This is a genomic window from Candidatus Pelagibacter sp. (assembly GCF_052049995.1).
In the GTDB taxonomy this organism is placed as follows: Bacteria; Pseudomonadota; Alphaproteobacteria; order Pelagibacterales; family Pelagibacteraceae; genus Pelagibacter.
Window position 1 is genome coordinate 57,040 of sequence record NZ_JBNGYX010000001.1, and the last position, 57,671, is coordinate 114,710.

59 protein-coding genes (2 of these 59 only partly in view) are annotated in these 57,671 nt (G+C 31.4%); 45 read left to right on the plus strand and 14 right to left on the minus strand.

The annotated features are described in order from the left end of the window. The 20 genes from ACTT9Y_RS00330 to msrB form a co-directional block, all read left to right on the plus strand. A protein-coding gene (locus ACTT9Y_RS00330; RefSeq protein ID WP_440932515.1) for a Do family serine endopeptidase crosses the window boundary here: on the plus strand, window positions 1-916 show its 3' portion. 500 nt of this gene lie to the left of the window's left edge; 916 of the gene's 1,416 nt are visible here — the last part of the coding sequence; its start codon lies beyond the left edge, outside the window; the stop codon is at window positions 914-916. A 2-nt stretch (window positions 917-918) separates the two neighbouring features. Next, entirely contained in the window at window positions 919-1,827 is a 909-nt protein-coding gene (miaA, locus tag ACTT9Y_RS00335; protein ID WP_440932516.1) for a tRNA (adenosine(37)-N6)-dimethylallyltransferase MiaA, read from the plus strand. A gap of 52 nt (window positions 1,828-1,879) precedes the next feature. After that, on the plus strand, window positions 1,880-3,646 hold the full coding sequence (locus tag ACTT9Y_RS00340) for an acetolactate synthase 3 large subunit (RefSeq protein ID WP_440932517.1): 1,767 nt from the start codon (window positions 1,880-1,882) through the stop codon (window positions 3,644-3,646). A gap of 5 nt (window positions 3,647-3,651) precedes the next feature. Next, entirely contained in the window at window positions 3,652-4,200 is a 549-nt protein-coding gene (gene ilvN / locus ACTT9Y_RS00345) for an acetolactate synthase small subunit (RefSeq protein ID WP_440932518.1), read from the plus strand. 18 nt (window positions 4,201-4,218) lie between these two features. Further along, window positions 4,219-5,241 (plus strand): ketol-acid reductoisomerase, encoded by a 1,023-nt coding sequence (ilvC, locus tag ACTT9Y_RS00350; protein ID WP_440924931.1) that lies wholly within the window; start codon window positions 4,219-4,221, stop codon window positions 5,239-5,241. Between the two features lie 82 nt (window positions 5,242-5,323). Continuing rightward, a complete protein-coding gene (locus ACTT9Y_RS00355) occupies window positions 5,324-6,886 on the plus strand; it encodes an ABC transporter substrate-binding protein (RefSeq protein WP_440932519.1) in 1,563 nt (520 codons plus the stop codon). Between the two features lie 62 nt (window positions 6,887-6,948). Further along, window positions 6,949-7,932 (plus strand): ABC transporter permease, encoded by a 984-nt coding sequence (locus ACTT9Y_RS00360; protein WP_440932520.1) that lies wholly within the window; start codon window positions 6,949-6,951, stop codon window positions 7,930-7,932. Beyond that, window positions 7,925-8,854 carry an ABC transporter permease gene (locus tag ACTT9Y_RS00365; RefSeq protein WP_440932521.1) on the plus strand — a complete coding sequence of 310 codons (930 nt, stop codon included), beginning with the start codon at window positions 7,925-7,927 and terminating at the stop codon, window positions 8,852-8,854. The genes ACTT9Y_RS00360 and ACTT9Y_RS00365 overlap by 8 nt, the downstream gene beginning before the upstream one ends. After that, window positions 8,851-10,533, plus strand: coding sequence for a dipeptide ABC transporter ATP-binding protein (locus tag ACTT9Y_RS00370; protein WP_440932522.1), 1,683 nt, complete (start codon window positions 8,851-8,853; stop codon window positions 10,531-10,533). The genes ACTT9Y_RS00365 and ACTT9Y_RS00370 overlap by 4 nt, the downstream gene beginning before the upstream one ends. A gap of 102 nt (window positions 10,534-10,635) precedes the next feature. Next, a complete protein-coding gene (locus ACTT9Y_RS00375; RefSeq protein ID WP_440932523.1) occupies window positions 10,636-12,207 on the plus strand; it encodes a 2-isopropylmalate synthase in 1,572 nt (523 codons plus the stop codon). Next, on the plus strand, window positions 12,207-13,241 hold the full coding sequence (locus tag ACTT9Y_RS00380; RefSeq protein ID WP_440932524.1) for a rod shape-determining protein: 1,035 nt from the start codon (window positions 12,207-12,209) through the stop codon (window positions 13,239-13,241). Before ACTT9Y_RS00375 ends, ACTT9Y_RS00380 begins: the two co-directional genes overlap by 1 nt. Window positions 13,242-13,246: 5 nt before the next feature. Further along, on the plus strand, window positions 13,247-14,095 hold the full coding sequence (gene mreC, locus ACTT9Y_RS00385; protein ID WP_440932525.1) for a rod shape-determining protein MreC: 849 nt from the start codon (window positions 13,247-13,249) through the stop codon (window positions 14,093-14,095). After that, window positions 14,095-14,613, plus strand: coding sequence for a rod shape-determining protein MreD (gene mreD, locus ACTT9Y_RS00390; RefSeq protein ID WP_440932526.1), 519 nt, complete (start codon window positions 14,095-14,097; stop codon window positions 14,611-14,613). The genes mreC and mreD overlap by 1 nt, the downstream gene beginning before the upstream one ends. After that, complete coding sequence (mrdA, locus tag ACTT9Y_RS00395; protein ID WP_440932527.1) at window positions 14,606-16,528, plus strand: penicillin-binding protein 2; 1,923 nt, start codon at window positions 14,606-14,608, stop codon at window positions 16,526-16,528. Before mreD ends, mrdA begins: the two co-directional genes overlap by 8 nt. Continuing rightward, on the plus strand, window positions 16,529-17,653 hold the full coding sequence (rodA, locus tag ACTT9Y_RS00400) for a rod shape-determining protein RodA (RefSeq protein ID WP_440932528.1): 1,125 nt from the start codon (window positions 16,529-16,531) through the stop codon (window positions 17,651-17,653). Between the two features lie 43 nt (window positions 17,654-17,696). Then, window positions 17,697-18,938, plus strand: a complete 1,242-nt coding sequence (locus ACTT9Y_RS00405) for an NAD(P)/FAD-dependent oxidoreductase (protein ID WP_440932529.1) — start codon at window positions 17,697-17,699, stop codon at window positions 18,936-18,938. Further along, complete coding sequence (locus ACTT9Y_RS00410; protein ID WP_440932530.1) at window positions 18,939-19,841, plus strand: DMT family transporter; 903 nt, start codon at window positions 18,939-18,941, stop codon at window positions 19,839-19,841. It begins immediately after the preceding gene. Next, on the plus strand, window positions 19,834-20,784 hold the full coding sequence (locus tag ACTT9Y_RS00415; protein WP_440932531.1) for a D-2-hydroxyacid dehydrogenase family protein: 951 nt from the start codon (window positions 19,834-19,836) through the stop codon (window positions 20,782-20,784). Before ACTT9Y_RS00410 ends, ACTT9Y_RS00415 begins: the two co-directional genes overlap by 8 nt. A gap of 2 nt (window positions 20,785-20,786) precedes the next feature. Further along, a complete protein-coding gene (locus ACTT9Y_RS00420; protein ID WP_440932532.1) occupies window positions 20,787-21,686 on the plus strand; it encodes a histone deacetylase family protein in 900 nt (299 codons plus the stop codon). Then, entirely contained in the window at window positions 21,683-22,057 is a 375-nt protein-coding gene (gene msrB / locus ACTT9Y_RS00425; protein ID WP_440932533.1) for a peptide-methionine (R)-S-oxide reductase MsrB, read from the plus strand. Before ACTT9Y_RS00420 ends, msrB begins: the two co-directional genes overlap by 4 nt. A gap of 10 nt (window positions 22,058-22,067) precedes the next feature. Here msrB and grxC read toward each other — a convergent pair whose 3' ends face one another. Both grxC and ACTT9Y_RS00435 read right to left on the minus strand, forming a co-directional pair. Continuing rightward, a complete protein-coding gene (grxC, locus tag ACTT9Y_RS00430; RefSeq protein WP_075504537.1) occupies window positions 22,068-22,325 on the minus strand; it encodes a glutaredoxin 3 in 258 nt (85 codons plus the stop codon). 3 nt (window positions 22,326-22,328) lie between these two features. Beyond that, a complete protein-coding gene (locus ACTT9Y_RS00435) occupies window positions 22,329-22,625 on the minus strand; it encodes a TIGR03643 family protein (RefSeq protein ID WP_440907558.1) in 297 nt (98 codons plus the stop codon). A 116-nt stretch (window positions 22,626-22,741) separates the two neighbouring features. Here ACTT9Y_RS00435 and ACTT9Y_RS00440 point away from each other — a divergent pair, with 116 nt between their 5' ends. The 16 genes from ACTT9Y_RS00440 to ACTT9Y_RS00515 all read left to right on the plus strand — a co-directional run bounded on the left by ACTT9Y_RS00440 (window position 22,742) and on the right by ACTT9Y_RS00515 (window position 36,273). After that, complete coding sequence (locus ACTT9Y_RS00440) at window positions 22,742-23,356, plus strand: LysE family translocator (RefSeq protein WP_440932534.1); 615 nt, start codon at window positions 22,742-22,744, stop codon at window positions 23,354-23,356. Window positions 23,357-23,442: 86 nt separating this feature from the next. Then, a complete protein-coding gene (locus tag ACTT9Y_RS00445; RefSeq protein ID WP_440932535.1) occupies window positions 23,443-24,681 on the plus strand; it encodes an amino acid ABC transporter substrate-binding protein in 1,239 nt (412 codons plus the stop codon). A gap of 64 nt (window positions 24,682-24,745) precedes the next feature. Then, window positions 24,746-25,639 carry a branched-chain amino acid ABC transporter permease gene (locus ACTT9Y_RS00450; RefSeq protein WP_440907561.1) on the plus strand — a complete coding sequence of 298 codons (894 nt, stop codon included), beginning with the start codon at window positions 24,746-24,748 and terminating at the stop codon, window positions 25,637-25,639. Beyond that, window positions 25,636-25,818 carry a hypothetical protein gene (locus tag ACTT9Y_RS00455; RefSeq protein WP_440932536.1) on the plus strand — a complete coding sequence of 61 codons (183 nt, stop codon included), beginning with the start codon at window positions 25,636-25,638 and terminating at the stop codon, window positions 25,816-25,818. The genes ACTT9Y_RS00450 and ACTT9Y_RS00455 overlap by 4 nt, the downstream gene beginning before the upstream one ends. Then, on the plus strand, window positions 25,805-26,857 hold the full coding sequence (locus ACTT9Y_RS00460; RefSeq protein ID WP_440932537.1) for a branched-chain amino acid ABC transporter permease: 1,053 nt from the start codon (window positions 25,805-25,807) through the stop codon (window positions 26,855-26,857). The genes ACTT9Y_RS00455 and ACTT9Y_RS00460 overlap by 14 nt, the downstream gene beginning before the upstream one ends. Beyond that, window positions 26,854-27,594 carry an ABC transporter ATP-binding protein gene (locus ACTT9Y_RS00465; RefSeq protein WP_440924954.1) on the plus strand — a complete coding sequence of 247 codons (741 nt, stop codon included), beginning with the start codon at window positions 26,854-26,856 and terminating at the stop codon, window positions 27,592-27,594. The genes ACTT9Y_RS00460 and ACTT9Y_RS00465 overlap by 4 nt, the downstream gene beginning before the upstream one ends. Beyond that, window positions 27,594-28,379 (plus strand): ABC transporter ATP-binding protein, encoded by a 786-nt coding sequence (locus ACTT9Y_RS00470; protein WP_440924955.1) that lies wholly within the window; start codon window positions 27,594-27,596, stop codon window positions 28,377-28,379. The genes ACTT9Y_RS00465 and ACTT9Y_RS00470 overlap by 1 nt, the downstream gene beginning before the upstream one ends. Then, window positions 28,379-29,083 carry an AzlC family ABC transporter permease gene (locus tag ACTT9Y_RS00475; RefSeq protein ID WP_440932538.1) on the plus strand — a complete coding sequence of 235 codons (705 nt, stop codon included), beginning with the start codon at window positions 28,379-28,381 and terminating at the stop codon, window positions 29,081-29,083. The genes ACTT9Y_RS00470 and ACTT9Y_RS00475 overlap by 1 nt, the downstream gene beginning before the upstream one ends. Beyond that, window positions 29,073-29,396: an AzlD domain-containing protein gene (locus ACTT9Y_RS00480; RefSeq protein ID WP_440932539.1), complete on the plus strand. Its 324-nt coding sequence runs from the start codon at window positions 29,073-29,075 to the stop codon at window positions 29,394-29,396. Before ACTT9Y_RS00475 ends, ACTT9Y_RS00480 begins: the two co-directional genes overlap by 11 nt. 39 nt (window positions 29,397-29,435) lie before the next feature. Then, window positions 29,436-30,347: a glutarate dioxygenase GlaH gene (gene glaH, locus ACTT9Y_RS00485; RefSeq protein ID WP_440932540.1), complete on the plus strand. Its 912-nt coding sequence runs from the start codon at window positions 29,436-29,438 to the stop codon at window positions 30,345-30,347. 32 nt (window positions 30,348-30,379) lie between these two features. Then, window positions 30,380-31,147, plus strand: coding sequence for a pyrroline-5-carboxylate reductase (locus tag ACTT9Y_RS00490; RefSeq protein ID WP_440932541.1), 768 nt, complete (start codon window positions 30,380-30,382; stop codon window positions 31,145-31,147). Window positions 31,148-31,152: 5 nt separating this feature from the next. Further along, window positions 31,153-31,941 carry an ABC transporter ATP-binding protein gene (locus ACTT9Y_RS00495; protein ID WP_440932542.1) on the plus strand — a complete coding sequence of 263 codons (789 nt, stop codon included), beginning with the start codon at window positions 31,153-31,155 and terminating at the stop codon, window positions 31,939-31,941. After that, window positions 31,941-32,648: an ABC transporter ATP-binding protein gene (locus ACTT9Y_RS00500; RefSeq protein ID WP_440932543.1), complete on the plus strand. Its 708-nt coding sequence runs from the start codon at window positions 31,941-31,943 to the stop codon at window positions 32,646-32,648. Before ACTT9Y_RS00495 ends, ACTT9Y_RS00500 begins: the two co-directional genes overlap by 1 nt. A 1-nt stretch (window position 32,649) precedes the next feature. Further along, entirely contained in the window at window positions 32,650-33,660 is a 1,011-nt protein-coding gene (locus ACTT9Y_RS00505; protein ID WP_440932544.1) for a branched-chain amino acid ABC transporter permease, read from the plus strand. Window positions 33,661-33,695: 35 nt separating this feature from the next. Further along, entirely contained in the window at window positions 33,696-35,027 is a 1,332-nt protein-coding gene (locus tag ACTT9Y_RS00510; RefSeq protein WP_075484366.1) for a branched-chain amino acid ABC transporter permease, read from the plus strand. Window positions 35,028-35,103: 76 nt separating this feature from the next. Further along, entirely contained in the window at window positions 35,104-36,273 is a 1,170-nt protein-coding gene (locus ACTT9Y_RS00515) for an MFS transporter (RefSeq protein ID WP_440932545.1), read from the plus strand. Between the two features lie 32 nt (window positions 36,274-36,305). Here ACTT9Y_RS00515 and ACTT9Y_RS00520 read toward each other — a convergent pair whose 3' ends face one another. The 9 genes from ACTT9Y_RS00520 to ACTT9Y_RS00560 all read right to left on the minus strand — a co-directional run bounded on the left by ACTT9Y_RS00520 (window position 36,306) and on the right by ACTT9Y_RS00560 (window position 45,174). Then, complete coding sequence (locus ACTT9Y_RS00520) at window positions 36,306-37,496, minus strand: ABC transporter substrate-binding protein (protein WP_440932546.1); 1,191 nt, start codon at window positions 37,494-37,496, stop codon at window positions 36,306-36,308. 107 nt (window positions 37,497-37,603) lie between these two features. Further along, window positions 37,604-39,085: an aldehyde dehydrogenase gene (locus tag ACTT9Y_RS00525; protein ID WP_440932547.1), complete on the minus strand. Its 1,482-nt coding sequence runs from the start codon at window positions 39,083-39,085 to the stop codon at window positions 37,604-37,606. Then, complete coding sequence (locus ACTT9Y_RS00530; RefSeq protein ID WP_440932548.1) at window positions 39,078-39,863, minus strand: alpha/beta fold hydrolase; 786 nt, start codon at window positions 39,861-39,863, stop codon at window positions 39,078-39,080. The genes ACTT9Y_RS00525 and ACTT9Y_RS00530 overlap by 8 nt, the downstream gene beginning before the upstream one ends. 3 nt (window positions 39,864-39,866) lie before the next feature. Further along, window positions 39,867-40,451 carry an amino acid synthesis family protein gene (locus ACTT9Y_RS00535; RefSeq protein ID WP_440932549.1) on the minus strand — a complete coding sequence of 195 codons (585 nt, stop codon included), beginning with the start codon at window positions 40,449-40,451 and terminating at the stop codon, window positions 39,867-39,869. 3 nt (window positions 40,452-40,454) lie between these two features. Next, window positions 40,455-41,621 (minus strand): LLM class flavin-dependent oxidoreductase, encoded by a 1,167-nt coding sequence (locus ACTT9Y_RS00540; protein WP_440643446.1) that lies wholly within the window; start codon window positions 41,619-41,621, stop codon window positions 40,455-40,457. A 105-nt stretch (window positions 41,622-41,726) separates the two neighbouring features. Then, complete coding sequence (locus tag ACTT9Y_RS00545) at window positions 41,727-42,695, minus strand: 2OG-Fe(II) oxygenase family protein (protein ID WP_440932550.1); 969 nt, start codon at window positions 42,693-42,695, stop codon at window positions 41,727-41,729. Beyond that, window positions 42,692-43,645 carry a DMT family transporter gene (locus tag ACTT9Y_RS00550; RefSeq protein WP_440932551.1) on the minus strand — a complete coding sequence of 318 codons (954 nt, stop codon included), beginning with the start codon at window positions 43,643-43,645 and terminating at the stop codon, window positions 42,692-42,694. Before ACTT9Y_RS00550 ends, ACTT9Y_RS00545 begins: the two co-directional genes overlap by 4 nt. 40 nt (window positions 43,646-43,685) lie before the next feature. Then, window positions 43,686-44,147, minus strand: coding sequence for a thioesterase family protein (locus ACTT9Y_RS00555; RefSeq protein WP_440924971.1), 462 nt, complete (start codon window positions 44,145-44,147; stop codon window positions 43,686-43,688). 1 nt (window position 44,148) lies between these two features. Beyond that, window positions 44,149-45,174 (minus strand): quaternary amine ABC transporter ATP-binding protein, encoded by a 1,026-nt coding sequence (locus ACTT9Y_RS00560; protein WP_440924972.1) that lies wholly within the window; start codon window positions 45,172-45,174, stop codon window positions 44,149-44,151. Between the two features lie 125 nt (window positions 45,175-45,299). On the opposite strand from ACTT9Y_RS00560, the gene ACTT9Y_RS00565 reads away from it, so the two are divergent. Together ACTT9Y_RS00565 and ACTT9Y_RS00570 are read left to right on the plus strand one after the other, a co-directional pair. Continuing rightward, entirely contained in the window at window positions 45,300-46,031 is a 732-nt protein-coding gene (locus ACTT9Y_RS00565) for a class II aldolase/adducin family protein (RefSeq protein ID WP_440907581.1), read from the plus strand. Then, a complete protein-coding gene (locus tag ACTT9Y_RS00570) occupies window positions 46,031-47,182 on the plus strand; it encodes a TauD/TfdA family dioxygenase (RefSeq protein ID WP_440932552.1) in 1,152 nt (383 codons plus the stop codon). The genes ACTT9Y_RS00565 and ACTT9Y_RS00570 overlap by 1 nt, the downstream gene beginning before the upstream one ends. Here the strand turns inward: ACTT9Y_RS00570 and ACTT9Y_RS00575 are convergent. Genes ACTT9Y_RS00575 through ACTT9Y_RS00585 form a run of 3 tightly spaced genes read right to left on the minus strand, consistent with a single transcriptional unit; the run spans window position 47,166 to window position 50,427 of the window. Continuing rightward, window positions 47,166-48,596 carry an aldehyde dehydrogenase family protein gene (locus tag ACTT9Y_RS00575; protein WP_440932553.1) on the minus strand — a complete coding sequence of 477 codons (1,431 nt, stop codon included), beginning with the start codon at window positions 48,594-48,596 and terminating at the stop codon, window positions 47,166-47,168. The genes ACTT9Y_RS00570 and ACTT9Y_RS00575 overlap by 17 nt on opposite strands. Before the next feature lie 20 nt (window positions 48,597-48,616). Next, on the minus strand, window positions 48,617-49,558 hold the full coding sequence (locus ACTT9Y_RS00580; RefSeq protein ID WP_440932554.1) for an NAD(P)-dependent oxidoreductase: 942 nt from the start codon (window positions 49,556-49,558) through the stop codon (window positions 48,617-48,619). Then, a complete protein-coding gene (locus ACTT9Y_RS00585; protein ID WP_440932555.1) occupies window positions 49,555-50,427 on the minus strand; it encodes a DMT family transporter in 873 nt (290 codons plus the stop codon). The genes ACTT9Y_RS00580 and ACTT9Y_RS00585 overlap by 4 nt, the downstream gene beginning before the upstream one ends. Before the next feature lie 59 nt (window positions 50,428-50,486). On the opposite strand from ACTT9Y_RS00585, the gene ACTT9Y_RS00590 reads away from it, so the two are divergent. The 7 genes from ACTT9Y_RS00590 to ACTT9Y_RS00620 form a co-directional block, all read left to right on the plus strand. Next, window positions 50,487-51,233 carry a maleate cis-trans isomerase family protein gene (locus ACTT9Y_RS00590; RefSeq protein ID WP_075484340.1) on the plus strand — a complete coding sequence of 249 codons (747 nt, stop codon included), beginning with the start codon at window positions 50,487-50,489 and terminating at the stop codon, window positions 51,231-51,233. Continuing rightward, entirely contained in the window at window positions 51,233-52,402 is a 1,170-nt protein-coding gene (locus ACTT9Y_RS00595) for a M24 family metallopeptidase (protein WP_440932556.1), read from the plus strand. The genes ACTT9Y_RS00590 and ACTT9Y_RS00595 overlap by 1 nt, the downstream gene beginning before the upstream one ends. A gap of 45 nt (window positions 52,403-52,447) precedes the next feature. Further along, window positions 52,448-53,533, plus strand: coding sequence for an ABC transporter ATP-binding protein (locus ACTT9Y_RS00600; protein ID WP_145595988.1), 1,086 nt, complete (start codon window positions 52,448-52,450; stop codon window positions 53,531-53,533). Between the two features lie 128 nt (window positions 53,534-53,661). Then, window positions 53,662-54,777, plus strand: coding sequence for an extracellular solute-binding protein (locus ACTT9Y_RS00605; RefSeq protein ID WP_075484337.1), 1,116 nt, complete (start codon window positions 53,662-53,664; stop codon window positions 54,775-54,777). A 68-nt stretch (window positions 54,778-54,845) separates the two neighbouring features. Further along, window positions 54,846-56,111, plus strand: coding sequence for an ABC transporter permease (locus tag ACTT9Y_RS00610; RefSeq protein ID WP_075484336.1), 1,266 nt, complete (start codon window positions 54,846-54,848; stop codon window positions 56,109-56,111). Between the two features lie 2 nt (window positions 56,112-56,113). Beyond that, on the plus strand, window positions 56,114-56,968 hold the full coding sequence (locus tag ACTT9Y_RS00615; protein WP_075484335.1) for an ABC transporter permease: 855 nt from the start codon (window positions 56,114-56,116) through the stop codon (window positions 56,966-56,968). 36 nt (window positions 56,969-57,004) lie between these two features. Then, window positions 57,005-57,671: the beginning of a 3-hydroxyacyl-CoA dehydrogenase NAD-binding domain-containing protein gene (locus ACTT9Y_RS00620; RefSeq protein ID WP_440932557.1), read on the plus strand. 1,556 nt of this gene lie beyond the right edge of the window; only the first 667 of its 2,223 coding nucleotides appear in the window; the start codon lies at window positions 57,005-57,007; its stop codon lies off the right edge, out of view.

Sequence of the window (57,671 nt, forward strand, 5' to 3'; positions counted from 1 at the left end):
ATTTGGTTTAGGTGGAACTGTTACTGCTGGAATTATTTCAGCAAGAAATCGATCAATTGGATTATCAAGGTATGAAGACTTTATACAAACAGACGCTTCTATTAACTCAGGAAATTCAGGTGGACCTCTATTTGATATGGAAGGAAACGTAATTGGAATTAATACAGCAATTCTAGGACGTAACGGTTCTATCGGTATTGGATTTTCTATACCATCAAACAGTGCTCAAATTGTAATTAAACAATTAATCGAATTTGGAGAAACAAAAAGAGGTTGGTTAGGTGTTAGAATTCAAGATGTAACAAAAGAAATTGCTGAAGTTGAAAAATTAGACAAAGCAAGAGGAGCATTAGTTGCTAGTGTTGCAGAAAATAGTCCGTCAGAAAAAGCAGGAATACAAGCTGGAGATATTATTTTAGAATTTAATGGAGAGAAAATAAATCAAATGAAAGAGCTTCCAGCTATTGTTGCACGAACTGAAGTTGGAAAAAAAGTTGAAGTTAAAGTTTGGAGAGATAAAAAAGAGATTATTAAAAATGTTATTTTAGGAAGATTAGAAACTTCAGATGATTTCAAAATAAGTAAAAATCAAGAAACTCAAAAACAAAATAATGAAGAAATAATTGAAAGTTTAAGAATTGCAGTAAGACCATTAACTAAAGAAGATATTAAAAATAGAAATTTACCAAATCAGACCACAGGACTTGTGATAACAAAAATCGCTAACAACAGCCCTGTAGTAAATTCAATAGAGCTCAACAATATTATTATTGAAGCTCAGAAGAAAAAAATTAGATCAGCTGATGACTTAAGAGATATTACCAAAAAAGTTCTTAATTCAAATCAAAAGACAGTTTTGCTCGCAATCTATAATAATCAAAATCAAAGACGATACATTGGTGTTAAGCTAGACTAGTAATGTATTTAAAATCCAAGATAATATTAATATCTGGACCCACAGCATCAGGAAAATCAAGTTTTGCAATTAAAGTTGCGAAAAAAGTAGATGGAGAGATTATTAATGCAGATAGCATGCAAGTATATAAAGAGCTTAAAATTTTGTCAGCTAGACCAGATCCAAAAAAATATCAGAAAATAAAACATCACCTATATGGTTTTCATAATGTAACAAAAAACTTCTCAACAGGTGATTGGCTTAAGCTAGTAATTAAAAAAATTAAGGAAGTTCAAAAAAGAAAAAAAATTCCAATTCTTGTTGGAGGGACAGGTTTATATTTTAAAGCTTTAACAGATGGTTTAGTTAAAATACCAAATATTTCATTAAAATTAAGAAATCAAATTAGAGATATGCAAAAAAAACTTGGACAAAAGAACTTTTATGAAAAATTATTAAAATTAGATCCATTCTCAATAGGAAAAATAAACCCTACAGATACTCAAAGATCCATCAGAGCTTATGAAGTTAAAAAGTTTACAAACAAATCTTTAACTGAATGGTTTAAAAAAACAAAACCAAACTTCGTGGAAGATGACTTTTTTAAAATTTATATTGATTTTCCTAGACAAGAATTAATAGAGCGTATCAATCTAAGAACAAGGGAGATGATAAAAAAAGGAGCAATAAAAGAAGTAAAAGATTTCATAAAGCTAAGGGTTAGAAAAGATAAAAGTGCTAACAAGGCCATAGGAGTTAAAGAAATTAGAGAATATTTAAAAAAACAAAAAGATTTGAATGATACTAGAGATAAAATAGCCATAAAAACTAGACAATACGCCAAAAGACAAAGTACTTGGGCTAGAGGTAACATGATTAGTTGGATGAAACTGAAGCCACAAGACATAAATAATTTTTTGAAAAAAATTTAAAATTTTCATTCTTAAACTTGACCAATGAGTACAACTTCAGCTAGATTGCATAATGCCAAAATTATTTACTGGAGCAGAAATTGTATTTAAATGTCTTGAAGACCAAAAGGTAGAACATATCTTTGGTTATCCAGGTGGTGCCGTATTACCAATTTATGATGAGTTAAAAAATCATCCAACTATAAAACATATTCTAGTAAGACATGAACAAGGTGCTGGTCACGCAGCTGAGGGTTATGCAAGATCATCAGGAAAACCAGGTGTAGTATTAGTTACATCAGGTCCTGGGGCAACTAATGTTGTTACAGCCTTAACAGATGCTTATATGGATTCCGTACCGTTAGTTTGTATTTCTGGTCAAGTTCCAACTCATTTAATTGGAACTGATGCTTTCCAAGAATGTGATACTACAGGAATTACAAGACCTTGTACTAAACACAATTGGTTAGTAAAAGATATTAATGATCTTTCTAAAGTTATGCATGAAGCTTTTAGAGTTGCAACAACTGGAAGACCAGGACCAGTTTTAATTGACATTCCAAAAGATATTCAGTTTGCAAAAACAAAATACAAAAAACCAAATAAAGAAAAAAAATTAAACGGAAAATCGCATAATAAATTTTCTCAAGATCAAATTGATGAATTAGTTAAGTTATTAAGCAAGGCCAAAAAACCAATCATATATAGTGGGGGAGGAGTAATTAACTCAGGTCCAAAAGCAAGTCAGGCTCTAAGAGAATTTGTTGAGCTAACCGGTTTTCCTATTACTTCTACACTTCAGGGATTAGGTGCGTACCCTGGAGATGATAATCAATTTTTAGGAATGCTTGGTATGCACGGTACATATGAAGCGAATAATGCTATGCACGATTGTGATCTTTTAATTAACATCGGCGCAAGGTTTGACGATCGTATTACTGGAAAAATTGACGAGTTTTCACCAAATTCAAAAAAAGTTCATATTGATATAGATCCATCATCAATTAATAAAATCATTAAAGTAGATCTTGCAATAGTTGGAGACGTCACGAGTGTAATCAGTAAAATTAATAAAACAATTGCTAAAAGAAAAAATGGTCATAGCAAATCAAACAAATCAAATATTGCTAAGTGGTGGGAACAAATAGAGACATGGAGAGAAAAAAATTCTCTCAATTTTGTAAATAGCGATGAAAATATAAAGCCTCAACATGCTGTTCAAAGACTTTATGAATTAACTAAGAATAAAGATACTTATGTTACTACTGAGGTTGGACAACATCAGATGTGGGCTGCTCAACATTATAAATTTAATAAACCAAACAGATGGATGACATCTGGCGGTTTAGGAACTATGGGGTACGGATTGCCAGCAGCGGTTGGTGTACAAATTGCTCACCCTGAAAAATTAGTAATTGACATTGCTGGAGAAGCCTCAGTTTTAATGACTATGCAAGAAATGTCTACTGCTGTTCAGTACAATCTTCCGATAAAAATATTTATTTTAAATAATCAATACATGGGAATGGTAAGACAATGGCAGGAACTATTGCATGAAAAGAATTATTCTGAAAGTTATTCTGAAGCATTACCAGATTTCATGAAAATGGCAGAAGCTTATGGATGCAAAGGAATTAAAGCAGATAATCCATCTGATCTGGATGATAAAATTCAAGAAATGATAGATTATGATGGACCAGTTATATTTGATTGCCATGTAGATCCTAATGAAAATTGTTTTCCAATGATCCCATCTGGAAAACCTCATAACCAAATGATCTTAGGTCCAAATGATCAAGAGGATAATAAAATTAAGGGCAAAGGCAAAGCCTTAGTATAATTATAATGCCGAAATCAAAATCAGCTTATAGCATACCTACGAAGAAACAAAAACCAGATACATATATTTTTGTGGTATGGGTAGATAATGAGGCTGGAGTTTTGGCAAGAGTAGTCGGTTTATTTTCTGGGCGTGGATACAATATCGAGTCACTAGCAGTTGCTGAGGTTGATGCAGTAAAAAATATTTCAAGAATAACAATTGTTACTACTGGAACACCTCAAGTAATTGATCAAATAAGACTCCAATTAACAAAGTTAGTACCTGTTCATAAAGTTGCTGAGTTTAAAAGAGAGGATAAAGGCGTAATTTTTAAAGAAATGGCTTTATTTAAAGTTGTAGGAAAAAGAAATAAAATTGAAAAATGCTTAAATGCTTGTAAAAAATTTAATCCCGTAATATTAGATGAAACAAAAACTTCAGCAGTAATTCAAATAACTGCTCTTAGAAGAGAAATTGATAAAATGAATAAAAAATTAAAGCCTTTAGGTCTTATTAGTACTTCGAGAACTGGGGCAGTAGCTATGACCAGAGGTGCTAAAATATTTAATTAATTTAATAGGAGAGACTATATGAAAATGTTTTATGAAAAAGATGCAGATGTAAACCTGATCAAGAGTAAAAAAGTTGCTATTTTTGGTTATGGAAGCCAAGGACACGCTCATGCATTAAACCTAAAAGATAGTGGAGTAAAAGATATTGTTGTTGCTTTAAGGGAAGGTTCGTCGAGTGCAGCTAAAGCAGAGTCAAAAGGATTAAAGGTAATGAATTTGTCTGATGCCGCAGAGTGGGCTGATGTAGTAATGATTCTTACACCAGATGAACTACAAGCGGAAATTTATAAAAACCACATTGAACAGAGAGTAAGAGAAGGAACGAGTATCGCTTTTGCTCATGGTTTAAATGTTCATTACGATTTAATTAAAGCAAGAAAAGATCTAGATGTTTTTATGGTTGCTCCAAAAGGACCTGGTCACTTAGTTAGAAGTGAATATGAAAAAGGAGGTGGAGTGCCTTGTTTATTTGCTGTTCATCAAAATGGTTCAGGAAAGGCAAGAGACTTAGCTTTATCTTATGCTTCAGCAGTTGGTGGAGGAAGATCAGGAATTATTGAAACCACATTCAAAGATGAAGTTGAAACAGATTTATTTGGTGAACAAACAGTACTTTGTGGAGGTTTGGTTGAGCTAATTAAAAATGGTTATGAAACTTTAGTTGAAGCTGGATATGAACCAGAGATGGCATATTTTGAGACAGTTCATGAAGTTAAATTGATTGTTGATTTAATTTATGAAGGTGGAATTGCGAATATGAATTATTCTATTTCGAATACTGCTGAATATGGTGAATATCAATCTGGACCAAGAGTAGTTAACAAAGAAGAAACTAAAAAAAGAATGAAAGAAGTTTTGGCTGAAATTCAATCTGGAAAATTCACTAAAGAGTGGATGGATGAATGCAAAAATGGTCAAAAAAACTTCCTTGCTACGAGAGCGAAATTAGCCGAGCACCCCGTTGAAAAAGTTGGTGCAGAACTAAGAGCTATGATGCCTTGGATAGGTAAGAAAAAATTAGTTGATAGCGATAAAAGTTAAATTTTATCAGTAAATTATTGCTACTATAATTCAATTATTTCACTTATACTTTTTTAAATAAATTTAAAAAACGAGGGGAATAATGAAGACTAAAAATATAGTAAGAATACTATTGTCGTTAGTTCTAGTATTCGGATTTTCTTCAGCATGGGCAAAAACTATTAAATGGTCTATGCAAGGAGACAGTCTAACGCTAGATCCACATGCACAAAATGAGGGTCCAACTACACAAGTATCTAGACAAGTTTACGAAGCTCTAGTTCAAAGGGGTTTGGACATGAAAATAGGACCTGCTTTAGCAACAAAATGGAAAGCTACTGATCCAAATACTTGGATTTTTACTTTAAGAGAAGACGCTAAGTTTTCAGATGGTTCTGGAATGACATCTGCGGATGTTGTTTTTAGTATATTAAGAGCCAAGCAAAGAACATCTGATTTTAAAGAATACATCAGCACTGTTGCTAATGTTGAAGCGGTTGGAGATTACTCTGTTAAAATAACTACAAGTAAACCTAACCCTATTCTTTTAAACCAATTGTCTAACATTTTTATAATGTCTAAAGCTTGGTCAGAGAAAAACTTTGCAATGTCTCCACAAAATTGGGATGCAGGACAAGAAACTTTCTCTGCTACTAATGCTATGGGAACTGGTCCTTTTAAAATAACTTTAAGAGAGCCTAACACCAAGACAGTGTTTAAAAGAAATAAACATTGGTGGGGTGAAATGAAGGACAAAAAAGTAACTCAAATTGAATTAATGCCTATTAAAAATGCAGCTACAAGAGTAGCAGCTTTATTATCTGGTGAAATTGATATAGTTACTGATGCTCCTGTTCAAGACTTAAAAAGAATTGGATCTTCTTCAGGTCACAAAGTTGAAAGTACAGCTCAAATGAGAACAATTTTCTTAGGTATGGATCAAGCAGCTGACAAATTAAGAACTGGTAATACAGGTGATAATCCATTTAAGAAAAAAGAAGTAAGACAAGCTCTTTATCAAGCAATAGATATTGAAGCGATCAAGAAAAAAGTTATGAGAGGTTTAAGTGAACCAGCTGGAATTATAACTTTCCCAGGTGTAAATGGATATACAGCTGATCTTGATAAAAGATTACCTTACGATGTTAATGCTGCAAAAAAACTTTTAGCTGATGCGGGTTATCCTAATGGTTTTGACGTTGAACTTAGATGTCCTAATGACAGATATGTAAACGATGAGGCAATCTGTACTGCTGTTGTTGGAATGTTGGGTAAAATTGGAGTTAATGTTAACTTATTTGCTCAAACCAAAAGTAAACACTTCAAAGAGCTTAAAGATGATCAAGGTGATTTCTATATGCTAGGATGGGGTGTTCCAACTTTAGATAGTCACTATGTTTTCCATTACCTATATGAAACTGGTGCTAGCTGGAACAAAGTTAACTTTAGTAACGCTGATGTTGATGCTGCAATTAGAGTTATGGAAGGTGAAGTTGATTTAGTTAAAAGAAATGCTGCAATTGCAAAAGCTTGGAAAATTGTAAAAGATGATATTTCTTATCTTCCTTTACATCACCAAGTAATTTCTTGGGCATCTAAAAGCAATGTTAATGTTCCTATCAGACCGAATAACGAACCGTTATTTAGAACTGCTAGTTTTAACTAATTAAAAATTATTACAAGCCCTTTAAAAAATTTAAAGGGCTTGTATATTTAAACCTTCACAAATTGATAAAATATTTTTTTAAAAGGCTGTTTCAATCTGCTTTGGTGATGTTGGTTGTCGCCTTTGTGTCTTTCTCTTTATTTAATTTTGTTGGAGATCCAATCAATAACATGGTTGGAGAAGAGACTTCTGATGAGGAAAGAGCAGAATTGAGAGAAACACTTGGTTTAATGGATCCAATTCATGTACAGTTTTCAAGATTTATAGTTAATGCTTCTAAGGGTGAGTTTGGAATTTCATATCAATTAAGAAGACCTGTTTCAGAATTAATAGTTGAAAGATTGCCAGCAACTATTGAGCTTGTGGTTATTTCAGCACTTATTGCACTAATTACTGGTACTTTGTTAGGAGTTTATACAGGCATAAATCGAAAAGGTTTTTTAAGTGATTTTGTCTTAGCCATCTCTTTGTTGGGGGTTTCACTCCCCACATTTGTAATTGGTATATTATTTATATATCTGTTTGCAGTAATATTAGGAATTTTACCCTCTTTTGGAAGAGGAGAAGTTGTTGATTTAGGTTTTTGGACCACAGGATTTTTAACAGTTTCAGGACTTAAAGCAATTATACTTCCTTCAGTAACATTAAGTCTTTTTCAAATGACTTATATCATCAGACTTGTGCGAGCAGAGATAATGGAAATACTACAAACAGATTATATTAAATTTGCACGTGCTCGAGGCATTAGTGAAAATAGTATTAAATATAAACATGCATTAAAAAATGGATTGATACCAGTAATAACTATAGCTGGAATAAATATTGGAACTTTAATTGCGTTTTCAATTATTACTGAAACTGTTTTTCAATGGCCTGGAATGGGCTTCTTATTTATTCAAGCAGTTCAATTCGTCGATATACCAATCATGTCAGCTTATTTAGTTTTTATAGCTTTTGTTTTCGTCATGATAAATTTTATAGTTGATATTCTTTATTATTTAATTGATCCAAGAATAAGAGTTAAAGGAGATACTGCAAGTGGATAACAAATCTTTAAGTACTTGGGAAAGAATAAAAGATAGTGATATTTATCATAGCTTTATTAAATCGCCTACTGCGATTGCATCATCTACTATTTTATTTATAATTTTTTTCTGTTCTTTTTTTGTTGAGCTCGTAACACCTTACAATCCCTTTGACCCATCCTCTCTATCATTGATGGATGCATTCACACCACCTTCATGGACAGAAGATGGTCTTGCTAAATTTATTTTAGGTACTGACGGACAAGGAAGAGATATGTTATCAACAATTTTATATGGATGTAGGATTTCTTTAATAGTAGGCTTTTCTGCAATAATTTTTAGCTTAATTCTTGGAGTTGGATTGGGATTAACAGCAGGATTTTTTGGAGGAAAATATGAAATGATAGTAATGAGATTAACTGATGTTCAGTTAACAGTACCAAGTATTTTGATGGCGTTGTTGGTTGATGGAATAGCAAGAGGATTAATCTCAAGAGAAATGCATGATGAAATGGCAATTTATGTTTTAATATTTGCTATTGGAATTTCAGAGTGGCCACAATTTGCTAGAGTTTCTAGAGCTGCAACTTTGGTGGAAAAAAATAAAGACTATGTTTCAGCATCAACAATAATTGGGGTTTCTAATATAATTATTATGTTTAAACATATTTTACCAAATATTTTAAGACCAGTGTTAGTAATTGGAACTATTGGTTTAGCTCTTGCTATTTTAGCTGAGTCTACTTTAAGTTTTTTAGGAGTTGGCGTGCCTCCAACAACACCTTCTTTAGGGACATTGATACGACTTGGTAATGATTTTTTATTTTCAGGAGAGTGGTGGATAACTTTTTTTCCAGCAATTTTCTTAGTTATTTTAGCATTTTCAATTAATTTATTAGGGGATTGGATGAGAGATACTTTAAATCCAAAATTAAAAAAATGACATTCTTAAAAATAAACAATCTTAGTGTTGATTACCAAATGAGAAAAGAAACAGTTAACGCTGCTAAGAATGTGAATATTGAGGTTAATAAAGGAGAAATTTTAGGATTAGTTGGAGAGTCTGGATCAGGAAAAAGTACAGTAGGAAACGCTATTATAAATTTAATTGATGAGCCAGGCAAGGTATCTAGTGGCTCAGTAATTTTAGGTGATCTTAACATTCATGAAAATTCTGAAAGCACTGTTAAATACAGAGGAAATAAAATTGGATTGATATTTCAAGATCCTCAAACTTCACTTAACCCAATTCTTACAGTTGGGGAACAGTTAATTGAAACAATTCAAACTCATCTACAATTAAGCAAAGAAGAAGCAAAAAATAAATCAATAAATCTATTGAAAGAGGTTGGCATAAAAGATGCAGAAACAAGATTTGATAATTATCCTCACCAATTCTCAGGTGGAATGAGACAGCGAGTAGTAATTTCTCTAGCTCTATGTTGTGAGCCAGAATTGTTAATTGCAGATGAGCCAACAACAGCATTAGATGTATCAATTCAATCTCAGATTTTAGAACTAATTAAAAAATTAACAAAAGAAAGAAATCTTGCAGTTATCTTAATTACTCATGACATGGGGGTTATAGCTGAGACTGCTGATCGTGTAGCGGTTATGAAAAATGGCAATTTAGTTGAAATTGGTGAAACCAAAAAAATATTAACCAATCCACAAGAAAATTATACTAAAAGTTTAGTGAGCTCAGTTCCACCAACTAATAAAAAAATTTCAAGATTTGTAATAGTTGAAAAAGAAAACAGTGACAAAAAAGAAAATAATATTAAGATATTAAATAGATGGTCAAAGAAAGAAATTATAAGTCAAGATTTAGTTCAGATAAAAAATTTGAATAAAAGTTTTGATGATAATTTTTTTACAGAAAGTTCTAAAAATTCTGTGATGGCTGTTAATAATGTTTCATTTGAAATAAAAGAGGGCGAATCTTTTGGCTTGGTAGGAGAAAGTGGGAGTGGAAAATCTACAATTGCTAAAATGATTGTAAATTTATTTAAACCTACATCTGGTGATATTTTCTTTGATAACGTTTGTATAACTAAAATTAAACAGAGATCTGAATTAATGAAATTCAGAAAACAAATTCAAATGATATTTCAAGATCCTTATTCTTCACTAAATGGAAGATTAAAAGTAAAAGATATAATTGCAGAACCAATTACACTTCATAACCCATCTATATCTACTTTAGATTTAAATAATTATATTCATGATTTACTGGAGTCTGTAGAATTAACTCAAAAATCTGCGGATAGATATCCACATGAATTTTCTGGAGGACAGAGGCAGAGAATATCAATAGCAAGAGCACTTGCCACACAACCAAGACTTTTAGTTTGTGATGAACCGACCTCTGCTTTGGATGTAAGTATCCAAGCCCAAATATTAAATTTACTCAAAGATCTTCAAGAACAATTAAATTTAACAATTTTGTTTATAAGTCACGACCTACCTGTTGTTAGACAAATGTGTGATAGAATTGGAGTCTTAAAAGATGGCAAATTATGTGAGGTTTCAAACACTGAGGATTTATTTTTAAAACCAACACATGAATATACGAAAGAACTTTTACGGTTAATGCCTAAAATTGAGTCTATTTATAATTAATTTTTAGTAAGCCTAAAATGGTCCATTAAAAGTTATAATTTAACTTATTATTTTGCAATCTCTCTCATAGATTGTATTATAGATTTTCTAAAAATTTTAATTATGAGTGATAAAGATAGAGTCTTTATATTTGACACTACTATGCGTGATGGTGAGCAATCGCCAGGCGCATCTATGAGTTTAGAAGAAAAAATTCAAATCGCTAGAGTTTTTGATGAATTAGGTATCGATATTATTGAAGCAGGTTTTCCAATAGCTTCACCAGGGGATTTTGAAGCTGTTTCAGAAGTAAGTAAAATTTTAAAAAATTCTATTCCCGCAGGACTTTCAAGACATTCAGTAAAAGATATTGATAGAGCTTATGAAGCCCTAAAACATGCACCAAGATTTAGAATACATACATTTATTTCTACAAGCCCTTTACACATGAAACATAAATTAAATATGTCTCCAGAAGATGTTTATGAATCAATTGGAAAACATGTTGCTTACGCAAGAAAGTTTACTGATGACGTTGAGTGGTCATGTGAAGATGGAACAAGAACCGATATGGATTACATGTGCAAAACTGTAGAGCTTGCAATTAAAAACGGAGCTACAACAATTAATATTCCTGATACAGTTGGTTACACAATACCATCTGAGTTTACTACAATTATAGAAACTTTATTAAATAAAGTTCCAAATATTGATAAAGCAATTTTATCAACTCATTGTCATAATGACTTAGGTTTAGCAGTAGCTAACTCGTTAGCTGGAGTTCAAGCTGGAGCAAGACAAATTGAATGTACAATAAACGGATTAGGAGAAAGAGCAGGAAATGCTGCTCTTGAGGAAGTTGTTATGGCTATTAAAACAAGACCTGATTTAATGCCATATGAAACTGGAATTAATACAACACTTTTAAGCAAAGCTTCAAAAATTGTTTCAAACGCAACAGGTTTTCCTGTTCAATATAATAAAGCTATCGTTGGAAAAAATGCTTTTGCTCATGAAGCAGGAATTCACCAGGATGGAATGTTAAAAAATAGACAAACATATGAGATAATGACACCTGAAAGCGTAGGGGTTAAACAAACATCGTTAGTGATGGGAAAGCATTCTGGTCGACATGCATTTAAAGACAAGTTAAACAGCTTAGGCTATCCAGATTTAACTGACGATGTAGTAGGAAATGCATTTGCAAAATTCAAAGTCTTAGCAGATAAGAAAAAACATGTTTATGATGAAGATATTATTGCCTTAGTAGATGATAGTTTAATCGTAGATAATAAAGTAAATGCAATAACTCTTAAATCTTTAAAAGTTTTTGCCGGAACAGGTGAACCACAAAAAGCAGAAATGACTTTGGATGTTTATGGTGATGTAAAAAATGCAACAGAAACTGGAGATGGTCCGGTTGATGCAATATTTAAATGTATTAAAACTTTATATCCTCATGATGTTAACTTGCAACTTTATCAAGTTCATGCAGTTACAGAAGGAACAGATGCACAAGCTACAGTAAGTGTAAAAATCGAGGAAAAAGGTAAAACGACTGTAGGTCAAGCAGCTGATACAGATACTTTAGTTGCATCAGCAAATGCCTACATAAATGCATTAAATAAAATGATAATCAAACGAGATAAAACAGCTCCCATGGAGCAAGAAAGTCAGAAAGTAAGAGGGATATAATGGGGTTATTTAGCAGTGTTAAAAAAATATGGAGCCAAGATATGGCAATTGATCTTGGAACAGCCAATACACTTGTAGTTTTAAAGGGTCAAGGCGTAGTTCTTAATGAACCTTCAGTTGTTGCAATAGTTGATCAAGGTGGAAAAAAAAATGTATTAGCAGTTGGAGACGAAGCTAAAACAATGCTTGGAAGAACACCAGGTAATATTAGTGCAATTAGACCTCTAAGAGATGGTGTTATTGCAGATTTTATAGTTACTGAAGAAATGATTAAACATTTTATCAAAAAAGTTCATAAAGGAAGCACATTTGCTAATCCTAGAATTTTAATTTGCGTACCAACTGGCTCAACACCAGTTGAAAGAAAAGCAATTCAAGATAGTGCTCTAGCAGCAGGCGCAAGAAGAGTTCAATTAATTGAGGAACCGATTGCAGCAGCTATTGGAGCAAATCTTCCAATTTCTGAGGCAACTGGTTCAATGATTGTAGATATTGGCGGGGGCACAAGTGAAATTGCTGTAATGTCTTTGGGTGGATTGGTTTACTCTAAATCTTTAAGAGTTGCAGGTGACTCGATGGATGTAGCAATAATAGATTATATGAGAAAAGAATATAATTTATTAATTGGCGATACTACTGCTGAAAAAATAAAAAAAGAAATGGGAACAGCTGTACCAACAGGAACAAACACTTACCCAGTTAAAGGAAGAGATTTAAGATCAGGTACTCCAAAGGAAGTTAATATTACAGAAGAAGATACTGCTGAAGCACTAAATGATATTATGAAGCAAATGGTTAGTGCAATTAAAGATGCTTTAGAAAATACTCCACCTGAGTTGTCAGCTGATTTAGTTGATATGGGTTTAACTTTAACAGGTGGTGGTGCTTTGTTAAAAAATATCGATAAAAGGTTTTCTAAAGAAACAGGTTTACCAGTTCATATAGCAGATGATCCATTATCTTGTGTTGCTGTTGGTACAGGTAAAGCTTTGGATCAAGAAGAAACTTTTTCTACTATGTTATCTGAATATTAGGAAAAATGGCTACTGGCAGAGATGATTTTGTAATTGCCATTAGGTCAGCTTTTTTAAAAAAAAAAGATAAACAAAAATTTTCTTTATTAACTTTAATTGTTTTATCAATTTTTGTAATTGTTCTAAGTAATTTTAATTTTAAAGTAATACAATTTGTTAAATTAGGAATTAATGAAGTAATTTATAGATCATCTAATATTGCATCAATCCCAGAAAATAAATTAAAAGAGATAAGTTCAAAATTCAAATCACACATGGATTTATATGAAAGTCATCAAAGAGAATTAATTAAAATAGAAAATTCTGACCAACTTAAATTACAAAATAAGTATTTAAATGCGGAAAATGAAAAGCTTAGAGGGTTACTAGATGAAAGTATAAATTCACAAGAAATATTTGCCAGAGTTTTAATTGATAAAGACAGCCCGTATTTAAAATCAGTAGTATTAAACAAAGGCACAAAAGATAAAGTAAAAATTGGAATGGCTGTTGTTGATGACGTTTATCTGGTGGGCCAAATAATTGAAGTAAATTACACTAATTCAAGAGCATTACTATTGTCAGATCTTAATAGCAAAATACCATCTGTTTTAGAGCCAGATGACATACAAGCCGTAATTTCTGGTACAGGAAGTGATTTTGGAAAAATTGAACATACTCAAGAAGAATTTAGAGAAGAATTTAAAAATAAAGAAATTTTTGCTTACACCTCGGGTCTTGGTGGCTTATTCAAGCCTGGTATACCTATTGGAAAAATCAAAAACATATCAGATGGAAAAATTAATTTTTTTTCTGATTTTACACAACTCAATTATGTAAAAATAATTTCTTATAAAATAGGTGGAGAAGAATAATGTCATCACTTAATAAAAGTCCTTTTTTAAAAATATTATTATCCTATTTACCATTTATAATGTTATTTTTTTCTGTGTTAAATGAATTTGATTTTAATTACTTAAAACTTGATTATTTTGCTTTTAATTTTGCTCATCTATTAATTTTCTTTTGGACCTTAAGAAATCCTGATCAATTAGGTTATCTAGCAATTTTCTTTGCAGGTATAATTAATGATGTTGTAATAGGTATACCAATAGGAATTAGTAGTTTTTGTTATCTTATTCTTTGCTCTGTAACAGCTTACATAAGAAACATTACTTTATCCCCAAACTTTATGAAGGACTGGATATCATTATTATTCACAATTTTATTAATAAATTCAATTCAAGTAATTATTTTAGATTTAGTCTTTTTAATTAAAGTTGATTACACTAATTATTTAATTAACTCAGGTTTTACTTTTTTATTTTATCCAATATTTTTTTTATTTTTTAATTTTTTAAACGAAAGAATTTCATATCAAACAAATGATTAAATCTAATTCAGGAATAAGAAAAACAGATGTAATTAATAGAAGGATGTTCATAATTGGAGCAGCAAAAGTAGTAGTTTTTGTTGGTATCGTTGCTCGTTTATTTTCTCTTCAAATAAATGAAAATAAAAAATATTTAACACTTTCAGATAAAAATAGAATTAGAGAATGGAAACTCCCACCTACAAGGGGAAATATTGTTGATTATTTTGGAAATGTAATTGCAGGGAATTTAAAAGTTTATCAATTACATATAATTCCAGAGCAAGTTGAGAATTTTAATTATTTACTAGTTAGATTGAAAAATCTTTTAAATCTAAGTGACAAAAGAATTGCTAGAATAAATAAATTAAAAGCAGAGTTAAAACCGTGGGATAGTATTATTGTGTCCGAAAATTTAACTTGGAGTCAATTTGTAAAAATTAATAATTATTTATACGATCTTGTTGGTGTTAAACCCGTAATGACAATCTCCAGAAACTATCCATTTAATGATGTATACACACATGTTCTTGGATATGTTAGTCAACCAAATGAACAAGAAATTTTAGAAAATAAAATTATCCAAGAAAGATTTGTACCGGGAATGAAAATTGGAAAACTGGGTTTAGAGAAAAAACTTGAAAATCTTTTAATAGGGACAAATGCTATTCAAAGATATGAAGTAAATGCTTACGGTAAAAGAATTAATCAACTCGAGCATCAGAAAGGTGAGCAAGGATCAAAAATACGTCTTACTGTAGACACAGAAATACAAAAAGCTTGTGGGGAATTGTTAAATGAAAAAGCAGGATCTATTAGCGTAATGGATATCTATACCGGAGATATAATAGCAATGTATTCATCTCCATCTTATAATCCAAATTTATTTTTATTCGGAATTAGTCAAGATGAGTGGCAATTAATTAGAAATAATCCATTAAAACCACTAATAAACAAAACACTTTCGGGTCTATACTCTCCAGGTTCAACAATAAAACCTATCGTCGCGCTTTCAGCTTTAGAAAATAAAGTAATAGATACAAAGTTTAAAGTTAAATGCACAGGAAAAATGGAGTTATATGGACAAACATTTCACTGTTGGAAGGAAAAGGGACATGGTTGGGTTAGTCTGAAAAATGCAATGAAACAATCTTGTGATACATATTTTTATGAGGTTGCTAGGTTATTAGGTGTTGATAGATTAAATATTACAGCTGAAAAGTTTGGATTAGGTAAAAAAGTTCTTGGCGATTATTTTGATAATGAAAAAAAAGGATTATTTCCGAATACAAAATGGAAAAAAAATAATCTAGGTAAAGGCTGGGTATTAGGCGAAACTTTAATCACAGGTATTGGACAAGGCTATATACAATCAACTCCTTTACAACTTTGCATGATGACTGCACAAATTGCAAATGGGGGCTTTGCTGTAAAACCAAAAATAATAGTGGATAGTAATCCGATTTCTTATGAAGATGCAAAACAATCAATGGAAAGTGGGTTATTGTTTGATAGCGACTCTGAGGAATTGTTAGACAAAAAGTTATTTAAAAACCAAAAAAATATTAAAATTATTCAAGAAGCAATGTTTGCTTCAACCAATGAAAGATTTGGAACTTCTTATAAATCAAGAATTGATGATCCTAAATATCAATTTGCAGGAAAAACAGGAACAGCTCAGGTAAAAAGAATAAGCAAAAGAGAGAGGGAATTGGATTTAGAATTAGAGCAAATACCATACAAAGATAGAGATCATGCTTTGTATGTTGCTTATGGACCATATGTTAACCCACGATATGCGCTTAGTATAATTGTTGAGCATGGTGGTTCAGGAAGTAAGGCGGCAGCACCAATTGCAAAAAAATTATTTAAATTAATAATCGACAGACATGATTTAAGAAATAAACAATCAAATTTTGAGAGGATTACTGTTTAGATGTTTCAGCACGATAGATTGAATAATGAGATTACTTTATTTCAAAAAATAAAAAGCTTAGACTATATATTATTGATTTCTGTTATTCTTCTTTCTGTATTAAGTGTTTTTGTTATGTATTCTACAGATGGTGGTGAAATACTTTTTCATACAAAAAATCATTTTGTAAAACTTGCAGTTTTTTTCCCCTTAATGATTCTTGTTGCTTTCTTTAATATAAAATTTTGGCATAACTTTTCATATATAATCTATTTTATAGTAATACTTTTATTAATTTATGTTTCATTTTTTGGACTAAAGTCCTCTGGTTCTCAAAGATGGATGGATCTTTATTTATTTGTTCTGCAACCTTCAGAACTTATGAAAGTAGCAATTATAATGTGTCTTGCAAAATATTTTCATAGAATAAAAATAGAAAATGTTAATTCATTTACCAGCATAACTATTGTGTTATCGATTATAATAATTCCAATAATTTTTGTAATTTCTCAACCTGATCTTGGTACATCTATATTAATTGCTTTAAGCGGATTAATTATATTGTGGTTAGGAGGCATGAAAATTAAATATTTTATATACTCATTTATTACTTTCTTAATTTCACTTCCATTTATAATCTCATTTCTTAAACCATATCAAAAACTAAGAATTTTAACTTTTTTAGATCCAGATAGAGACCCATTGGGCGCTGGATACCAAATTATACAGTCAAAAATAGCTATTGGCTCAGGTGGCCTTAATGGAAAAGGTTTTTTAAAAGGAACTCAGAGCTACTTAGATTTTTTACCTGAAAAACATACAGATTTTATATTTACTTTATTTTCAGAAGAGTTTGGTTTTATAGGCTCAGTTGGTCTTTTGATATTATACTCAATAATAATTTTTAGAATTTTACGAATAGGATCTATTTCAAGAAGTAACTTTGCTAGACTTTTTTGTTTTGGTTATGCTTTTGCAATCTTTATTTATATTGTGGTAAACTTATCTATGGTTTTGGGTCTACTACCTATAGTTGGTTCTCCATTACCCATCATGTCGTATGGAGGTTCCTCAATGTTAGCCACTATGATTGGATTTGGTATAGTATTGAGTGCAAAAATTAATCATAAACAAATGATTGCATAATTTGTCACTCTTATAATTTAATATTTACTTGTATAACAAATTTATGAATAAAAATCTTAATGTAGGAATAGTTGGAGCAGGAATTCAAGGTGTATCTAATGCTTTATTTCTTCAAAAAAAAGGTTTCAATGTAACTATTTTTGATAGAGACAATCCAGGTAGCCAAGCCGCCTCTTATGGTAATGCAGGTCACTTTTCACCTTATGCATCTCTTTCTTTAAACAGAACTGACGTACTAGCAGATGTGCCTGCAATGTTGCTTAGTTCTTCAGGTCCACTTGCTTTAAAATGGAACTATGTTCCTAAAATGATTCCATGGTTTATAAAATTTATAATGAATACCACTAAAACTAAGATGATGCACACTGCTAAAAATATGCACCAAATTTTAGATCTAGCCTTACCGGCATATGATGAATTATTTGAAGAAATTGACTTAGATGGCTTAGTTGAAAACAAAGGTATTCTTTATATATGGAATGATAAAGATTTAAAAAGTAGAGAATTAGAAATAAAAGTAAGAGAAGAATTAGGTGTTGAACAACAATTAGTTTCCAAAGCTGAAATACACGATCTTGAACCAAATATTAAACCATTTTACCATGCTGGCGTATATTATCCTTATGCAAGACACGCAAGAAATCCTAAAAGAATTCTTTTAAAATTATTTGATTTATTTTTACAAAAGGGAGGAAAATTTAACAAAGTAAATATTAATGAAATTAATTTTGATGAAGAAAAACCAGTTTTTAAAACTGAAACTCAAAGTTACGTTTTTGATAAAGCAGTTATAGCTTGTGGAGCTTTTTCAAAAAAATTAACAGATAATCTTGGCGAAAAAATACCCCTAGATACAGAGCGTGGATATCATGTTCATTTCAAAAATTGTGATCATTTATTGAGTAGACCTGTGATATTTTCTAACCGTGGATTTGGAATTACACCGATGGAACAAGGTTTAAGAGTTGTTGGAACTGTAGAATTTGGCGGATTAGATAATCCATTATCCAAATCAAGAGTTAAAAATTTGATAAATAATGCAAAATATATGCTTGGTGATTTACCCGAACATGAGGATGAGTGGCTAGGATTTAGACCAACTTTACCAGATTTTTTACCTGTTATGGGGCCATCAAAAAATTACAAAAATATTTATTATTGTTTTGGGCATCATCATTTAGGATGGACTTTAGGTCCAATTTCTGGAAAGATTGTTTCAGGGATGATAGCGAACGAAAATACAAATTTAGATTTAAAACCTTATAGCTCGCTTAGATTTAGTTAAGTGACTAAAGATAATAATTTTTTAGCTTATTTATATCTATTTTTAACAGTAACTTTTTGGGCAGGAAATTTTGTAGTAGGTAAACTTGCAAGTTTTTATCAAGTTCCTCCTTTTTCATTAAATTTTTATCGATGGCTTTTTGCTTGGTTAATTTTAGCACCTTTTACAATTCCTGAAATATTAGAGAAAAGAAACTATATAATTAAAAACTATAAACTTTTTATTGTTTTGGGAGTTACTAGTATAACGGTATTTAATTCTATTGTTTATTATTCATTAAATTTTACTCAGGTGATTAGCGGAGTTTTAATGATTTCAACTATACCTGTGATGATCATGTTGTTTTCTTCAATTTTAAAAATTGAAAAGACAAATATTTTTCAAATTATAGGGGTAGTATTTTCTTTTGCAGGTGTAATTATGATTATAACAAAAGCAAATATAGAGATATTAAAAAATTTAGATTTTAATAAAGGGGACATAACCATGGTTATAGCAATGTTCTCATGGGCTTTATATTCTACATTGTTAAAAGGAAAAAAATATGAATTAACCCAAATATCATTACTTCAAGTAGTAATTACTTTTGGTTTAGTATTTTTAATACCAGTTTATTTTATTGAATATCAAATTGGCTTTAGAATTAATTTAGAATTACCTTTTATTTTAATTTTATCCTATGTAGTTTTGTTTCCAGGTTTGGCATCTTTTCTTTTATGGATAAAAGGAATATCTATGATTGGTGCTAATCGTTCTGGTGTTTTTTTACACCTAATGCCAATTTTGAGCGCAATAATGGCGATGATTTTTTTTAGTGAAAAATTTATGTTTTATCATATTTTAGGCGCTTGTTTTATTATTACAGGAATATTGTTATCAAATAGGAAAGTTAAAAATGCTTAAGGTTGCTATATTAGATGATTATCAAAATGTTGCCCAACAGTTTGTAGATTTAGAAAAACTATCTGGGAAATATGAGTTTAAGATTTTTAGCGAACCTTTTTTAGATGAAGCAGATGCAATTGATCAGTTAGCTGATTTTGAAGCTTTATTAATAATGAGAGAAAGAACTCCAATTACAAAAAATTTAATTAATAATTTAAATGAATTAAAATTTGTTATCACAAGTGGATTACGAAACAAATCTATTGATTTAGAGGCTGCAAAGAAAAGAAAAATTATTGTTTGTGGTACAGATATAAATTTAAACCCAACACCTGAATTAACATGGGCACTAATTCTTGGTTTAGCAAGAAATTTTAAAGAAGAGTTTGACAATATGTATCAAGGGTATTGGCAAACTACAATTGGAGTAGAATTGAAAGGAAAAATCTTAGGTTTAATTGGTCTAGGTAGAGTAGGCACAGAAGTTGCAAAAATCGGAAAAGCATTTGGAATGCAAGTAATGGCCTGGAGTGAAAACTTAAGCCTAGATAAGTGCAAAGAATTAGATGTGCTCCCTTGTAGTAAAGATGACTTAATTACAAATTCAGATGTGCTTTCAATTCATGTTCAAGGAGGTGAAAGATACAAAGACTGTATTACCATAAAAGAATTTGATAAAATGAAAAAAACAGCATTTTTGATAAACACATCTCGTGGACCTATTGTAAATGAGGATGATTTAATTATTGCATTGTCAACAAATGTAATTGCAGGAGCTGGGATTGATGTCTATGATAAAGAACCTTTACCTGAAAATAATAAACTAAGATTTTTACCAAATGCACTTCTTACACCACACATCGGTTATGTGACAGCAGAAAATTATAGTATTTTTTATAATCAAATGATTGAAGGGTTAGAGGCTTGTGTTGATGGAAAGCCAGTACGTGTTCTAGAGTAACGATGGATTTACCAGTGGTTAACCATGAGGATTATTTTGCCAAAATTGGAGATGATCATAAATTTCCTATAAATAAGTTTGGAGAATTGGCAAATTATTTGATCCAAAATAAAATCATTAAAAAGTTTCATAAACCATATGCTTGTTCGCTTGAAACATTGAGTTATGCACATTCAAAAGATTATATCTCTAAGATCAAAAATAAAAATTTAAGTAAAGAGGAAGTAAAAAAAATTGGATTTCCACTTGTTGATAGTGTTGTACAGAGATCATTAGTAGCTACTGGTGGTACTGTTTTAGCTTCTAAACTTGCAATTAATTACGGAATATCATGTAATACTGCTGGAGGTAGTCATCACGCAAACTACGATGGCGGAGCTGGATACTGCGTTTTTAATGATGTAGCTGTTGCTGCTCATTATTTATTAAATCGAGGTTTGGCTAACAAAATATTAATTGTTGATTTAGATGTTCATCAAGGAAATGGAAATTCAGAAATTTTTAAACAAAATAGAAGTGTTTTCACGTTCAGTATGCACTCTAAAACTAACTATCCAGCCAAAAAATCTAATAGTGATTTAGATGTGGAGCTTGAAGATAATTTAGAGGATGATGCCTACATTAAGACACTTAAACATTATTTAAATGAGTTAAATCAAGAAAATTTTGATTTTGTTTTCTATATAGCTGGAGTAGATATTCATTTCAACGATAGATTAGGTAAACTAAAAATATCTGATGAAGGGATTAAATCTAGAGACGAGCTTGTTATTGAAAACTTTTTTTCTAAAAAAATACCCTTTTGTGGTGTTTTAGGTGGCGGTTATAATAAAGATTTTAAAAAATTAGTTGAATTACATTCAATCTTACATAAATCCTGTGCTAAATATATAGGATCATGACAAAAAAAATAAATCCAAATTTAACTGCAGAGCAAAAATTAATCTTGTTCGAAGAAGGAACTGAGCGCGCAGGTTCAAGCGAACTTAATAATGAAAAGAGAGAAGGAAGTTTTCATTGTGCAAATTGTGGAGAAACATTATTTGACTCAAAAACAAAATATGAGAGTGGATCAGGCTGGCCTTCATTTTATGATTCTTTACCAGATGTATTTGAAACCAAAACTGATCATCACATAGGTTACGCAAGAACTGAGTATCATTGTAAAAAATGTGGAGGGCATCATGGTCATATATTTGATGATGGACCTGAACCTACGGGAAAAAGATTTTGTAATAACGGCGTTTGTTTAATTTTTAAACCAAAAGAGTAAATTATTAAAATTAATTTTTTAAAAGATCTTGAAGTTTATTTTCTTTTTCTAGTGCTCTAACTTCATCGTAACCACCAATATGCTGATCATCAAAAAAGATCTGTGGGATTGTTCTTTTGCCATTTGCTTTTTTAATCATCTCATCAGCAGCACCTGCAACTTTTGAAATATCAATTTCATTATAAGGAGCGTTATTTCTAGCTAATAATCTTTTTGCAGCTTCACAATAGTTGCATAGTGGACCTGTATACATAGTAATCTTTTTCATGGATTATAGGTAGTCACCTTTTTTAATTTTACTAGTTATTTCTTTTCTAGAATATTCGAACTTTTTTCGATGTTTAATACTTTTTTGATTTACTCTTTTTCTCCACAATCTGAAAGAAGATGGTTTAAGTGATCTTCGCATAATTTTAATTACATCAGATTCTTTCTTCCCTGTTTTTTTTTCAATTTCCTCAAAAGTTATCCGATCTGCCCAAGCCGCCCAAATGATCCAATCCGGATCGTCCATTTTGGGCTCTGGATTTTTGACTTTGGTAATTGGCCTGTGACCTTTTTTTTTCATAAATCCTTTATATTTGAAAAAAAAATTTAATGCATTTTTTTTAGCCTCTGATATTGTTTATTAGATAGTCCTTCTTAGCCATCTTTAGCTCCCGGTTTTTAAGGACTATCTTTTTTATGCTCCCCCTAGATTTTATACTCTATCTACAGATTATTATTTTTTTATTTATTACTCCTGGAACTCCAAGGATTGTAATTATCTCTTATTCAATGAATTACGGTGTTGGAAAATGCGTATGGTCTGCTTTAGGTGATATAACTGCAAATTTTATTCAGGCAACTTTAGTTATTTTTGTGATTGGATCTTTTTTTTCAAAAAACTCAATGATACTTAATGCATTTAAATGGATCGGAATAGTTTATTTATTATATTTAGCTTACGATATTTATAAATCTCGGCCAAAAAGCATTTCAAATGAAGGAGAAATAGAAAAAAGTAATTTATCTTTTTTTAGAGATGGTTTTTTTGTTGCTGGTACAAGTCCTAAGGCTTGGATGTTTTTTCCTTTTATATTTCCTCAATTTATTGATTTTAATTCAAATTTATTGGCACAATTTTTTATATTAATTACGACTTACATCGTTTTAGATTTTTTATCTTTGATAGGTTACGCAATGCTAGCACAGAAATTAATTAAGTGGATAACTGCAAATCCAAAAACAATAAATACAATTTCTGCGAGTGTTTTAGTAATAATTGCAGTAATAATCTTGATAACACAACAATATTAATTAATTTTGGCTCTTATTGCCACTTGCATAAAATAAAAATTCTTTATTAAATCAACTAATAATTAATTAATTAAAGAGGAAATAAAATGCAATTAAATAAGATAATTTTAAGTTTTGTTTCTGCATTAGTAATTTTATTTTCAACTTCTGTTGCATCATTTGCAAAAGTTGTTGGTGACAAAATTATTTTAGGTGCTGCTATTTCCCTAACTGGTAAATACTCATCGAATGGTGTTCATACTCAAAATGGTTATAACATGGCCGTTGACAGAATTAACAGCATGGGTGGTGTTAAAGTTGGTGGTAAAACTTATAAGTTTGACATTATTTATTATGATGATGAATCAAACCCGAAGAGAGCTGCACAGCTTGCAGAAAGATTAATTTCACAAGATGGTGTTGAGTTTATGCTTGGCCCTTACAGTTCTGGTCTAACGAAAGCAATTGCACCAGTTACTGAAAAATATGGTGTTCCAATGGTTGAAGCAAATGGTGCATCTAGATCTTTGTTTACAAAAGGTTACAAATATCTATTTGCTGTATTAGCTCCAGCTAACTTGTATCTTGATGTTGCTATCGACTTAGCAGTTGAAAAGAATAATGGAAAACCAGTGACAGTAGCAATGGCATTTGAACAAGATGCATTCTCACAGGACGTTAGATTGGGAGTTTTAGATGCAATTAAAAGAACTGGCTCAAAAAAAGTAATTGATGATAAATTACCAAAAGAGTTAAATGATATGGCTGCAACATTAGTTAAAGTTAAACAAATGAAGCCAGATGTTCTTGTTGTATCAGGTCATACAAAAGGTGCTCTTACTGCAATTAGACAAATCGCTGAAATGAAGGTAGATGTTCCAATGTTAGCTATGACTCACTGTGATGCTGCTAAGCTATCTAAACAGCATGGTAAAAACTCACAGTACGCATTATGCGCTTCTCAATGGCACAAAACATTAACGTATAAAGATAATTTCTTTAAAGATGGAATGACTTATGCGGCTGACTTTGAGAAAGAGTTTGGATATGATCCACCTTATCAATCTGCAGAATCTTCTGCTGCATTGTTAGTATTTAAAGATGCTTTTGAGAGAGCAAATTCGTTTGATCAAAAGAAAGTAAGAGATGCTCTTGCAGCTACTAACATGCAAACATTCTATGGAAATATTAAATTTGCACCTGGTGGTCAAAATGTTGACAAACCTATGGTACTTTTCCAAGTAATGTGTGATGACTCAGGAAAATGTGAGAACAAAGTTGTTGCGCCAACTAAATGGGCATCAGCTAAGTTAATACATCCTGTTCCTAAGTGGTCAGAAAGATAAAATAAAAAATATTAAAGCCCCCTAGTATTAGGGGGCTTTTTTTTATATAACCCAAATACTTTTTATGGATTTCATGGTTTTCCAATATCCGATGATAACGGTCCAAGCTTGCTTGGATGGAATCCTTCTTGGAATTTTATTTGCATTGATCGCTTACGGGATGGCTCTTCAATGGGGAGTGATGAATATAATTAATATTGCACAAGGAGATCTTGTTATTTTGGGAGGATATATTGCTTATTTTATGTATCTTTATGGCATTCACCCAGCATGGGGCGTGATTGTTGCACCAGTAATAATGTATTTCCTAGGTGTTCTAATTTACAAATTAGTTATTAATAAAGTAGTAGATAGAGACTTGTTTATCTCCATATTAGCAACTTTTGGAATAAGCATTCTATTCATGCAATTAATGAATTTTGCATTTGGCGCAGATGTTGTCCTTGCTAACTCAGATTATGGAACAACGATGTTGTTTAACAATAATGTTGTGTTACCTAACTCAAAATTGTTTTCAGCTTTTATAAGTATTTTATTCGCGATATGTTTAGTAATTTACATGAAAAAATCTAAGCTTGGACGTGCAATTAGAGCTACTGCACAAAATGCTAGAGCTGCTAAAATTTTAGGTGTTGATACGGAAAAAGTTTATGCAGCAACATTTGGAATTAATGCTGCTCTTTGTGGCGTTGCTGGAGCTTTAATTTCTATAACATTTACAATTCACCCTTACATGGGATTACCATATACAATTCGATCATTTATGATTGTTATTGTTGCGGGCCTAGGAAATTTACCAGGAGTTGCAATGTCTGGTATGGGTCTTGGTGTATTTGAAGAATTTGCAGACTATATTCTAGGAACAGAATTTAGAATTGGCTCTGTATTTTTACTATTAGTATTAATTTTAGTTTACAGAAGATTTAAACTTTCGAGAAAAAGAGAGTACCTAAAGTGAAAAAAGTTGAAATTACAGATGATACTGGAAAAATAATTAAAGTTGATATCGAAAAATTTAAAAAACATATAGATGAATATCATTTAAACGGATCAAGCGTACATGAAGAAAATGGACATTATTTTACAGTTGACCAAAAATTTAGAGACAAAATAAACAGCTTATATGAACAAGAATAATTTAATTTTATATTCTGGTATTTTGATTTTTGGATTAGTGGCTCCATTTTTATTTCCAGCTTTTAAAGTTCAGCTATCAATACTATGTGTATTGATAGTTCTTGCGACTACATGGAATATCCAAGGCGGTGAGATGGGTTATAATTCGTTTGGAAATATTTTGTTCTATGGTCTTGGGATGTATCTTTGTGCATCGGTTCAAGTTGGGATGTTCTTTCCGTTAGCAGAATGGACAGAGAGTGGTGGTGAAAAAACATTTGTTCATACTCCTGCTCAATTTTTTCAAGGAATGGCTGTTGGGTTAATTGTTGCAGCTATAGTTCCAACCATTATTGCTGGTTTAATTGGATATTCAATTTTAGGTCTAAGAGGACATTACTTTGCAATCTGTACATTGGGTTTAGGAGTAGCTGCAGGTGAAATTTCTGGAGGAATAGAAATTATTGGTGCAGGCCAAGGATTTACAACACCTCCATTTCCAGACGTTGGGAGTTTAGAAGCAAGAGGAGAGTTTTTTTATTTCTTAAGTTTCTTTACTTTAATTTTGACATTTATTGCAGTGCGTTCAATTTATTCTACGCGATTTAAATTAATACTTAATGCTATCAGAGACAATGAGGATAAAGCTGAAGCAATGGGTATTGAAACAATGAAATATAAAATTATTGGTTGGATGATCTCAGCTTTCTTTTGTGGATTAGCCGGTGGAATAATGGGAGGATTAGTTGGCTATATAGACTCTACAGACGTTGCTTTTGATGGAAGAGAGATGGGTGTGTTCATGGTATTGATGGCAATACTTGGAGGAAAGGGAACACTTTGGGGTCCAATTATTGGTGCAACTATATTCCATATATTTAAAGAAGGTTTTTGGACATTCTTTTTAGGTTGGCAGTATGTTGCTCTTGGAGTTTTGATTGTAGTAATTGTAATTTATTTCCCAGAAGGAATTATGGGATGGTTAAGAGAAAAGTATCCAGAACGTTTCGGTGAAGTAGTTGATGAAAAAGATCGTAAAGCACAGGTAGAACTTAAATGAGTATTTTAGAAGTAAGCAATGTAAGTAAATCATTTGGTGGCGTTAAAGCTAATGTTGACATCTCAATGAATGTTGAAAAAGGTAAGATAGTTGGATTAATTGGGCCAAATGGTTCAGGTAAAACTACATTGTTTAATTCTATTGTAGGGACTTACCCAATAGATAATGGATCTATTAAATTTAATGGTAAAGAAGTTTCTGAGTTACCAGTCCCAGTTATTGCTAAGCTAGGACTGCTAAGAACTTTTCAACAAACTAGAATTTATGGAAAACTTAATTGTATAGAAAATATGCTCATTAGTCACAAAGGTAGTGATGCAAATTTAATGAAAATATTTTCTAAAATTCCAAAAGAATTAACTGAAAAGGCAGAAAACCTATTAAATTTTGTAGGATTATATCAAAAAAGAAAGCTAAGAGCAGGAGATCTATCTTTTGGTCAGCAAAAATTATTAGAATTGGCCATGGCATTGATGAATGAACCAGAGATGCTACTGCTAGATGAGCCTACAGCTGGAATAAATCCTACACTAATAAATGGTATTATTGATAGATTAATTAAAGTAAATCAAGATTTTGGAATAACACTTTTAGTGATTGAGCATAACATGAGAGTAATTATGCAATTAGCAGAAAATATTTTTTGTTTAGCTCATGGTAAAATGTTGGCTAATGGATCACCAGATGAAATTAAAAATGATAAACGTGTCATTGATGCGTATTTAGGAGCACAATAATGGCTAATCAATATGAAGTATTAGGAAAAGCTCCAACACCAGATGATTTAAAAAAATTATCTCCGAACGAGGTTCACTTAACTATTAAAAATTTAAACGCAGGTTATGGAAAAATGGAAATTTTACATAACTTTGATTTATTCGTAAATAAAGCTCAGTCTTTATGTTTAATTGGTCCTAATGGTGCAGGCAAATCCACAATTCTTCATTCAATATATGGTTTTACAAATATTTTTTCTGGCCAAATTGAACTTGAAGGAAAAGAAATTACAAATCTTACCCCAGCAGAAAAGCTAAAGTCAGTTGGTATAGCTTATATATTACAGGACAACTCTGTATTTCCAGATATGACAGTAGAAGAAAACTTATTAATGGGAGGATACATAAAAGAAAAAACAGATGAATCATTTGAAGAGGCTGAAAGAATTTTTGAAAAGTATGAAAGGTTAAGAAATAGAAGAAATCAACCCGCAAAAGTTTTATCTGGAGGTGAGAGAAGATTATTAGAAATATCAAGAGCGTTAGTTATGAAACCTTCAGTACTTTTAGTAGATGAACCATCAATTGGACTCGAACCCAGATATATTGAAATGGTTTTTGAAATATTAAGAGATCTTCAGCAAAATGAAAAAAAAACAATCATTCTAGTTGAGCAAAATGCCAAAAAAGGATTAGAGTTTGCAGATATTGGATACGTTTTGGTATCTGGGCAAACTGCAATTGCAGGTAAAGGAGATGATTTACTTCAAAATCCTGATGTTGGTAGACTGTTCCTAGGTGGATAATGATTAAAAAAAATTTTTTCTTTAAAGGATATAGATCTATATTTAGTCATGATAGTCCAGCTATAGCTCTCACTTGTTGCTTTATAGCTATTGGAGCTCTATTTAAAAATTTAGGTTTTAATATTCAAGAAAGTATTTTTTCAACTGTTTTAACTTATGCTTTACCAGGCTCACTAGTGATGGCTGAGTCCATGTTAATTGGAGCATCTTTGTTAAATATTTTTTTGGCGGTATGGATTGTTAATGCAAGACTTTACCCTATGGCTGTATCTTTATTTCCGCTAATGATGCACAGAAGTCAACCTAAGTGGAAGTATTATTTTTCATGTCATTTCATTGCTATTTCCGCATGGTTAATCATGAAAAGCAATTATAAAAACATTCCAAAAAAATATAGAATTGATTATTGGATTGGTATTGGAAGCGCAACAGTAAGTGTATCGGTAATTGGAACATTTTTAGGTTTCTCTTTCTCTGAGTATTTGAATAAAGATATGATGTTGGGTTTAGCAATTCTTAATCCAGTTTATTTTCTATGTATGATGATTGGTGCATCTAAAACTATTCCAGTTACGCTGTCTGTTTTGCTTGGAACAATATTGGGACCAATTATTTATTTACTCTCACCAGAATGGTCAATTTTGATAGCAGGTATAATTGGTGGAACCTTAGCTTATCTAGTAGGAGAGCACAGTGTCAGCTAATATTGTTTATGCAATTCTTGTTACGTCTTTAGCAACATTTTTGTCTAGATTTTTGGGCGCTCTAACATCTGAGGGTATAAAAGAAACTTCCAAGCTTTTTAAGTGGTTTAATTGTTTAGCCTATGCAACCTTGGCAGCACTAATAGCTAGAACTATAATTTTTCCTGCTGGTATTTTGGTAGATGCTAGTTATTCAAGTAGATTTGTTGTTGTGCTGTTATCTTTAGTTATTTTTTTTATATCAAAGAAGAACTTTGTTTATCCTACAATTTTCTCAGCTATTTGTATGGCAATACTTAATAATTATATCTGATTAGATTGATTTATAAAATAAGGTAAAATAAAATTTAGAATGCAAAAAATTACAGGCATAGACATTCAAAAACATGATCAATCAAATAGGATTATAAAGATAAGTTTAGAAAATAATATTATAGATAAATTAATTTTCCCGTTTAATAAATTCGATTTAACAGCTCTAGAGCTAAAACCATTTACAAGATTTACTTTAGCTAAAAGTTTAGATGATTTAACAAATAATAAATTAAGCGAATTAATGAACTCAATTATTAGAGATAGATCTACAGGTTGCTTTATTATTGGACCAAAAAATATAACTCCAAAAATTAATGATACATTTTTAGTTAAGTTATCAACTGCAATAGCTCATCTAATTGGCATACCTAATCATGATGCCATGGCAGGAAAATATTATGCTCGTTTTCATGTTAAACATGAAGATACTAGCGACTCTTACTTAAGAAAGGCTTATAGGAATATGGATCTTCATACAGATGGGACATATGTGAAAGATGTAACCGATTGGTTAATTATGACAAAAATTGATGAGCAGAATGTTGAAGGTGGTGAAACAGCTATGTTACACCTTGATGACTGGGAGCATTGTGATGATTTATACAATGATCCAGTTGGTAGACAAAATTTTGTTTGGGGGTCACCAAAAAGTAAAAATATTGACTACAAGGTAGAGCACCCAGTCTTTTCGACTGATAAAGAGGGAAGACCAACGATATCTTATATAGATCAATTTCCAGAACCTCAAAATATGGATCAAGGAAATTTTTTACAAAGATTGTCTGATGGATTAGAGGAAAGTAAAAATAAAATAATTACAAAATTACCTGTTGGATTTTCTGTGATTGCAAATAATTATTTCTGGCTCCATGGAAGAAAACCTTTCAAAGAAAACAAGGAATTAAGCAGAGAATTACTAAGAATTAGAGGTTCTTTTTTTGTTAATTAATTCAATATAATCAATATAAAGTAACCAAAATTATGAATTTAGGTTTTATTGGTACTGGAAAAATTGCAGCTTCAGTGATTACTGGAATATGTAAATCAAAAATTTCTTATAAGAAAATTATTATTTCTCCAAGAAATAAAAAAATAGCTCTTGGTTTAAGAAGAAAGTTTAAAAAAATAGTTATTGCTAAGAATAATCAACAAATTGCAGATCAATCTAATTGGGTATTTTTATCAGTTACACCTACTGTTGGTGAAAAAATTATTAAAGATTTAAAATTTAAATCGACCCAAACGGTTGTTAGTTTTATTTCGACAATTACTTTATCTCAATTAAAAAAAGCAATTAAAGTAAAAGCAAAAATTGTAAGAGCAATACCTTTACCTCCAATTTCATTAAAAAAAGGTCCAGTGCCTATTTGTCCTCCTAATGCAAAAGTAAAAGCATTTTTTAATAATTTGGGAACAACTGTAGAAATTAAAAATGAGAAATCCTCTATAAACTTTTGGTCAACTTCTGGCATGATGGCGCCTTTTTATGAGTTGTTAAGAGTAATGACTGATTGGTTGGTAAAAAGAGGTGTAAAAAGAAATAATGCTCAAAAATATATTACTTCTTTATTTTTAGCTTTATCTGAAGATGCTGTAGTAAATTCTAGAGAAAATTTAAAAAATTTAGTTAAAGAGTCTCAAACACCTAAAGGATTAAATGAACAAGGTGTCAAAGAATTAACTAAATCTGGATTTTATAAATCTCTAGAAAAAACTTTAAACAGTATTCACAAAAGACTAAATAAATAAATTAAATGTCTGAAAATATTTTAGAGATTAATAATTTGAGTAAATATTTTGGTGGATTAGCTGCGGTTTCAGATTGTTCAATAAAAGTTAAAAGAGGAACTATCACTGGCATCATTGGGCCAAATGGATCTGGTAAAACAACTTTATTTAATTTAATTGCTGGAAACTTAAAATCCTCAGGCGGTAATGTTGTTTTTGATGATGAAAATATTACTGATGTTCCATCGTATGAGTTATTTTCTAAAGGGTTGTTAAGAACATTTCAAATTGCACATGAGTTTTCAAATTTATCTGTTTTAGAAAATTTAATGATGGTTCCAGGAAATCAATCTGGAGAAAAAATAATGACAGCATTATTTAAACCGGGTTTAGTTGCACAAGAAGAGGCTGTGGTTAAAGAGAAAGCAAAAGAAGTTGTTGAATTTTTAAATTTAGGACATTTATCAAATGAGCTTGCTGGAAATCTTTCAGGTGGACAAAAGAAATTATTAGAACTTGGAAGAACCATGATGGTTGATGCAAAATTAGTATTATTAGATGAAGTAGGAGCCGGAGTTAATAGAACTTTGTTAAAAGATCTTGGAACTGCAATAGAAAAGTTAAATAAAGAAAAAGGTTATACTTTTTGTATGATTGAACATGATATGGATTTTATTGGAAGATTATGTGATCCAGTAATTGTTATGGCTGAAGGATCAGTTTTGTTTGAAGGAACTGTTGATGAAGCAAAAAAAGATGAGAAAGTTATTGAAAGCTATCTTGGAAGAGGATCAAAATTAAAGGATACAAATTAATGGCATATTTTGAAGGAATAGAAATGACAGGTGGTTATGGCAATGGTCCTGATATTATTAGTTCATGTTCAGTAAATGTTAATAAAGGTGAAATAGTTTCTATTTTAGGTCCTAATGGAGCTGGTAAATCAACTGCCATGAAAGCAATGTTGGGCTTGTTGAATTTAAAATCTGGATCAGTAAAAATTGATGGTAAGGATATTTCAAAATTATCTCCTCAAGATCGAGTTAAGCAAGGTATTTCTTTTGTGCCACAGACTAAAAATGTTTTTTCAGGGATGACTGTTGAAGAAAATTTAGAAATGGGTGCATTTCTAGTTGAGGATGAAATCAAAAATATAATTGAGGAAATTTATGAATTATTTCCAATTTTAAGAGAGAAAAGAAATCAGTTGGTTGGTGAACTTTCTGGAGGTCAAAGACAACAAGTAGCTCTAGGTCGAGCTTTAATGATTAAACCCACTGTTTTAATGTTAGACGAGCCAACCGCTGGTGTATCGCCAATTGTGATGGACGAATTATTTGATCATATTGTAAAAGTAAAAAGAACAAACGTTGCTATCTTAATGGTAGAACAAAATGCAAAACAAGCATTAAGCATTTCAGATAGAGGTTATGTGTTGGTCACTGGAGAAAATCGTTATTCAGGAACTGGAAAAGAATTATTAGACGATCCAAGAGTAAGAAGCTCTTTTTTGGGAGGGTAATATGGATTTTATAAATGCAATAATTCTTTTATTAAATTATATTTTCATTCCTGCATTAACTTATGGTTCTCAGTTAGCACTGGGTGCAATATTTGTAACACTTATTTATGGAATTTTACGATTTGCAAACTTCGCAACTGGTGACATGATGTCTTTTGGAACCATGGCAACGATTTTATTTACATGGTATTTTCAATCTTTAGGTGTTTCTTTAGGTGTTTTACCTACTGCTTTATTAGCTATTCCTTTTGGAATAATTTTCATGATTTTTTACATGCTTTTAATAGATAAGTTTGTCTTTAAGTATTACAGAAGTCAAAAAAGTCCTCCTGTCCAGTTTGCAATGGTAAGTATAGGAGTAATGTTTGTAACACAAGCAGTGGTCAGAATTATAATTGGACCTGGTGATAGAAGATTTTTTGATGGTGAAAAATTCATTATTAAAGCTCGTGAATTTAAAGAGATGACAGGTTTAAATGAAGGTCTTGCATTGAAATCAACTCAAGTGATTACTATTTTTGTAACAATAGTTTTAGTCTCTTTATTATTTTGGTTTTTAAATAGAACCAAAACTGGAAAAAGTATGAAAGCTTATTCTGATAATGAGGATCTTGCTTTGTTGTCAGGTATTGATCCTAAAAAAATAGTTTTAGTTACTTGGGTAATTGCTGGAATTTTAGCAACTATTGGTGGTGCGTTGTATGGTTTAGATAAAAGTTTTAAACCATTTACTTACTTTAATAATATGCTTCCTATTTTTGCTGCTGCAATTGTTGGAGGAATTGGAAATCCATTTGGAGCTTTTTTAGGTGGATATGTAATTGCTTTTTCTGAAATATTGCTCACTTACGCATATAAAAAATTCTTTATGTATATTTTACCAGAAAGTATGGAGCCAAATAGTTTAGTTCAGTTACTATCTACAGATTACAAGTTTGCAGTCTCGTTCTCTATTCTTGTAATTGTTTTAATTTATCGACCATCAGGAATATTTAAGGGGAAAGTATTGTGAGAAAAAACCTAAATGTAATCGCAGCTTACAGCATCATGATGGTGCTTATTTTAATGGTTGGAATATTTCAGTCTTGGAATATCGCTTTATCAATATTTAATCTTTGTTTAATTTCTGCGGTCATGACAATGGGTGCAAATATTCAATGGGGGTACGCTGGTTTAATTAATTTTGGAATTATGGGTTATACAGCTTTAGGTGGTTTAGCTGCGGTATTGATATCTGTCGATCCTGTTCAAGAGGCATGGAGGGCAGGAGGTTTCGACATCCTAATGTCGTTATGGCTGATAGTAGTAATGGTATTAGTTATAAGGTTTATTTTAAAAAGATTTGAAAAATCAAAAATAAGAACATACAGCATAGCTGCAATAATAATTTCAGGTATTTTACTTATAAGATTTTCTGCAGAGCCAGGTATAGAAGCAATTGAAGCAGTAGATCCAGCTAAAACTGGTTTCTTAGGAGGATTTGGATTACCAATTATATTTTCTTGGATAGTTGGAGCTCTTTTTGCAGGGGGTTTAGCTTTTATAGTTGGGAAAGTTGCGCTTGGTCTTAGAGCAGATTATTTAGCAATTGCCACTCTACTTATTTCTGAAATTGTTATTGCAATTATTAAACACGAGGATTGGCTCACAAGAGGGGTCAAAAATGTGATTGGATTAAAAAGACCTGCACCTTATGAGGTAGATCTGCAAACTACAGATTGGTTTATTAAATTAGTTGAAAAGTTTAATGCAGGAAAATTAAGTGTAATTGAGAATTTAGCTGATAGACAGGCTGCTTTAAACCAACTTGTTATAGAAGGTTCATCAGTATTTGTAAAACTGTGTTATTCAGGATTATTCTTAGTTGTAGTAATTATTCTTTTAATTTTAACTCAAAAGGCTCTTTATTCTCCATGGGGAAGAATGATGAGGGCAATTAGAGATAATGAGGAAGCTGCAAATGCAATGGGTAAAAACGTTGTTAAACAACATTTACTAATTTTTATTTTAGGCTCAGCAATTGTTGGAATTGCAGGCGCAATGCTTGTTACACAAGATGGACTATTTACTCCAGGAAGTTATAGACCCATGAGATATACGTTCTTAATTTGGGTAATGGTAATTGTTGGAGGAAGTGGAAATAATTTTGGGGCAATTTTGGGAGGATTTGTTGTTTGGTTCTTATGGATTGAAGCAGCACCAATATCATTATTTTTGATAAACTTTTTCACTGCGGGAATTCCTGAAACAAATGCACTTAAAGCTCATTTAATTGAAAGTGTTCCTTATTTCAGATTTTTACTGATGGGATTAGGATTGTTGTTTATAATGAGGTATCGACCTAAAGGTATACTTCCTGAAAAAATAGAAATAAAGTAAACATAATGAAATATATTATATTAGGTGCTGCTGCTGCTTGGGCTTTGTATATGGCTGATAAGTATTTATTCTTTTAATGAATAAAAATCTTTCGTTACTTATATTAAGCCAGATTTTCGCTTTTACAGCTGCACCGGTCACCGTTTTTTTAAGCGGCATAATTGGTTCAAAATTTAGTCCAATAAAATCTTTAGCTACTCTTCCAATGGCTTTGTCAGTTCTTGGAATTGCGTTATTCGCTTTTTTTGCTGCAAAGCTAATGAGTATAATTGGACGAAAATTAGGTTTTATTTTTGCATCAATAGGTACATGTTTTGCATCTCTTTTAACTGCATACTCTATAATTATAGAAAGTTTTGTCTTATTTAATTTAGGATGCTTTTTAATTGGTGGAGGAATAGCTTTTAGCCATCAATATCGTTTTGCAGCAGTGGAGGTTGTGGATAAGGATTATGCACCAAAAGCAATTTCTATCATTTTGTTAGCAGGAATAGGTTCGGCGTTTATTGGTCCAAACATTGCAAACATTTCTAAAGGACTTATCTCAAATCATATGTATGCAGGTTCTTATCTTGCACTTGCCATTTTATCTATCTCATCAACAATTTTTTTAATTTTTTATCAGGAACCAAAAACGATATCTAGCAATCAATATAAAACTGGAAGAAGTTTTTTTGAGCTTATCTCTCAACCTAGATTTCTACAGGCGCTCGTAGCTTCAGCTTTTGCATATGCTGTAATGACTTTTTTAATGACAGCAACTCCTATAAGTATGCATCTGATGGAGAAAATAAGTCTAAGCAAGACTGGATTTGTTATTCAGCTTCATATAGCAGCCATGTTTTTACCTTCACTAGTTACAGGAAATTTAATTAAAAGATTTGGTCATAGTAAAATAATGTATGTGGGAGTTTTATTGTTTTTAGTCACAATTATTACCAGTTTATTTGAACAGAATTATATTAACTATATGGTTGCACTTATTTTCCTGGGGCTAGGGTGGAATTTTCTATTCATTTCAGGAACAAGCTTACTTGTTTTGTGTTACAGAGAAGAGGAAAAATTTAGAGCTCAAGGTTATAATGATTTAATTGTTTATTCTATACAAGCATTAGCCAGTTTGTCTGCTGGAGTATTTCTTAGCCTAACTAGCTGGAAAACTATGAATTTAATATGTTTGATTTTTCTAATTTTCATAGCTCTATCTACTATAAGAGCTGATTTAAAAAAAAACCCCAGTAATTAAATTACTGGGGTTTTTTGAATTAAGATAAAAAATTATCTTTGTTTTTTAGTTTTGAATTTTCCACCTTTAACTTCTTGTTCTAAGAAAGAACCTTCAGCTTCACCAACGTCAGTAAAAGTTACTCCAGTAGCACCTTCGTAATTAATCTTTTTACCTTTTGCCAGTAAATCTAAACCTTTCTTAAGCTCACCTGGATAAATTTTAGTTCCAGGAGCGTTAGCAACATCCATTACATTTTTTGCAATAGATGCTCTGTCAGCAGAGTTACCTGCTTGCATTGCAAGAACGATTAAAGCAGCTGCATCGTAAGATTCACCTGTGTAAGGACCAGAAGCTTCTACACCTCCAGCTTTTGCAACTTCAGCAAATATACCTGCACCTTTACCAGTAGAACCTGGTAATGATCCAAATGATTTACTTAAATCTTTTCCGAATGCATCAACTAAAGATTGACCAATCATACCATCTGATAAAATAAATCTATCAAACGCACCAGAGTCTAGAGAAGCTTGAATAATTCCTTTTCCTCCTTGGTCAAGATAACCAATAACTGCTACAGCATCACCACCAGCAGAAGCAAGAGTTGCTACTTCAGATGAGTAATCTGCTTTTCCATCCTCGTGAGCAGTTACAGTTGTAACTTTAATACCATGAGCTTCAACTGCTGCTTTGTAAACATCAGCCAAACCTTTACCATAGTCATTGTTTGTATAAGTGATTGCAACACTTTTTACTTTTCTGTCTTTAGTTATATCAGCTAAAATTTGACCACCTCTAGCATCTGATGGAGCAGTTCTAAAGAAATACCCTTTGTCATCTAGAGTTGTTAATCCTGGAGAAGTAGCTGAAGGTGAAATCATTACTACACCATTTGGTACAGCAACGTTAGTTGCAATAGCACCAGTTACACCTGAACAGTCTGCTCCCATAATTGCAGCTACACCACCTGAAATTAAACCTTCAGCTGCAGCTGTTGCCGCTGCTGAGTCAACACAAGTTGAGTCTGCTCTTACTGGCTCAATTTTTTTCCCACCTAATAGCGAACCTGAATCAGAAGCTTCTTTAAATGCAAGCTCTGCAGATGCTGCCATAGCTGGAGTTAGAGATTCAATAGGACCAGTGAATCCTAAAATAATCCCCATTTTAATCGAATGTCCGTCTGCCATTACATTTGAACCAAAACTTGATACAAACATAAATACAGCGATAAATAGTTTTCTCATTATCTTCCTCTTTATTGTTAACAATTTATAAAAGCCAATTTAAGTATGAATACAATCAATATTCAATGACAAAATTATCCTATTTTTGATGGGTTAATTGATACAGATTATCTTATTGAGAAAGGGTCTAGAGAAGGTTCATCAGATGTATAGAACCAAGTTGTTTTTACCCGTGTGTAGTCTTTAACTGATTCAATTCCAGCCTCTTTTCCATACCCACTATCTTTAATTCCTCCAAATGGTGCAGATGGTGAAATTAATCTGTAAGTATTTACAAATGTTATACCTGCCCGGATAGCATTAGACACCCTCATTCCTCTTGCGAGATCACTAGTATAAACACCTGAAGAAAGACCATATTGATTGTCGTTCATTAATTCAATTACCTCTTTTTCAGTGTCAAATTTCATTACTGATAATACAGGGCCAAAAAGCTCATTTTCAGCAGCCGGTAAATTATGATTTTCACACTCAATAATTGTTGGTGGAAAATAATAACCTTCATTTGAAAAAGGATGTCTTTTACCACCACATTTAATTTTTCCACCTTGTTCAACAGTTAATTTAATATTTTTTTCTATTACTTCTAATTGTTTAAAGTTACTTAAGGGACCCATTTCAGTATCAGAGTCCATTGGAGCACCTATTTTAATTTTTTCTGCTCTTGATGATAACTTATCTAAAAATTCGTTATAAATTCCTTTTTGTAAGTACAACCTTGAACCTGCTATACAACTTTGACCACTTGCTCCAAATATTCCAGCAGTTATTCCATTAATTGCATTTTCTTGTTTAGCATCATCAAAAACAGCAACAGGACTTTTGCCTCCTAATTCTAAACTTACCTCAGATAAATTTTCTGCAGAGTTTCTAATTATATGCCTTGCAGTTTCAGGGCCTCCTGTAAAAGCTACTTTCTCAACTAAGTTGTGAGTAGTTAAAGCTTTACCACATGGATCTCCAAACCCAGAAACTACATTTACAACACCTTTTGGTATTCCAGTTTCTTCAACTAACTTTGCAAATTCAAACATAGTTGCTGGTGCTAGTTCAGAACATTTAATTACTACTGTATTACCCATAGCTAGAGCAGGAGCGACTTTTGTTGCAGTTAAAAACATTTGAGAATTCCAAGGAATGATAGCTGCAATAACACCTATTGGAATTCTTGTTGTGATCGCTTGAATATTTGGTTTATCTATTGGAAGAACTGTTCCTTCAACTTTGTCAGCTAAACCTGCATAGTAATCATAATATTCAGCAATGTATTTTGCTTGTTGATAAGTTTCTCTGTACAGTTTTCCTGTATCAATTGTTTCAATTTTTCCTAATAGTTCAGAATTTTCTCTAAGTTTATTTCCGATTGCTCTTAAATATTTTGCTCTATCTCTTGCAATCATCTTTGGCCATTCACCTTCAAAAGCTTTTTGTGCAGCTTTTACAGCTCTATCAACATCATTTGCGCTAGCTTCAGGTACTATAGCCCAAGGCTTATTATTTTCTGGATTTAAAGTTTCAAAAGTTTTTTTTGTATCAGAGTCTACCCAGTGACCGTCTATAAACATTTGATATTTTTTTAATTCAGACATTATTTATATGTTTCATTATTGCATTATTTACTTCGTCTGCATATTCAATACTGCATAAATGTTTTCCATTTTTAATTTCAACATATGTTGAATTTAGTATATCTTTATTTAAATTTTTTGACATATCAGGCGTAGATCCTGGATCATCTGATCCTGTTATAATTAAGGTATTTGTTTTAATATTTTTTATATTTTCAAGATTGTCCTCATAGTTTGCAAATATTTCATAAGCTTTTATAAAATTTTCTTGATCAATTCCTTTCTTATTAAGAATTTTCATAAACTCATCGTATAATTCAGGGTTTTGCTCAAGGTACTCATCTGAAAACCATCTCTTCATTGCCATTTGAGATATTGGCATATTTTTTTTTGCTAAATTTACTCTATCAATTACATTTTGTCTTTCTTCAGCTGTCCTTTTGTAAGTAGTGGAAATTAGAGTTAAGGAATTTAAATAATTTTCATATTTTGAAGCAAATTCAATTGCAATCAAAGATCCGATAGAAAAGCCGATTAAATTAAATTTATCTATCTTTAGGTTATTTACTAAATTTGATAATTGATCAATAAAATTTTCCATTGATAAATTTGGTTCTTTAAAGGGTGTTTTTCCATGTCCTAACAGATCGTAAGTTATAAATGAATTATCTTTAAAAAATTCAATTTGTGGTTTCCACATTTGCTGATTTAAACCAACCCCATGAATAAAAATTATTGGTAACGAATTTTTATTATTAAAATAATAATGATTTTGATTGTTATCAAAATTGTAAGACATCAATTATTTATCGATGCCCATCTCTTTCATGTCTTGATATCTGTCACCTGTTCTTGCATGAGCTCGTCCGGTTGGAGCACCTCCAATAGCTACAACTATTTCATCTTCATTAGGGGCATCGTGAATTGTAAATTCATGCGTTAGATAAAAAGGTCTTAATCCAGCATCAGTTTTATGCATCATTGGAATTGAAATTTTTGCTCCCGCAGGGCCTCTAGTGTTAGTAAAACTTAAATAAGAAGTTCCACCAACGGCATCTCTAAATTTATTTCCAAATCTTAAAGTATGAATAAATGCAGACGCATGTTCTATTTCACCGTTCAATCCAACCATCGCAGCTTTCCCATAAGCTAAAATTTTTTCACCTGATCCAATTTCTTTTATTAACTCTGGCACCAAAAGATCTCCTAATTTAGGCGCAAGATCTAATATTTCTGGTTTTAAATCTTCTACAAAACCTTTTCCGGCCCAAGGATTTTCTATAACAGCTGCAACTGAAACTAACAAAACAGGCTCTTTAGCTTTTTTTCCACCCTCTATAAAAGTTTTATCTACAAATTTTGCAAATTTTCTAAGTTTTAAATCCATTTACTAGCTAGCTCTTTGAATGTTCGTATCTATCGGTTTTATATTTGGAATTACTTCTTCTGTAAATAATTTGATGCTTCTCATGCAGTCTTCGTGTTTAATTCCTGGAAAGTTAGACCAGACTTGTAAATTTTGAAGATTTAATTCTTGTTGAAGTTCTTTTATTTTTTCAATTACAAACTCAGGTGTTCCAAACAATAGATTTCTTTTATGAAGAAATTCATAATTTAATAAATCTAGTTTATTTTTTGTCTCTGGTAATTTTTCATCTGGATCCATATGATTTCCCAATCCTCTCCAATGACAAACCCATCTCATATAATTTACAATATGTTCTCCAGCCATTTTTTCAGCCTCTTCCATAGTTTCTGCAACAAACATATCTCTAACCAAACTAATACCTTCCCCTAGCGGTACATCTCTATTTTCAGCTTTAGATTTTGCATCTTTATAAATTTCAAATCTTTTTTTCAAAGCTTTTACAGTTGGTATCCACATAATTGTATTAAGCCCATTTTCTGCTGCCCACTGAATTGATCTTTCTCCATCAACTACTTGAGAAATTGGTGGAAAAGGTTTTTGATAAGGTTTTGGTAATACAGATATTTGTTTTAATTCATTTGTTTTTAAATCGACAACATTTTCTTTTGGAGGACTCATATCGTGTTGCCAAATAAAATTTGGTGAGGGATAAGTATAGAATTCACCTTGGTGAGAAAAGAAGTCCTCAGACCAAGCTTTTTTCATTATGTCCAATGTTTCAGAAAATAGTCTAAAATTTTTTGCTTGATCTTTTAAGTCAGCTTCTTTGTTCATGTTAATGGCTTCTCTTCCGTAAACTCCTCTTCCAATACCAACTTCCACTCTTCCTTTTGACATTTGGTCAAGGGTAGCAATATCTTCTGCAAGTCTTATAGGATTATGAAATGTTATTACGTTGCAAGCTTGTCCTAAACGAATATTTTTAGTTCTTGCAGCAGCATCAGTACACATCATTAGAGGATTAGTGCAAGACTCCATTCCCTCATGATTAAAATGGTGTTCGGTATACCAAATAGAATTCCAATTATTTTGATCACAATATTCAGTGATTTCTCTAGCTTCGTCTAGAAGTTGGGTATAAGGTTTTTTATCCCAATTAGTAGTATTACAAAAATATCCAAAGTTCATAAAGCCTCCTTTAAAAATTAATTTAAAGACGACCGATCCCACTTTCGTAAATTTTTGAATTTAACGACGAGTTATGTATCGCTTTATAGTTAAACTTTATTATTACTAGCGCTGATATTCAATAAATTTCTTTAAGGATTTGTTAAGAAATTTCTCATAAATTGGACCATTATTTTTGAATTTGCTTCCGTTTAAAAATGATTGGTTCATTTTGAAATCATAGGAAGGTTCAAAGAAAAAAGGAACAGAGAGTCTCTTACTTTTATTCCATAAAACTCTGTGATTAGTTGCTTTAAATTTACCTTTGCTTAGAAACTCCAAAGCTCTACCAGTGTTTACTACTAAAGCTTTTTGTTTAAATGGCACATCATACCATTTTTTATTTTTTCTATTTTGTACCTGCAATCCACCTTTTCTATCTTGATAGAGAACTGTGAATACACCACTATCAACATGTGTTTCACATCCAAGAGCAACCCCATCTTGTTTAGATATTTCTACTGGTTTTGTCTGATTAGGATAATAATTAAATCTTAATGTGCTTAATGTTTTTAATCTTGAAAAAGCTACACTAGAAATATCAGGATTTTTTTTATTAAGTTTTATTACACTCTTAAATAAAGTTTCACTCAATCTATAAATATTATCAAAATATTTGTTTAAAATATTTATTGAACTTTTTTTAAAACACTCATTTAGATTAAGAAATTCTATGTATTGATTATTTAGATTTGAAGAATATTTTTTAGTTACTTTTAAATCACCTATATCCAAACCTTCTTTTCCGTTCACATCATTAGGAAAATATCCTCTGTAAAGATTTTTATTTTTTTTATTCCATTTTTTAGGTGATAATTTTCTTTTCTTAGTGTCTGGTAAATTAAAAAATTTATGCCCAACTTCGCATGTTTTTTTAATTTCTTTTAGATTAATTCCATGTCCAGTAATTTGAAAAAATCCTACATTGACACAAGCTTTTTCAATTTCTTTAATTGTTTTAAATGCATTTTGAGTTTCAAAATTATTTTTTATTAAAGGAGAAATATTAATTGTTGGTATAAAGTTCTTGCTCATCTTCTAACTGGTGTTTCTGTTGCAATAAATTGCTCTTTAACTCTCTCTCTCATGTAAATATAAATTCCAGCTGCTATAATACACGCAACACCAATAAACGTTCTGGTCGTTGGTACTTCATTAAATAAAAAGTAGCCAGGTATCATAGACATAATTATTAATGAATACTCAAACAAAGAAACAACAGAAGGTGATGCAACTATATATGCTGAAAAAATACAAACAAAAGCTATTGATGCAGCAAAACCAAAAAATAAAATAAATTTCCATGTATATTCAATATTTGAAAACCATTCTCTAAAGATGAATTGTATTGTTGGATCAAAGTTTGAATTATTAAGCTGACCACTACCCATAAAAATATATAAAATTACACACAGTAATATTGCAATCAGATAAAAGTAATATAGCTGAGTGTTAACATCATCTTTATCAGATGTATATTTAGTGATAGTCATAGATGCAGCATAACAAAATGCACAAAAAACTGGTAAAAGACTTCGATATTCAAAGTCTGAAAAATTTGGATTTAAGACTATAAAAACGCCAACAAAACCAAAAACAATTGCTGACCACCTTCTAATACCAATAGTTTCTTTTAAAAATAACTTTGCAAATATTGATACGAAAAAAGGGGAGGAAAAAAATAGAGCATTTGCTGTTGCTAAAGGCATAAAAGTTAGTGAGATAAAAAAAGCAGAAAAAGCAATAAAATGCAAAACCACTCTTAGTATTGTTAAAAAAGGATAGTGAGTTTTAAGAGAGACTTTTTGTTTTCTGAATTTTATATAACCAAATAGCAAAATTGCTGCAACAAAATATCTTCCAAAAAATATTTCATATAAAGCTGCTTTTTCAAAAATGAATTTAATTAAAGCATCCTGCATTGCAAAAAATGTCATTGCAGTAATAATTAAAAGTATTCCTTTTGAATTATTATTAGCGCCCATTATGCACCTATATCAAAAAAAAATTGTATAGAATATTTAATTATTTCTTTAATTTAGAAGAGAATAGAAGACCTTCGCTTGAAAATTTTGACTTATTTTCTTCAATAAAATCTTTCATTAATTTTACTTTTTCTTCTTCAAATTCAGTAACCTTTCTTTTGCTTAAATCTATATATAGCGATATCCATTCCATAGAAGCTGAAGGTTTGTTAGTTTTTTGAGAAATCATTTCCATTTTTAAATGTAATCTTTTTTTATCATGATCAAAATAAGTCAGATTAACATTGACCATTTCTCCCTCTTTTACCTCATTTAAATATTTAGTATTAGTTTCAACAACCATTGTACTTCTATTAAGATTTTTTGCTGCTGTTCCACCCATTTTAAATTTTTCAAGAGCAACTTCCCATGCTTGATCAAAAACAAGCACATAATAAGCCATGTTCATATGATTGTTGTAATCAACCCATTCCTTTTTTACTTCGAAAGTTTTTAATAACACTTTATGATCTTGTTAATGAAGACTGTAATTCTTGGTTTGAAATGTATCCTTTTACATTTCCACTTTTATCAACCACTTCACAATTTGAGTCAGAACAAACAATTTTTGGTAAAAAATCTTCAATAAACTCATCTTCATTTACTTTTATTAAGTTTGATTTATCTATGTCATTAGCTTGATCAGCAGTTTTCATAATAATTTTTGCCTTGATGACTTTTGCTCTATTCACATCTTTTACAAAAGCTTTTACATAATCATCAGCAGGGTTCATAATAATTTCCTCAGGGGTTCCTACTTGGACTAATTTTCCAGAGTTTAATATCCCGATATGATCACCCAATCTTAATGATTCATCTAGATCGTGAGTAATAAATACAATTGTTTTTTTTAGTTCTGCTTGAAGATCAATTAGTTGTTTTTGCATGTCACTTCTAATCAGAGGATCTAGAGCACTGAAAGCCTCATCCATTAACATGATATCTGTATCGGTAGCTAATGCTCTTGCTAAACCAACACGTTGCTGCATTCCTCCTGATAATTGAGCGGGGTATTGATTTTCAAAACCAGTTAGACCAACTGCATCAATTTTTTCCATTGAGATTTTATTTCTTTCATCTTCACCTTTCCCTTGCATTTCTAGTCCGTATCCAACATTTTGAATTACTGTTTTATGCGGGAATAAACCAAATCTTTGAAACACCATGCTCATTTTATGTCTTCTAAATTCAATAAGCTTATCTTTATCAAGTGACATTACATTCGTGCCCTCAACTAAAATTTCACCATCAGTTGGATCGATTAGTCTATTTAAATGTCTTATTAGTGTTGATTTTCCCGATCCAGATAAACCCATACAAACAAAGGTTTCTCCTTCTTCAATTTTAAGCGAAACATTATCTAATCCAACGGTATGACCAGTTTGCTCTAAAATTTCGTCTTTTGTTGCACCATCTTTTACCATTGGCAGTACAGAAGAAGGGTTGTTTCCAAAAATTTTGTAAACGTTGTTGATCTCAATTTTTGACATGATGTAATGTTCTAACAGTTACAATCATCATATGTAAAACAAATATTATACAACTTATAATTGTTTTAAGAAATAACAGTTGTATTTATTTGCTTTTGCTTATTTTTTAAATAAGAATTTTATTTATGGCGCAAACAGATAAAGATGTGCGACTAGAGTTGTCTGCTCTCTATAGAATTTTACATATGTACGGCATGACAGACCTTGCTAACCAATGTGCAGGGGCAAGATCTGCTGAAGATAAGAATTGTTCTTTTGTTCATCCATACGGAATGTTTTATGAGGAAATTACCGCTTCATCTTTAGTTAAAATTGATCAAAACGGAAAAAAATTAGATTCAGACGGACCTTGGTTAAATGACGGATGCATTAATCTTGCTCAATGGATTTTTAATAAAAGAAATGATGTAAACTTTTATGTTCACGGACATGCCAACGATGTGATGGCAGTTGGAGGTACTAAAGAAGGTTTAATGTATCTTTCACAGGCCGCAGTTTATTTAAATCATCTTGTTGGATATATTGATTATGAATTTGTTGAGGACAAAGAATTTGGAAGTAAATTTGAAAACCTAATTAGTAAACACGATATTTTGATTACTAGAAATCATGGATATTACACAGTAGGAAAAACTGCTGCAGAAGCATTTTTCAGAGCTTATTATCTAGAGCAAGCATGTTCAGTTCAGGTAAAAAACCTTGCCATGGGGTTAAACAAACATGAAATAGATAAACAGAAAGCTGCATATTTTTGGGAAAACATGAGCGACTCCGATGATTATAATTATGATGGAAAAACGGAGTGGGCTGCTTTATTAAGAAAACTAGAGAGAGAACATTCAAATTATAAAAATTAATGGAACAAAATTTTACAATAAAAAATATAACTAAAAATTCTACAAATTTAGAAATTGACTGGAGTGATGGAAAAAAAAGTAAATTTAATTATTTATGGCTAAGAGACAATTGTCCAACTGCACATGACAAAGACTCACGTCATAGAATGTTTAATATTTTAAAAGTATCAAACAAAATTAATCCAAAAAAATTTGCAGTAAATAATGAAGGCAAGCTTGAAATTGAATGGAGTGAAGGTGACCATATAAGTTATTATGACCAAAATTGGTTAAGAGAAAACTGCTATACTATAAAAAATAATTTAGATTATAAATCTCCATATCAACTTTGGGACAACTCTTTACAAAATGACCTGAAGTCAATTGAGATTGAACATGATGAAATTATGAGTTCATATGAGGGACTTGTCAGATGGTTAGAGCTCTTACACCACACTGGAATTGCTATAGTAAAAAATGCTCCAACTGAAAATAATTCTGGCTTTAAAATTTTAAACAGAATCAGCCATACTAGAGAAACTTTTTTTAAAACACCTTTTGAAGTAATTAATATCCCTAAACCAAATAATTCTGCTTACACAGCACATGCCCTAAGAAATCATATGGATTTACCATGGTTTGAAACACCACCTGGTTATCAATTTCTTCATTGTTTAGTTAATTCTGCAACAGGAGGAGACTCATCCGCTGTAGATGGCTTTGCAGTTGCAGATTATTTAAGAAAAAATGAGAAAGAAATATTTGATACGCTAGTAAACGTTCATTTAAAATTTAGAGACATGGATTATACACAAGAGTCTGTTAGAAGTTATTACGCACCCGCGATATCTCTAACAAAAGATAATGATTACCATGATATTCGGTTTAGCGTAGCAACTATGGATGCTTTAGATTGTCATCCTGATTTGATGGATAAAGTTTATAAAGCTCATCACCGATTTGGAAATTTACTTCATGACGATCAATTCCAGATTAAATTTAGATTAGGACCAGGTGATATTTTTTCTTTTAACAATAGACGATTATTACACGGTAGAACTGAATATGATCCAAACTCAGGACATAGACATTTGCAAGGTTATTACATGGATCGAGACGAAATTATTGGGAGACTAAGATATTTAAAAAATTCTGTTAACTCCAACCAGTAACATTCTTTACTTCAAGATATTCCTCAAGACCCCAAACACCTCCTTCTCTCCCATTACCTGATTGTCTGTAACCACCAAATGGAGTTCCGGAATCTGCTCCATTTCCATTTATGTAAACACATCCAGATCTTAATTTTTTAGCAACTCTGTGTGCTTTTTCTCGGTCTTCAGTTTGCAAATAATTTCCAAGACCATAAGAAGTATCATTTACAATATTGACTGCCTCATCTTCAGTCCCAAATGGAATTATAGATAATACAGGTCCAAAAATTTCCTCTTTAGCAATTCTCATTTCATTAGTTACATTTGTAAATATAGTTGGTTTGATAAAGTATCCTTTGTTCAAACCGTTTGGTAACTCAGGTCCACCTGCTGCAAGAGTTGCGCCTTCAGAAATACCACTTTCAATAAGATTTATAATTTTCTCATATTGAATTTTAGAAATTACTGGTCCTATATGATCTCCCTTTTTTGAAGCTTGATCTACTTTAATTTTGTTTGCTTCATCAACAGCTTCTTTAACAGCTCTATCGTAAATTGATTTTTCAACAAGCATCCTTGTTGGTGCATCACAAGATTGACCAGAATTGCTCATTACATTTCTAATACCGTCTCTTACTGCATCTTTATAACTATCAGCAAAAACAATATTTCCACCTTTTCCACCTAATTCAAGACAAACTCTTTTAATTGTTTCAGCAGCATTTTTTGAAATTAATCTTCCTGCTCTTGTTGAACCTGTGAAAGAAACCATATCAATATCAGGGTGGGTTGAAATGTGGGTTCCCACTCCTGCGCCGTCTCCATTTACCAAATTAAATACACCTTTTGGAAAACCTACTTCATCAATCATTTCTGCAAATAGCATTCCAGAAATAGGAGCAATTTCTGATGGTTTTAAAATCATTGTACATCCAGTTGCGAATGCAGGAACGACTTTTAAAGTAATTTGATTAATAGGCCAATTCCACGGTGTGATTAATCCACAAACTCCAATTGGCTCATAATAGATATGATTATTTGATTTATTATCAAAGTGTTCATCAAATTTAAAATTTTTTAATCTTAAAATAAAATCATCTAAATGATCTTTCCCTGAAGCTGTTTGAACATCTGTTGCCCAATCCATTGGCGCACCCATTTCAAGAGAAATAGCCTCAGCCATTTCATTAAATCTTTTTTTATAAACTGATGATAATTTTTCAAGTAAACTGAGCCTTTCTTTCTTGCTAGTTTCTTTCCAAGTATTAAAGGCATTTTTTGCTGATTTGACAGCTAAATCTGTATCCTCTTTTGAACCTAAAGAAATAACAGCAAACGGATCTTCATTGCATGGATTAATTACGTCAAAATCATTTTTTTTAATTGGATCAACCCACTGACCATTTATGTAAAATTTCCTTTTATCTAACATTTTTTATCTTAACACATTAATTAAATTTCATATCCTTTTTCCTCAGGTTCGCTATCAACCAACTCATCAGGAAAACCATTAGCTCTAAAATTAATATTATTTAAATCCTCCATCCTTTTCACAATCATTGATGACCAAGCTCTAGAACCATATTTTTTTTGACCATCTTTGAAAATTTCAACTATTTGTGGAGAAATTTCTAAAAGAGCATTTATTTTTTTAGCAAGATTATTAAATAAACTTGTGTCTTTTAAAACCAAATCCATTGTAAAGTTTATATTATAAGATCCATTTAATATAACCTGACTTTCAGTTTCATGCACAAATGAATTACCAGAGGAAATAGCAATCCCTTTATAAGTTTTTGCTAAATCTAAATTAGATTTTTTTGCTACAGTCCAAGCCTCACCTAATGCAACTAAATGTGCAGATGCTAGATAATTTGTAATTACTTTTAATACACTTGCTGTACCAAGCTCACCAGTGTGCAATATTTTTCTCCCCATAACAATTAATACAGGTAAAATTTTTTCAAATGCTTTTCTTTCTCCACCCACGAATATAGAAATATTACCTGTTGCTGCTCTATGACATCCGCCACTAACAGGTCCATCCATAGGTATAGCTTTTTTTTCTATTACTTTTTTTCCAATTCTTTTAACCTCATTTTCGTCTGTGGTACTCATTTCTAACCAAATTTTATTCTCTGACAGTCCATTTATAATTCCGTCATCAGCCTCCATCACTTCAGCGGATACTTCGGGGGAAGGAAGAGATGTAATTATTAAATCAGTTTTTTCTGCTAATTCTTTTGGCGATTTTGCTACCTTAGCACCTAAGTCTTTTAGAGGATTTGTTAAATTTTCATCTATATCTCTTACTGTAAGATCAAAGTTATTTCTTAATAAACTTCCAGCAAGTTTTCCTCCAACATTACCTAGACCAATAAATCCAATTTTCATTTTATTTCCTCTTCCTTTTTGTTTTTTTTAAATACAATTAAAATCACACCAACTATGATTATTGTACCACCTATAAATAATTCTGAAGTTGGTTTTTCACCTAAAAGAAATATTGCTGCCAATAAACCGGTTGGTGGTATCCCCATAGTTACAATCGGTAGAACTTTATAAAGTGGGTTATTTTTTAAAACATAATAGAAACAACCGTATGTAATTGGTTGCATGATGAAACCAATATAAATAGCAATAATCCAATGATTAAATTTTGCATTTGTTAGATAATTAATTGTATTTCCATCAATTATCGCAGATGACATTATTAATATCGGTCCAGAGAATAATGCTAACCAAGCAACTAACGCTAAAGGATTTATTTCTTTACTTAAAGGTTTAACCATAACTTGTCCAAGAGCCCATACAGCAGATCCTAAAATTGTAAGTCCAATTCCAATAAATTTTCCATCCAAGTTAGGAGATCCAGTTAAAATATAAACACCAACAAATGCGATAGCTATACCAATCAAAGCTCTGATCGTTGGTTTTTCTTTAAGCATGAAGTAAGCAAAAATGACTCCAAACGGAACTTCCATCTGAACCAAAAGAACTGCTGAAGATGCATCAATTAAATCTAAACCAGTATATGTAATGCTATATTGCAATGTATTAGCGACTAATGATGCAGCAAAAATTCTTTTTAAATATCCTCTTGGAATTGGAAACCACCAAATTAATAATGATGCAGCAAATGTAAATCTGATACCCATTAAAAGAATAGGAGGAAAAGATTCAAATGCTGGTTTAGCTATTACAAAACCAAAGCCTAAAAATATAGGCACCAAGGATGCTACGAAAGTATCTTTTATATTCATACCTATTTTTTTATATTAATGATTATTAAAGAACTTCTGATATATTCACCTTTTAAAATATGAATTCAACAAAAATAGATCCTAAATACATCACCAAATCAAATCCAAGAATTGGACTTATTGCGCTTGCAAGCGATTTTATGATTGAAAGAGATTTTATAAACGTAATTAAAGACAGAGAAGTTGATTTTTTTGTAAATCGTATTGAATGCTACAACCCGCTAACAAAAGAAAATTTGATCAAAATGTCAGACAAAGTAACTGAGGTAACAAAAGATATATTACCTGATCAGGATATCGATTGTGTTGTTTATGGCTGTACCTCTGGAACAATAGCTGCAGGTTATGAGTCTATAGAGAAAAAAGTAAAAGCTGCAAAACCTATGGCAGAGGTGACAACTCCAAGTACCGCTGCAATTAAAGCTTTAAAAAAGTTAAATATAAGTAAGATAAGTCTATTTACACCTTATAGCAAAAAACTTAACGATGAAGTTTTGGAATATTTTAAAAATGAAGGGTTTGAAGTTACTTCAAATTCTTACTTTGATATAGAAGCTGATTACGATATCGGAAAAGTTGATCAGAATTATTTATTTAATGTTCTATCCGAAATAAATTTAAATGGAGCAGAGGCTCTCTTTGTTTCTTGTACTGCTTTACCAGTATTGCCAATTATTGATAAATTAGAGAAAAAATTAAATACTACAGTTTTATCTAGCAATCAGGCTTTAATTTGGGATACGCTTGTTAAAATTAACAAAAATAATTCCGTCGAAGGATTTGGTAAATTATTTAATGAAAATTAATGTTGTTCACAAAAGAAGAATATAAGCAAAGATTAACAAAAGTTAAAAAAATGATGCAAGAAAAAGGCATCGATCTTTTAATCTCACATGACACTAACAACATGAATTACCTAACAGGTTATGATGCTTGGTCTTTTTATTATGCTCAATGTGCAATTGTTCATATAGATGCAGACGAGCCTCTATGTTTTGTTAGGGCTCAAGATGCAGGTGGTGCATATATTAAAACTTATTTAAAGGATGAGAATATTTTAGTTTATGACGAAAATTATATCCATACTTGGCCAAAACATCCTTATGATAATTTGGTAGAGATAATAAAAGAAAGAAAATGGGATAAGTTATGCATTGGATTAGAAATGGATGCGCATTACTTCACTGCGTTTTGTTATGAAAAAATAAAGCAAGGATTACCTAATGCAAAAATCAAAGATAGCGATCGTTTAGTTAATTGGGTAAGGTTAGTAAAATCAAATGCTGAAATAGGTTTCATGAAATCTGCTGCAAAAATTTCTGAAAAAGGAATGAAAACTGCAATGGAGGTTATTAAACCAGGTGTCAGACAGTGCGATGCAGTTGGTGAAATTCAAAAAACTTTATTTTATGGAACAAAGGAATTTGGAGGTGAATATTCAAGTATTGCAACTTTACTTCCAACAGGAAAAGGTACTTCAGCTTCACATTTAACAGCAACACAAGACAAATTTGCAGAAGGTGAGGCTACAATTATTGAATTATCTGGTGTTTATAAGAGATATCATGCTCCGATGGCGAGAACAATTTTGTTAGGAAAGCCTAATCAATTAAAGATTGATACAATGAATAAAACAATAGAGGCTTTAAATGCAGGTATAAGTCAAATTAAACCTGGGAATACAGCAGATGATGTTGCACAAGCTTTTTGGAAAATATTAGATAAATATGGAATAGAAAAAAAATCTAGAACAGGCTATTCGATAGGAATTGGTTATCCTCCTGATTGGGGTGAACATACACTTAATATTTATAAGGGAGATATGACAATACTTGAGCCTAACGTTTGTTTTCATATGATAGCAGTGATGCAGTTTGGTGATTGGGGTGTTGAAGCATCTGAGGCAATAAGAGTTACAGAGAATGGATCAGAATTGTTCTGTAATTTTCCAAAAGAGCTTCATATTAAGAGTTAATTAGCTATTGAAATATATTTACACAAATGTTTTATATGCACCTTTATGTCTAAAAATCCAGAATTTGTAAAATTCGATAAAGTAGATAAAAGTTACGACGGCAAAGTTCTTGTCGTTAAAGATCTTCAATTAGATATTGCAGAAGGCGAATTCATAACAATGCTTGGTCCATCTGGTTCAGGTAAAACAACGTGTCTAATGATGTTGGCTGGTTTTGAAACACCAACTCATGGTGAAATATTATTAGATGGAAATATAATTTCTAACATTCCTCCTCATAAAAGAGGTATTGGTATGGTTTTCCAAAACTATGCATTGTTTCCACATATGACAGTTTATGAAAACTTAGCTTTTCCGTTAAGGGTAAGAAAAGTTGAAAAAGACGAAATAGATAAAAAAGTTGATAAAGCATTATCGATGGTTTCATTAAGTGGTTTTGAAACTAGAATGCCCGCTCAACTTTCTGGTGGTCAGCAACAAAGAGTAGCAGTTGCAAGAGCTTTGGTATTTGATCCAGCAGTCGTATTAATGGATGAACCACTTGGAGCATTAGATAAAAATTTAAGAGAAAGCATGCAATATGAAATAAAACATATTCATGAAAGTATTGGTGTAACAGTTGTATATGTAACTCATGATCAAAGTGAGGCATTAACCATGTCAAACCGAATTGCAGTATTTAATGATGGAAAAGTTCAACAGCTTTCAAATCCAGCTGAACTTTATGAGAAGCCAGTAAATTCTTTTGTTGCTGAGTTTATTGGTGAGAACAATACTTTCAATGGTGAAGTTGTGGATATCGATAAAGATAAATGCAAAGTTAAATTAGCCAATTCAGAAATACTAGCCAATCCAATTTCTGTAAAGTCTAAAGGTGAGAAAACAACTGTTTCTTTAAGACCTGAAAGGGCGTTAATTAATCCGACTGATAAGATGGATAATATGTTTACTGGAAAGATTGAAGAAGTAATTTATCACGGTGATCATACAAGAGTTAGATTAAATCTTTTAGGAAGCTCAGAGTTTATTCTTAAAGTACCCAACAGCACATCCAATTTAGAGTTAAAAGTAAGTCAAGATATAAATATTGGCTGGAATAGTGTTGATGCTAGAGCATTAGACCCAAAATAATCCTATTTAAAATATTTACATCTAATAGAAGTAACTACTGACAAAATCAGCTGTTGACTTAATCATTCCTATTTGTTGTACTTTTACTTATATAAATTAATTTATATCAACGTTTAAACGGAGGAATAATGAGAAAAATAAGTAAATTATTACTAGCTCTTTCTTTTGTTGTGTCTCTAACATCTTCAGCCTTTGCTGTTACTGTAGCATCATGGGGTGGAGCTTATACAGAGTCTCAAAAGCTAGGGTATGGTGATCCAACTGCTAAAGCATTAGGAATAGAAATCAATTGGGTTGACTATTCTGGTGGTTTATCAGAGATCAAAGCACAGAAAGAAGCAGGTGCAATAACTTGGGATATCATAGATGTATTTGCATTCGACACTATTAACGGATGTGACGAAGGAATATTTGTTAAATTTGATTTTGACAAAGATTTCCCAGCAGCACCAGATGGAACTAAAGCAAGTGAAGATTTCTTTGCACCAATGCCGAGTGAATGTGCTGTAGGTAACATTTTATATTCTTGGAACTATGCTTATAACAAAAACAATTTAAAAGGCACTCCAAAGACTATTAAAGATTTCTTTAATACTAAAAAGTTTCCTGGAAAAAGAGCAATCTATAAAAGTGCTTTAACTAATTTAGAAATCGCTTTAGCTGCAGATGGTGTTAAGCTAGGTGACGGCGGAACTAGAGTTTACAGAAAACTTCTAGAAGACGGTGGAATCGACAGAGCGATGAATAAAATTAAAAAATTATGTACAGATCCTAATGGCGGATGTGTATTCTGGTCAGCAGGTGCTCAACCACCAGAACTTTTAATGAGTGGTGAAGTTGTAATGGCAACTGGTTGGAACGGAAGATTTTTTAACGCAATAGTTGGTGAAGGTGCACCACTTGTACAAGTATGGGATGGTCAAGGTCTTGATTATGAATACTTTGCACTAGTTAAAGGTGGACCAAACGAAGCTGATGCTAAAAAAGCTCTTGCAATGATGACTAACACAGAAATGTTAGCTGGTAGTGCGAAGTATATTGCTTATGCACCATACAGAAAATCATCTCTTGATGTAATTACTGCTGGTGAGCCTTGGTACAAAGATGGTAAAACTGAAATGATGCCACAAATGCCAACAGCTCCTGCAAACACTAAGAATTATTTCTTAGTAGACCCATTCTTCTGGGCTGATAACAATACTGAAATCAGTGAGAAGTGGGAAGCAATGAAAGCAGGACTATAATTTCAGTTTTAAACACTGAATTTATATAATATATTTAGGGCGGTTATTTTTAACCGCCCTATTTTTTTATGAGCTCTGAAACAAAACAAATATTAACAACTGACGGAATACCTTTAGAGGTTAGTTTAAAAAAAGCAGAAAAGAAAAATAAAATAAAAGCATTTCTTCTTGTAGCTCCATTACTATTATTTCTTGTTATCACTTATATATTTCCAATTGGCGACATGTTTATGAGGAGTGTTGATGACAGAATGGTCACCAATATGCTTCCAAAAACTTTCAAAGCAATGGAAAAATGGGAAAACCTTGAGGAATTACCACCCGAAGAAGTATATAGAGGATTTTATGAAGATTATAAAGTACTTGTTGAGAAGCAAGAGCATGGAAAATTAGGACAAAGGTTAAATAAAGAAAAAAATGGTTTTAATACAATTACTAAAAGACTTTTTAGACAAATAAAAAGAAATAAAATTGATGAAAGTATTAGTATAAAAGAACAAATTAACAAAATTCATAAGAGATGGAGAAATGTAGAGTTTTGGTTAGCAATTAAAAGAACTGCCCCTCCTTATACAATGGCAAAATATTTGAAGGGTATGGATATGTATGTTGCTTCAGATGGCAGTATAGCTCAAGTAGACGAAGACAGAAGAATTCACAGAATTTTATGGCTTAGAACATTAGAAATTGCATTTTTTGTTACACTTTTTAGCTTTTTTATGGGCTATCCAATAGCTCATTTGCTTGCAACACTTCCGATGAAGTACAGCAATTTATTGATGATTTGTGTATTGCTCCCATTCTGGACATCTTTGCTGGTCAGAACTGCAAGTTGGATGATTTTGTTGCAACAGCAAGGAGTGGTAAATGATTTTTTTGTAATGATTGGTTTAGTTGGAGACGATAACCGGCCAGAGATGATGTACAATAAAGTTGGAACTTACGTTGCTATGACACAAATATTATTACCTTTTATGGTTCTACCTTTATATAGTGTCATGAAAACAATATCACCAAGTTTAATGAGAGCAGGAAAATCATTAGGTGGAACACCTTTCGTTGCTTTTTGGAAAGTTTACTTTCCTTTAACAATTCCAGGAATAGGAGCTGGATGTTTATTAGTTTTCATTTTAGCGATAGGATACTACATAACCCCTGCTTTAGTTGGTGGAGCATCAGGAACTTTAATAAGTAATCAAATTGCATTTCATATGAAGACAACTCTTGATTGGAGTTTTGCATCAGCGATGGGATTAATGCTTTTGACAGGAGTTTTGGTTATTTATTGGATTTATAATAAATTGGTTGGAGTTGATAACATTAAATTAGGATAATTATGGCATTACCAAGTTATACAGAAACTAGATATAGAATTTGGCATTATATTTATCTTACGATTTGTACCTTTGTTTTTTTCTTTTTGATTGCACCTTTATTTGTAATTTTTCCTTTGTCATTTAATGCAGAAGAATTTTTAGTTTTTTCTGAAGGAATGAAAAATCTTGATCCAGATGCATTCTCTTTGAGATGGTATAAAGATATGATTTATGGAACTAAAAATCCATGGGGACTAGCGGCAAAAAATAGCTTCATAATTGCAATATTTGCAACAATTGGATCAATTATTTTAGGTACATTAGCTGCACTAGGACTCAGCAGTAGACATATGCCTTATAAAGGATTGATAATGGCGACCTTAATATCTCCAATGATTGTTCCATTAATTATATCAGGTGTTGCAATTTTCTTTTTTATGGCAAAAGCTGGTTTAGCAGCAACCCACACAGGAATAGTTTTAGCACATATTATATTAGGAACACCTTTTGTTGTTATTACTGTAACAGCTACACTTTCAGGTTTTGATCATAGCGTAACAAGAGCTGCCGCAAGTTTGGGTAGTAACCCAGTTAACACATTTATGAAGATAACACTCCCTTTAATATTACCAGGAGTAATTTCTGGGGGATTATTTGCTTTTGTAACATCCTTTGATGAAGTTGTTGTGGTATTATTTCTAGCAGGATTAGAAAATACAACTATCCCAATACAGATGTGGACTGGTTTGAGAGAACAACTAAGCCCTACAATTCTTGCAGTTGCAACTTGTTTAATTCTTTTATCTACCTTGATATTAATTAGTGCAGAGTTATTAAGAAGAAGATCTGAAAGATTAAGAGGAATAAATAGATAATTTACCCAAATAAATTATTCATATATAGAGTTCTTTATGGAAATTAGAAAAGTTGTAGTCATTGGATCTGGTACAATGGGAAGTGGTATAGCAGCACATTTATGTAATGCTGGTGTTCCAGTTACTCTTTTAGATTTGTCTACTGAAATCAGTGAAAAAGCTAGAGATAGAATACATAAATCTAGACCTCCTTTGCTAATAGATAAGAGCAAAATTAACAATATTAATGTTGGAAATATTGAAGAAAATTTTGACGTAGTAAAAGATGCAGATTGGGTGGTAGAGGCAGTAGTAGAAAGAATTGATATTAAACATAATATTTATGAGAAGATATTTAAGAACAGAAAAAAAGGTGCAATAGTTTCATCAAACACATCATCAATTCCAATTAAAGTTCTATCAGAAAAACTAAATGATGAAGAAAAAAAAGATTTTTGTATCACTCACTTTTTTAATCCCGTCAGATACATGGGATTGTTAGAAATTGTTAAAAACGAAAATAATGACTTAAATAAAATTAATTCTTTAAAGAAATTTTGTGAAGTTGAGCTTGGTAAAGGAGCAATAATTTGCAACGATACGCCAGGTTTTCTCGGTAATAGGATTGGTGTTTACGCTATGCAGGTTGCTATGACGGAAGCATTCAAAATGAAACTTTCAATAGAAGAAGCAGATGCAGTTTTTGGTAGACCGATGGGTATTC

What these genes read in the sequence shown, in the direction of transcription:
- miaA (WP_440932516.1), top strand. Translation starts at nt 919, where the DNA reads ATGTATTTAAAATCCAAGATAATATTAATATCTGGACCCACAGCATCA.
- ACTT9Y_RS00340 (WP_440932517.1), top strand. Translation starts at nt 1,880, where the DNA reads ATGCCAAAATTATTTACTGGAGCAGAAATTGTATTTAAATGTCTTGAA.
- ilvN (WP_440932518.1), top strand. Translation starts at nt 3,652, where the DNA reads ATGCCGAAATCAAAATCAGCTTATAGCATACCTACGAAGAAACAAAAA.
- ilvC (WP_440924931.1), top strand. Translation starts at nt 4,219, where the DNA reads ATGAAAATGTTTTATGAAAAAGATGCAGATGTAAACCTGATCAAGAGT.
- ACTT9Y_RS00355 (WP_440932519.1), top strand. Translation starts at nt 5,324, where the DNA reads ATGAAGACTAAAAATATAGTAAGAATACTATTGTCGTTAGTTCTAGTA.
- ACTT9Y_RS00370 (WP_440932522.1), top strand. Translation starts at nt 8,851, where the DNA reads ATGACATTCTTAAAAATAAACAATCTTAGTGTTGATTACCAAATGAGA.
- ACTT9Y_RS00375 (WP_440932523.1), top strand. Translation starts at nt 10,636, where the DNA reads ATGAGTGATAAAGATAGAGTCTTTATATTTGACACTACTATGCGTGAT.
- ACTT9Y_RS00380 (WP_440932524.1), top strand. Translation starts at nt 12,207, where the DNA reads ATGGGGTTATTTAGCAGTGTTAAAAAAATATGGAGCCAAGATATGGCA.
- mreC (WP_440932525.1), top strand. Translation starts at nt 13,247, where the DNA reads ATGGCTACTGGCAGAGATGATTTTGTAATTGCCATTAGGTCAGCTTTT.
- mreD (WP_440932526.1), top strand. Translation starts at nt 14,095, where the DNA reads ATGTCATCACTTAATAAAAGTCCTTTTTTAAAAATATTATTATCCTAT.
- mrdA (WP_440932527.1), top strand. Translation starts at nt 14,606, where the DNA reads ATGATTAAATCTAATTCAGGAATAAGAAAAACAGATGTAATTAATAGA.
- rodA (WP_440932528.1), top strand. Translation starts at nt 16,529, where the DNA reads ATGTTTCAGCACGATAGATTGAATAATGAGATTACTTTATTTCAAAAA.
- ACTT9Y_RS00405 (WP_440932529.1), top strand. Translation starts at nt 17,697, where the DNA reads ATGAATAAAAATCTTAATGTAGGAATAGTTGGAGCAGGAATTCAAGGT.
- ACTT9Y_RS00415 (WP_440932531.1), top strand. Translation starts at nt 19,834, where the DNA reads ATGCTTAAGGTTGCTATATTAGATGATTATCAAAATGTTGCCCAACAG.
- ACTT9Y_RS00420 (WP_440932532.1), top strand. Translation starts at nt 20,787, where the DNA reads ATGGATTTACCAGTGGTTAACCATGAGGATTATTTTGCCAAAATTGGA.
- msrB (WP_440932533.1), top strand. Translation starts at nt 21,683, where the DNA reads ATGACAAAAAAAATAAATCCAAATTTAACTGCAGAGCAAAAATTAATC.
- grxC (WP_075504537.1), bottom strand. Translation starts at nt 22,325, where the DNA reads ATGAAAAAGATTACTATGTATACAGGTCCACTATGCAACTATTGTGAA.
- ACTT9Y_RS00435 (WP_440907558.1), bottom strand. Translation starts at nt 22,625, where the DNA reads ATGAAAAAAAAAGGTCACAGGCCAATTACCAAAGTCAAAAATCCAGAG.
- ACTT9Y_RS00440 (WP_440932534.1), top strand. Translation starts at nt 22,742, where the DNA reads ATGCTCCCCCTAGATTTTATACTCTATCTACAGATTATTATTTTTTTA.
- ACTT9Y_RS00445 (WP_440932535.1), top strand. Translation starts at nt 23,443, where the DNA reads ATGCAATTAAATAAGATAATTTTAAGTTTTGTTTCTGCATTAGTAATT.
- ACTT9Y_RS00450 (WP_440907561.1), top strand. Translation starts at nt 24,746, where the DNA reads ATGGATTTCATGGTTTTCCAATATCCGATGATAACGGTCCAAGCTTGC.
- ACTT9Y_RS00460 (WP_440932537.1), top strand. Translation starts at nt 25,805, where the DNA reads ATGAACAAGAATAATTTAATTTTATATTCTGGTATTTTGATTTTTGGA.
- ACTT9Y_RS00465 (WP_440924954.1), top strand. Translation starts at nt 26,854, where the DNA reads ATGAGTATTTTAGAAGTAAGCAATGTAAGTAAATCATTTGGTGGCGTT.
- ACTT9Y_RS00470 (WP_440924955.1), top strand. Translation starts at nt 27,594, where the DNA reads ATGGCTAATCAATATGAAGTATTAGGAAAAGCTCCAACACCAGATGAT.
- ACTT9Y_RS00475 (WP_440932538.1), top strand. Translation starts at nt 28,379, where the DNA reads ATGATTAAAAAAAATTTTTTCTTTAAAGGATATAGATCTATATTTAGT.
- glaH (WP_440932540.1), top strand. Translation starts at nt 29,436, where the DNA reads ATGCAAAAAATTACAGGCATAGACATTCAAAAACATGATCAATCAAAT.
- ACTT9Y_RS00490 (WP_440932541.1), top strand. Translation starts at nt 30,380, where the DNA reads ATGAATTTAGGTTTTATTGGTACTGGAAAAATTGCAGCTTCAGTGATT.
- ACTT9Y_RS00495 (WP_440932542.1), top strand. Translation starts at nt 31,153, where the DNA reads ATGTCTGAAAATATTTTAGAGATTAATAATTTGAGTAAATATTTTGGT.
- ACTT9Y_RS00500 (WP_440932543.1), top strand. Translation starts at nt 31,941, where the DNA reads ATGGCATATTTTGAAGGAATAGAAATGACAGGTGGTTATGGCAATGGT.
- ACTT9Y_RS00505 (WP_440932544.1), top strand. Translation starts at nt 32,650, where the DNA reads ATGGATTTTATAAATGCAATAATTCTTTTATTAAATTATATTTTCATT.
- ACTT9Y_RS00510 (WP_075484366.1), top strand. Translation starts at nt 33,696, where the DNA reads ATGATGGTGCTTATTTTAATGGTTGGAATATTTCAGTCTTGGAATATC.
- ACTT9Y_RS00515 (WP_440932545.1), top strand. Translation starts at nt 35,104, where the DNA reads ATGAATAAAAATCTTTCGTTACTTATATTAAGCCAGATTTTCGCTTTT.
- ACTT9Y_RS00520 (WP_440932546.1), bottom strand. Translation starts at nt 37,496, where the DNA reads ATGAGAAAACTATTTATCGCTGTATTTATGTTTGTATCAAGTTTTGGT.
- ACTT9Y_RS00525 (WP_440932547.1), bottom strand. Translation starts at nt 39,085, where the DNA reads ATGTCTGAATTAAAAAAATATCAAATGTTTATAGACGGTCACTGGGTA.
- ACTT9Y_RS00530 (WP_440932548.1), bottom strand. Translation starts at nt 39,863, where the DNA reads ATGTCTTACAATTTTGATAACAATCAAAATCATTATTATTTTAATAAT.
- ACTT9Y_RS00535 (WP_440932549.1), bottom strand. Translation starts at nt 40,451, where the DNA reads ATGGATTTAAAACTTAGAAAATTTGCAAAATTTGTAGATAAAACTTTT.
- ACTT9Y_RS00540 (WP_440643446.1), bottom strand. Translation starts at nt 41,621, where the DNA reads ATGAACTTTGGATATTTTTGTAATACTACTAATTGGGATAAAAAACCT.
- ACTT9Y_RS00545 (WP_440932550.1), bottom strand. Translation starts at nt 42,695, where the DNA reads ATGAGCAAGAACTTTATACCAACAATTAATATTTCTCCTTTAATAAAA.
- ACTT9Y_RS00550 (WP_440932551.1), bottom strand. Translation starts at nt 43,645, where the DNA reads ATGGGCGCTAATAATAATTCAAAAGGAATACTTTTAATTATTACTGCA.
- ACTT9Y_RS00560 (WP_440924972.1), bottom strand. Translation starts at nt 45,174, where the DNA reads ATGTCAAAAATTGAGATCAACAACGTTTACAAAATTTTTGGAAACAAC.
- ACTT9Y_RS00565 (WP_440907581.1), top strand. Translation starts at nt 45,300, where the DNA reads ATGGCGCAAACAGATAAAGATGTGCGACTAGAGTTGTCTGCTCTCTAT.
- ACTT9Y_RS00570 (WP_440932552.1), top strand. Translation starts at nt 46,031, where the DNA reads ATGGAACAAAATTTTACAATAAAAAATATAACTAAAAATTCTACAAAT.
- ACTT9Y_RS00575 (WP_440932553.1), bottom strand. Translation starts at nt 48,596, where the DNA reads ATGTTAGATAAAAGGAAATTTTACATAAATGGTCAGTGGGTTGATCCA.
- ACTT9Y_RS00580 (WP_440932554.1), bottom strand. Translation starts at nt 49,558, where the DNA reads ATGAAAATTGGATTTATTGGTCTAGGTAATGTTGGAGGAAAACTTGCT.
- ACTT9Y_RS00585 (WP_440932555.1), bottom strand. Translation starts at nt 50,427, where the DNA reads ATGAATATAAAAGATACTTTCGTAGCATCCTTGGTGCCTATATTTTTA.
- ACTT9Y_RS00590 (WP_075484340.1), top strand. Translation starts at nt 50,487, where the DNA reads ATGAATTCAACAAAAATAGATCCTAAATACATCACCAAATCAAATCCA.
- ACTT9Y_RS00595 (WP_440932556.1), top strand. Translation starts at nt 51,233, where the DNA reads ATGTTGTTCACAAAAGAAGAATATAAGCAAAGATTAACAAAAGTTAAA.
- ACTT9Y_RS00600 (WP_145595988.1), top strand. Translation starts at nt 52,448, where the DNA reads ATGTCTAAAAATCCAGAATTTGTAAAATTCGATAAAGTAGATAAAAGT.
- ACTT9Y_RS00605 (WP_075484337.1), top strand. Translation starts at nt 53,662, where the DNA reads ATGAGAAAAATAAGTAAATTATTACTAGCTCTTTCTTTTGTTGTGTCT.
- ACTT9Y_RS00610 (WP_075484336.1), top strand. Translation starts at nt 54,846, where the DNA reads ATGAGCTCTGAAACAAAACAAATATTAACAACTGACGGAATACCTTTA.
- ACTT9Y_RS00615 (WP_075484335.1), top strand. Translation starts at nt 56,114, where the DNA reads ATGGCATTACCAAGTTATACAGAAACTAGATATAGAATTTGGCATTAT.